Annotated in this window: 42 protein-coding genes (1 of these 42 cut by a window edge); 17 read left to right on the top strand and 25 right to left on the bottom strand. The window is 71.1% G+C overall.

Going from position 1 to position 57,671, the window contains the following annotated elements; genetic code table 11:
- On the bottom strand, nucleotides 1–313 hold the beginning of the coding sequence (locus tag KBX50_RS01885) for a BTAD domain-containing putative transcriptional regulator (RefSeq protein ID WP_210934024.1). It extends 2,522 nt beyond the left edge of the window; 313 of the gene's 2,835 nt are visible here — the first part of the coding sequence; the start codon lies at nucleotides 311–313; its stop codon lies beyond the left edge, outside the window.
- Nucleotides 314–543: 230 nt separating this feature from the next.
- Nucleotides 544–1,725, bottom strand: a complete 1,182-nt coding sequence (locus tag KBX50_RS01890; RefSeq protein ID WP_307870803.1) for a helix-turn-helix domain-containing protein — start codon at nucleotides 1,723–1,725, stop codon at nucleotides 544–546.
- Nucleotides 1,726–1,882: 157 nt separating this feature from the next.
- On the opposite strand from KBX50_RS01890, the gene KBX50_RS01895 reads away from it, so the two are divergent.
- From KBX50_RS01895 to KBX50_RS01910, 4 genes are all read left to right on the top strand, one after another.
- Nucleotides 1,883–4,177 (top strand): aminotransferase class III-fold pyridoxal phosphate-dependent enzyme, encoded by a 2,295-nt coding sequence (locus KBX50_RS01895; RefSeq protein WP_210934394.1) that lies wholly within the window; start codon nucleotides 1,883–1,885, stop codon nucleotides 4,175–4,177.
- 3 nt (nucleotides 4,178–4,180) lie between these two features.
- Nucleotides 4,181–5,773, top strand: a complete 1,593-nt coding sequence (locus KBX50_RS01900; protein WP_210934025.1) for an FGGY-family carbohydrate kinase — start codon at nucleotides 4,181–4,183, stop codon at nucleotides 5,771–5,773.
- Nucleotides 5,774–5,821: 48 nt separating this feature from the next.
- Nucleotides 5,822–6,535: an MIP/aquaporin family protein gene (locus KBX50_RS01905; RefSeq protein WP_210934026.1), complete on the top strand. Its 714-nt coding sequence runs from the start codon at nucleotides 5,822–5,824 to the stop codon at nucleotides 6,533–6,535.
- Between the two features lie 323 nt (nucleotides 6,536–6,858).
- The gene (locus tag KBX50_RS01910) at nucleotides 6,859–8,565 is read left to right on the top strand and encodes a hypothetical protein (protein ID WP_247673012.1); all 1,707 of its coding nucleotides are present in this window, start codon (nucleotides 6,859–6,861) and stop codon (nucleotides 8,563–8,565) included.
- 27 nt (nucleotides 8,566–8,592) lie between these two features.
- On the opposite strand, the gene KBX50_RS01915 is transcribed toward KBX50_RS01910, so the two are convergent.
- The 4 genes from KBX50_RS01915 to KBX50_RS01930 all read right to left on the bottom strand — a co-directional run bounded on the left by KBX50_RS01915 (nucleotide 8,593) and on the right by KBX50_RS01930 (nucleotide 13,363).
- Nucleotides 8,593–10,071: a cation:proton antiporter gene (locus KBX50_RS01915; protein WP_210934030.1), complete on the bottom strand. Its 1,479-nt coding sequence runs from the start codon at nucleotides 10,069–10,071 to the stop codon at nucleotides 8,593–8,595.
- A 49-nt stretch (nucleotides 10,072–10,120) separates the two neighbouring features.
- Nucleotides 10,121–10,348, bottom strand: coding sequence for a potassium transporter TrkA (locus KBX50_RS01920; RefSeq protein WP_210934033.1), 228 nt, complete (start codon nucleotides 10,346–10,348; stop codon nucleotides 10,121–10,123).
- Nucleotides 10,349–10,412: 64 nt separating this feature from the next.
- Nucleotides 10,413–11,543: a cupin domain-containing protein gene (locus KBX50_RS01925; protein ID WP_210934035.1), complete on the bottom strand. Its 1,131-nt coding sequence runs from the start codon at nucleotides 11,541–11,543 to the stop codon at nucleotides 10,413–10,415.
- 365 nt (nucleotides 11,544–11,908) lie between these two features.
- Nucleotides 11,909–13,363 carry a glycoside hydrolase family 43 protein gene (locus KBX50_RS01930; protein ID WP_210934037.1) on the bottom strand — a complete coding sequence of 485 codons (1,455 nt, stop codon included), beginning with the start codon at nucleotides 13,361–13,363 and terminating at the stop codon, nucleotides 11,909–11,911.
- Nucleotides 13,364–13,592: 229 nt separating this feature from the next.
- On the opposite strand from KBX50_RS01930, the gene KBX50_RS01935 reads away from it, so the two are divergent.
- Entirely contained in the window at nucleotides 13,593–14,126 is a 534-nt protein-coding gene (locus tag KBX50_RS01935) for a GNAT family N-acetyltransferase (protein WP_210934039.1), read from the top strand.
- Between the two features lie 168 nt (nucleotides 14,127–14,294).
- Nucleotides 14,295–14,444 carry a hypothetical protein gene (locus tag KBX50_RS01940; RefSeq protein WP_210934041.1) on the top strand — a complete coding sequence of 50 codons (150 nt, stop codon included), beginning with the start codon at nucleotides 14,295–14,297 and terminating at the stop codon, nucleotides 14,442–14,444.
- 99 nt (nucleotides 14,445–14,543) lie between these two features.
- On the opposite strand, the gene KBX50_RS01945 is transcribed toward KBX50_RS01940, so the two are convergent.
- Both KBX50_RS01945 and argS read right to left on the bottom strand, forming a co-directional pair.
- The gene (locus KBX50_RS01945) at nucleotides 14,544–15,035 is read right to left on the bottom strand and encodes a DUF6624 domain-containing protein (RefSeq protein WP_210934043.1); all 492 of its coding nucleotides are present in this window, start codon (nucleotides 15,033–15,035) and stop codon (nucleotides 14,544–14,546) included.
- A gap of 226 nt (nucleotides 15,036–15,261) precedes the next feature.
- Nucleotides 15,262–16,986 carry an arginine--tRNA ligase gene (gene argS, locus KBX50_RS01950; RefSeq protein ID WP_374224563.1) on the bottom strand — a complete coding sequence of 575 codons (1,725 nt, stop codon included), beginning with the start codon at nucleotides 16,984–16,986 and terminating at the stop codon, nucleotides 15,262–15,264.
- Between the two features lie 419 nt (nucleotides 16,987–17,405).
- Here argS and KBX50_RS01955 point away from each other — a divergent pair, with 419 nt between their 5' ends.
- The gene (locus KBX50_RS01955) at nucleotides 17,406–18,872 is read left to right on the top strand and encodes a hypothetical protein (RefSeq protein WP_210934045.1); all 1,467 of its coding nucleotides are present in this window, start codon (nucleotides 17,406–17,408) and stop codon (nucleotides 18,870–18,872) included.
- Between the two features lie 28 nt (nucleotides 18,873–18,900).
- On the opposite strand, the gene KBX50_RS01960 is transcribed toward KBX50_RS01955, so the two are convergent.
- Together KBX50_RS01960 and KBX50_RS01965 are read right to left on the bottom strand one after the other, a co-directional pair.
- Nucleotides 18,901–19,506, bottom strand: a complete 606-nt coding sequence (locus KBX50_RS01960) for a VOC family protein (protein ID WP_307870804.1) — start codon at nucleotides 19,504–19,506, stop codon at nucleotides 18,901–18,903.
- A gap of 63 nt (nucleotides 19,507–19,569) precedes the next feature.
- Complete coding sequence (locus KBX50_RS01965; protein WP_247672888.1) at nucleotides 19,570–20,019, bottom strand: MarR family winged helix-turn-helix transcriptional regulator; 450 nt, start codon at nucleotides 20,017–20,019, stop codon at nucleotides 19,570–19,572.
- A 57-nt stretch (nucleotides 20,020–20,076) separates the two neighbouring features.
- Between KBX50_RS01965 and KBX50_RS01970 the strand changes: the two genes are divergently transcribed.
- Complete coding sequence (locus KBX50_RS01970; RefSeq protein WP_210934047.1) at nucleotides 20,077–21,195, top strand: GNAT family N-acetyltransferase; 1,119 nt, start codon at nucleotides 20,077–20,079, stop codon at nucleotides 21,193–21,195.
- 9 nt (nucleotides 21,196–21,204) lie between these two features.
- Nucleotides 21,205–22,149: an FAD-dependent oxidoreductase gene (locus KBX50_RS01975; RefSeq protein WP_210934048.1), complete on the top strand. Its 945-nt coding sequence runs from the start codon at nucleotides 21,205–21,207 to the stop codon at nucleotides 22,147–22,149.
- 49 nt (nucleotides 22,150–22,198) lie between these two features.
- On the opposite strand, the gene KBX50_RS01980 is transcribed toward KBX50_RS01975, so the two are convergent.
- Both KBX50_RS01980 and KBX50_RS01985 read right to left on the bottom strand, forming a co-directional pair.
- The gene (locus KBX50_RS01980; RefSeq protein ID WP_210934049.1) at nucleotides 22,199–23,362 is read right to left on the bottom strand and encodes a HAMP domain-containing sensor histidine kinase; all 1,164 of its coding nucleotides are present in this window, start codon (nucleotides 23,360–23,362) and stop codon (nucleotides 22,199–22,201) included.
- Complete coding sequence (locus KBX50_RS01985; RefSeq protein WP_210934051.1) at nucleotides 23,359–24,015, bottom strand: response regulator transcription factor; 657 nt, start codon at nucleotides 24,013–24,015, stop codon at nucleotides 23,359–23,361. The genes KBX50_RS01980 and KBX50_RS01985 overlap by 4 nt, the downstream gene beginning before the upstream one ends.
- A 129-nt stretch (nucleotides 24,016–24,144) precedes the next feature.
- On the opposite strand from KBX50_RS01985, the gene KBX50_RS01990 reads away from it, so the two are divergent.
- The 4 genes from KBX50_RS01990 to KBX50_RS02005 are packed head-to-tail and all read left to right on the top strand — an operon-like array spanning nucleotide 24,145 to nucleotide 27,665.
- Nucleotides 24,145–24,672, top strand: coding sequence for a hypothetical protein (locus KBX50_RS01990; protein ID WP_210934053.1), 528 nt, complete (start codon nucleotides 24,145–24,147; stop codon nucleotides 24,670–24,672).
- Nucleotides 24,669–25,745 (top strand): peptidoglycan-binding protein, encoded by a 1,077-nt coding sequence (locus tag KBX50_RS01995; protein WP_307870805.1) that lies wholly within the window; start codon nucleotides 24,669–24,671, stop codon nucleotides 25,743–25,745. Before KBX50_RS01990 ends, KBX50_RS01995 begins: the two co-directional genes overlap by 4 nt.
- Nucleotides 25,742–26,437, top strand: coding sequence for an ABC transporter ATP-binding protein (locus KBX50_RS02000; RefSeq protein ID WP_210934055.1), 696 nt, complete (start codon nucleotides 25,742–25,744; stop codon nucleotides 26,435–26,437). Before KBX50_RS01995 ends, KBX50_RS02000 begins: the two co-directional genes overlap by 4 nt.
- 1 nt (nucleotide 26,438) lies before the next feature.
- Nucleotides 26,439–27,665: an ABC transporter permease gene (locus KBX50_RS02005; RefSeq protein WP_210934057.1), complete on the top strand. Its 1,227-nt coding sequence runs from the start codon at nucleotides 26,439–26,441 to the stop codon at nucleotides 27,663–27,665.
- Nucleotides 27,666–27,731: 66 nt separating this feature from the next.
- Here the strand turns inward: KBX50_RS02005 and KBX50_RS02010 are convergent, their stop codons facing one another.
- From KBX50_RS02010 to KBX50_RS02025, 4 genes are all read right to left on the bottom strand, one after another.
- The gene (locus KBX50_RS02010; protein WP_210934059.1) at nucleotides 27,732–29,342 is read right to left on the bottom strand and encodes an SGNH/GDSL hydrolase family protein; all 1,611 of its coding nucleotides are present in this window, start codon (nucleotides 29,340–29,342) and stop codon (nucleotides 27,732–27,734) included.
- An 83-nt stretch (nucleotides 29,343–29,425) separates the two neighbouring features.
- Nucleotides 29,426–32,257: a LuxR family transcriptional regulator gene (locus KBX50_RS02015; protein WP_210934061.1), complete on the bottom strand. Its 2,832-nt coding sequence runs from the start codon at nucleotides 32,255–32,257 to the stop codon at nucleotides 29,426–29,428.
- A gap of 149 nt (nucleotides 32,258–32,406) precedes the next feature.
- A complete protein-coding gene (locus tag KBX50_RS02020; RefSeq protein ID WP_210934063.1) occupies nucleotides 32,407–32,829 on the bottom strand; it encodes an OsmC family protein in 423 nt (140 codons plus the stop codon).
- A 92-nt stretch (nucleotides 32,830–32,921) separates the two neighbouring features.
- Complete coding sequence (locus KBX50_RS02025) at nucleotides 32,922–33,560, bottom strand: nitroreductase family protein (RefSeq protein ID WP_210934065.1); 639 nt, start codon at nucleotides 33,558–33,560, stop codon at nucleotides 32,922–32,924.
- Nucleotides 33,561–33,636: 76 nt separating this feature from the next.
- Here KBX50_RS02025 and KBX50_RS02030 point away from each other — a divergent pair, with 76 nt between their 5' ends.
- Nucleotides 33,637–34,770 carry a sensor histidine kinase gene (locus tag KBX50_RS02030; protein WP_307870806.1) on the top strand — a complete coding sequence of 378 codons (1,134 nt, stop codon included), beginning with the start codon at nucleotides 33,637–33,639 and terminating at the stop codon, nucleotides 34,768–34,770.
- A 54-nt stretch (nucleotides 34,771–34,824) separates the two neighbouring features.
- On the opposite strand, the gene KBX50_RS02035 is transcribed toward KBX50_RS02030, so the two are convergent.
- A complete protein-coding gene (locus KBX50_RS02035; protein WP_210934069.1) occupies nucleotides 34,825–35,889 on the bottom strand; it encodes a PaaX family transcriptional regulator C-terminal domain-containing protein in 1,065 nt (354 codons plus the stop codon).
- Between the two features lie 288 nt (nucleotides 35,890–36,177).
- Between KBX50_RS02035 and KBX50_RS02040 the strand changes: the two genes are divergently transcribed.
- Nucleotides 36,178–37,542 carry a PHB depolymerase family esterase gene (locus KBX50_RS02040; RefSeq protein ID WP_210934071.1) on the top strand — a complete coding sequence of 455 codons (1,365 nt, stop codon included), beginning with the start codon at nucleotides 36,178–36,180 and terminating at the stop codon, nucleotides 37,540–37,542.
- Between the two features lie 90 nt (nucleotides 37,543–37,632).
- Here the strand turns inward: KBX50_RS02040 and KBX50_RS02045 are convergent, their stop codons facing one another.
- Nucleotides 37,633–38,319, bottom strand: coding sequence for a TetR/AcrR family transcriptional regulator (locus KBX50_RS02045; protein ID WP_210934072.1), 687 nt, complete (start codon nucleotides 38,317–38,319; stop codon nucleotides 37,633–37,635).
- A 213-nt stretch (nucleotides 38,320–38,532) separates the two neighbouring features.
- Between KBX50_RS02045 and KBX50_RS02050 the strand changes: the two genes are divergently transcribed.
- Both KBX50_RS02050 and KBX50_RS02055 read left to right on the top strand, forming a co-directional pair.
- On the top strand, nucleotides 38,533–39,936 hold the full coding sequence (locus KBX50_RS02050) for an MFS transporter (RefSeq protein ID WP_210934074.1): 1,404 nt from the start codon (nucleotides 38,533–38,535) through the stop codon (nucleotides 39,934–39,936).
- Nucleotides 39,937–40,159: 223 nt separating this feature from the next.
- The gene (locus KBX50_RS02055) at nucleotides 40,160–40,999 is read left to right on the top strand and encodes a TetR/AcrR family transcriptional regulator (RefSeq protein ID WP_210934076.1); all 840 of its coding nucleotides are present in this window, start codon (nucleotides 40,160–40,162) and stop codon (nucleotides 40,997–40,999) included.
- Between the two features lie 178 nt (nucleotides 41,000–41,177).
- Here KBX50_RS02055 and asnB read toward each other — a convergent pair whose 3' ends face one another.
- The 7 genes from asnB to KBX50_RS02090 form a co-directional block, all read right to left on the bottom strand.
- Complete coding sequence (gene asnB, locus KBX50_RS02060) at nucleotides 41,178–43,019, bottom strand: asparagine synthase (glutamine-hydrolyzing) (protein ID WP_210934077.1); 1,842 nt, start codon at nucleotides 43,017–43,019, stop codon at nucleotides 41,178–41,180.
- 47 nt (nucleotides 43,020–43,066) lie between these two features.
- The gene (locus KBX50_RS02065; RefSeq protein WP_210934078.1) at nucleotides 43,067–43,855 is read right to left on the bottom strand and encodes a thioesterase II family protein; all 789 of its coding nucleotides are present in this window, start codon (nucleotides 43,853–43,855) and stop codon (nucleotides 43,067–43,069) included.
- Between the two features lie 9 nt (nucleotides 43,856–43,864).
- Nucleotides 43,865–45,580, bottom strand: a complete 1,716-nt coding sequence (locus KBX50_RS02070) for an ABC transporter ATP-binding protein (RefSeq protein ID WP_210934079.1) — start codon at nucleotides 45,578–45,580, stop codon at nucleotides 43,865–43,867.
- Nucleotides 45,577–47,343, bottom strand: coding sequence for an ABC transporter ATP-binding protein (locus KBX50_RS02075; protein WP_210934080.1), 1,767 nt, complete (start codon nucleotides 47,341–47,343; stop codon nucleotides 45,577–45,579). The genes KBX50_RS02070 and KBX50_RS02075 overlap by 4 nt, the downstream gene beginning before the upstream one ends.
- 142 nt (nucleotides 47,344–47,485) lie before the next feature.
- A complete protein-coding gene (locus KBX50_RS02080) occupies nucleotides 47,486–48,589 on the bottom strand; it encodes a Gfo/Idh/MocA family oxidoreductase (protein WP_210934082.1) in 1,104 nt (367 codons plus the stop codon).
- 20 nt (nucleotides 48,590–48,609) lie between these two features.
- Nucleotides 48,610–52,929, bottom strand: coding sequence for a non-ribosomal peptide synthetase (locus tag KBX50_RS02085; protein ID WP_210934084.1), 4,320 nt, complete (start codon nucleotides 52,927–52,929; stop codon nucleotides 48,610–48,612).
- Nucleotides 52,926–57,479 (bottom strand): non-ribosomal peptide synthetase, encoded by a 4,554-nt coding sequence (locus KBX50_RS02090; RefSeq protein ID WP_210934086.1) that lies wholly within the window; start codon nucleotides 57,477–57,479, stop codon nucleotides 52,926–52,928. Before KBX50_RS02090 ends, KBX50_RS02085 begins: the two co-directional genes overlap by 4 nt.
- Nucleotides 57,480–57,671: the final 192 nt, after the last annotated feature.

A 57,671-nucleotide genomic window follows, 5' to 3' on the forward strand; every position in this document is an offset into this window, starting at 1 on the left:
GCGCCGCGGCGGCGTCGAACCGATCCAGGTCACGCTCGCCCGGCCGGACAGCGAGCAGGTAGCCGCCGGCCGCCGTCGGTATCCGCTCCTCACCGAGCAGTTGGCGCAGCCCGCGCACGTACGTCCGCAGGTTCGCCGCGGCCGAGGGTGGCGGGTCGTCGGCCCAGAGCATCGGGACTAGTTCGTCGGCGCCCACAGTCTCGTTGGGGCGCAGCAGCAGGGCGGCCAGCAGCAGCCGTTGCTTCACCGAGCCGAGCGGGATGAGCCGATCGCCGCGATGCACCGCCAGCGGGCCGAGCAGGTCGAAACGCACAGGGTCCGTCCATCGGGTACGCCGGGCAAGAGCCGGTCACCCGCCCCCGACTGCCGCACTTGAGCGCGCCGACACGGGCATCGGTGACGTGGTATCTCCTTTGTGGCAAAAGGCTATACGCCGGCCATCGTAGAGGTCTCGGCAGTACCGAACCACCGGCGGCACGCGGGTGCCGAGGGCCGCCGCACCGGCCGGGGTCTACTCGGTCCCTTCCAACACCGGCACTCGCCCTAACCGCCGCCGGGGCGGCTGGTGAGCTGGCTGGTCAGCACCACCAGCAGCTCAAATCGGACGGCCGGGTCGTCCAGGTCGTCGCCGTACAGTTCCCGCAGCCGCTTGAGGCGGTAGCTGACCGTCTGCGGATGCACGAACAGCTCGGTGGAGACCTCGGCGCGCGAGCCCCAGTGGCGGAGCCAGGCGTACAGCGTCGCCAGCAGGTTGTCCCGCTGTGCCGGGCGCAGCTGCGCCAGCGGCGCGAGGCGGCGGGCGGTGAGCACCGCCAACGCCCGCTGCTCGCCACGCAACGTCAGCGTGACCAGGTGATCGTCGACGAAGACCGGACCGGAGGCCGGTCCGACCAGCCCGGCGGCCAGCTCGGCGAGCCGGACGGCCGCCGGCACCTGCGGCCAGCCCAGTTCCGGGCCGACCACCGCCGGCCGGCCGGCGAACGCCTCGGCCAGGGCGGCGCGGGCCGCCCGGGTACCCGCCCGCAGCAGCAGCACGGCGTCGCGACCACGCTCGATGACCAGGCCGTCCGGGCCGTACCGGAACCGTGCGTCGCGGGCCTGGTCCAGCGGCAGCAGTACGGGCACGACCGTGTCCAGCTCGGCCCAGCCGATCCGGGCCGCCGCTGACTCGACGGCGCTGGGCAGGCCGTCGCCGCGCAGCAGCAGCTCGGCGAGGTGCCGACGACGGTCACCCTCCCCGGCCTGCTCGCGAAGCTGGAGCGCGTACCCGTCGGTGCTCGCGGCGGCCAATTCGGCCACGTAGGCGCTGACCGCGTCGGAGAGGTCGATCAGTTCCTCCGGGTCGACCGGGCGTAGCCGGGCCAGTGACTGCGACGCCGTCCGCAGCAACAGCCGTGCCGCTGTCCGCAGCGCGGTCAACAGCGCCTCCGGCCCCCGGTCCTCGCGGGCCTCGGCCGCGCCCAACCCGACGAAGACCTCCCGGAACCGGGGCGGTAGCGCCGGTTCCCCGGTGCCGATCAGGTCGAGGAAGCGGTCGAGGGCCACCTGCACGGCGGTGCGTACGTCCCGGGCGAACTTGTCGTCGGCGATGCCGGCGAAGGCCGGTGTCGCCTCGGTGACGGCGACCGCGACGGCGGCCACGGTGGCCGGCAGGTGCGGGCGCATCGCGGCAGCCAGATCGGCGGGCAGGTGTCGCCAGGGAGTCGCGGAGACAGGCGCGATCACCCGGCGATTTTGTCACGGCAGGATAAGAATGTTGGCGGTTCTCGCTGCCGACGGGACGGTGTTTCGATCGGCCCGGCCACGCGACGATGAACCGACCGGCGGCCGGGCCGAGCAGAGCGACCGACCGGCGGCCGCCGAACCGACGGAGGAGAACGCCGTGCAGCACCGCCTGTCCCGCCAGCACGTCGTCGACATGTGTCGCACCATGCTCGCCCGGGGCTACCTCAAGGCCACCGAGGGCAACGTCTCGGTCCGGGTGCCCGGCCACCGGCGGTACGCGGTCACCCCGAGCAACTATGACTACGACCGGATGCGGGTCGAGGACATCTGCATCGTCGACTTCGACGGCAAGCACGTGCCCGACGACTCCGATGCCGACCTGAAGCCGTCCATCGAGTGCGGGATGCACGCCAACGTCTACCGGGAGCGGCCGGACGTCAACGCGATCGTGCACACCCACCAGCCGTACGCCTCGGCGCTGGCCTTCCTGCGCAAACCGATCCCGGCGCTCACCGACGAGCAGGTGCGCTTCCTCGGCCGCGAGGTGGCGATCATCGACTACGCCCCGTCAGGCACCGGCTTCCTGGCCCGCAACGTGCAGAAGAAGGTGGCCAGCGGCGACAACGCCTTCATCATCGCCAACCACGGGGTGGTCGCCGTCGGCACCGACCCCGACCGGGCGGTGTTCAACATGGCGCTGCTGGAGAAGGTGTCCATCGCCTACCTGCTGGCGCTGACCAGCGAGGCGGGAAAGATCCACACCATCCCGACAGCGATCCGGGAGATCGCCTTCACCAAGCTGCGGGCCGACGAGAAGCGGATCGCCGCGCAGCTCACCGAGGCGGTCGAGCCGCTGCGCGTACCGGCCGACGAGGTCATGCCCAGCGCCGACGCGGCAGCCGCCGAGGTCGCCGACGGCCGGACCGCAGGCATGCCGCCAGGCACGGCGGACGGCACCGGGACCGGCGACGAGGCGAGCGGCGTCCCGGGCGCCGAGTCGACCCGGCTCGGGTACGCGATCAGCGAGTACCCGGACGTCGACGACGTGATGCGTCGGCTGAAGGCGCTCACCGCCCAGCCGGTGCGCGGGCTGCGCCACGACGCGATGCTCGACGTGCTGAACTACTTCGACACCAAGTGCCGCGCCAGCAAGGAGATCACCGACCGGGCGCGGCGGCGCATCCCCGGCGGGGTGCAGCACAACCTGGCGTTCAACTACCCGTTCCCGCTCGCCGTCGACAAGGCCGACGGCGCGTATCTGGTGGACCGGGACGGCAACACGTACATCGACTTCCTCCAGGCCGGCGGACCGACGATCCTGGGCAGCAACTACGGCCCGGTGAACGAGCGGGTCGCCGAGGTGGTCCGGGACTCCGGCCCGGTGACCGGGCTGTTCCACGAGTACGAACTGAAGCTCGCCGAGATCATCCATCGGTTCATGCCGCACGTGGAGATGTACCGGTCGCTGGGCTCGGGCACCGAAGCGGTGATGGCGGCCGTCCGGGGTGCCCGCGCCTTCACCGGCAAGAAGATGGTGATCAAGGTCGGTGGCGCCTATCACGGCTGGTCGGACACCATGGTCTACGGGCTGCGGGTGCCCGGCACCTACCGGATGAACGCCAAGGGCATTCCCTTCGGGGCCACGGCCCGCACCCGGGAGGCATTCCCGCACGACCTGGGTCAGCTCAAGCGCAAGCTGATCGAGAACCGGCTGCGCGGCGGCACCGCGGCGGTGGTGGTCGAGCCGGTCGGCCCGGAATCCGGCACCCGGCCGGCGCCGCGCGACTTCAATGCCCGGGTCCGCGAGTTGTGCGACGAGTTCGGCGCGCTGCTGATCTTCGACGAGGTGGTCACCGGTTTCCGGCTCGGGCTGGGCGGCGCGGCCGGCTACTTCGGTGTCACGCCCGACCTGACCGTGCTGGGCAAGGCGGTCGCCGGCGGATACCCGATGGCCGGCGGAGTCGGCGGACGCGCCGACGTGATGGCGGTCTTCGGTTCCGGGCTGGACGGCAAGAGCGGCGCGCACATCCAGGTCGGCGGCACGCTGTCGGCGAACCCGCTGTCCTGCGCGGCCGGTTACTTCGCCATCGAGGAGATGGCCCGCACCAACGCGCCGGTGATCGCCGGCCGGGCCGGTGACCGGCTGACCCGCGGCCTGCAACGGCTGATCGACTCCTACGGACTGCCGTACGTGGCGTACAACCAGGGGTCCATCGTGCACCTGGAGTGCAGCGGCGTGATGCTGTTGGACATGCGCAACCCGGTGAAACTGCTCAAGGAGAACAAGACCCGCAAGCGGCTGATGGAGCAGATGGGGGCCGCCTACACCGCACACGGCATCGTCACCCTGGCCGGCTCGCGGATGTACACGTCGATGGCCGACACCGACGAGGTCATCGACGACGCGCTCGCCCGGTTCGACCGGGTCTTCGCGCTCGTCGAGGGGGTCTGATCCGTGGCCGCCAGCCCGCCGCAGGTCTTCGCGATCGACCTGGGCACCTCCGGGGTGAAGGCCGCGCTGGTCGCCGCCGACGGCACGGTCACCGGCTGGGCCGAGCGACCGGTCCCGCTGCGGGTGCTGCCCGGTGGCGGCGCCGAACAGGATCCGCTCGCCTGGTGGACGGCGCTCGGGCAGGTCGCCGCCGACCTGGGACGCGACCATCCCGAGCAGCTGCGGGCGGTCGCCACGGTGTGCGCCTCCACCCAGGGCGAGGGGACCATCGCGGTGGACGCGGCCGGTGCACCGCTGACCGCGTGCATCAGCTGGCTCGACATGCGTGGCGCACCACACCTGCGGCGGCAGTTCGGCGGCTTTCCCGCGTACCAGGGGATGTCGGTACGCCGGATCGCCCGCTGGCTGCGGCTCACCGGCGGCATGCCCTCACCGACCGGCAAGGACCCCGCGGCCCACATGCTGTTCGTCCGCGACACCCTGCCGCAGGTGTACGCGCGGACGGCGACGTTCCTCAACGTGCTCGACTGGATCAACCTGAAGCTCACCGGGCGCACGGTGGCGACCGTCGACTCGATCCTGACCTCGTGGTTGACCGACAACCGGCGTCCCGGCGACATCCGCTACTCCCCTGCCCTGGTCGCCGACAGCGGCATCGACGCGGACAAACTGCCACCGATCGTCGCCTGCACCGAGGTGATCGGCACGTTGACACCGGCCGCTGCCGCGCACCTGGGCCTGCCCGCGGCGGTACGGGTGGTCGCCGGTGCGATCGACAACACCGCCGCGGCGATCGGCGCCGGCACCACCGACGACAACAAGCCGCACCTGTACGTCGGCACCTCCTCCTGGATCGCGGCCCACGTGCCCCGGAAGAAGACCGACGTCTCCGCCGGCATCGCCTCGGTGCCCTGCGCGGTCGGCGACCGCTACCTGATGACCGCCCTCCAGGCCACCGCCGGCGCCAACCTGACCTGGCTGCGGGACAAGATCGTCGAGTACGACGACCCACTGCTCAGCGCCGGTCACCTCAGCCGCGACGAGGGCACCCTCTTCGACGCCTTCGACACGATCATCCCGACGGTGCCGCCGGGCGCGAACGGGGTGCTCTACACCCCCTGGCTGTACGGCGAACGCGCCCCGGTGGACGACGCGAGCCTGCGTGCCGGGTTCTTCAACATCTCCCTCGACACCAACCGCTCGGACCTGCTGCGGGCCGTTTTCGAGGGGGTCGCGTTCAACACCCGCTGGCTGCTCGGCGCGGTCAACCGGTTCCTGGGCGCACCGGTAACCTCGATGGCCATCACCGGTGGCGGGGCGCTGTCGGACTCGTGGTGTCAGATCTTCGCCGATGTGCTCAGCGTCGAGATCCGCCGCGACGCCCAGCCGCTCGCGGTCAACGCCAGGGGTGCCGGCTGGATCGGCGCGGTCGGCACCGGGCAGCTCACCTTCGCCGACATCCCGGGCCTGATGCGTACCGACCGGGTCTTCACACCGGACCCGGCGCACCGGTCCGGCTACGACGAGGTCTTCGACGTGTACCGGCAGCTGCACCAGCGACTCGCCCCGGTCTACCGCCGCCTCAACCGCAGCTGACCTGCCGAAACAGCCACCAACAAGGTCCGGTTTGGCGAGACTGAGGCCATGGTCGACGTCAGACGTTACGTGGCTGAGTTCATCGGCACCTTCCTCCTGGTCTTCTTCGGCGTGGGCAGCGCCGTCGCGGCCCGGATCGACGGCGGCGTGGTGGTGGTCTCGCTGGCGTTCGGGTTCGTCCTGCTCGCGCTGGTCTACACGATCGGCCAGCTCTCCGGCAGTCACGTGAACCCGGCGGTGACCCTCGGTGTACTGCTCTCGGGCAAGATCACCGCACTCGGGGCGATGGTTTACTGGATCGCCCAGTTCGCCGGTGCCGCCCTGGCATCCCTCCTGCTCTGGGTGCTGGTGCGCTGGGGAGGGGTGACCGACCAGACCGGTGTGCTGGGTGCCAACGGCTACGGCACCAACATCAACGCCGGTGGCGCGATGCTGCTGGAGACCGTACTGACCTTCCTGTTCGTCCTCGTCGTACTCGTGGTGAGCAAGCGCAGCACGGATCTGTCGGGCTTCGCCGGCCTGGCGATCGGGCTTGCTCTCGGCGTGGCGAACCTGGTCGGCGTCGCGCTGACCGGCGCGGCGGTGAATCCGGCGCGGGCGTTCGGGCCGGCGATCTTCGAAGGTGGCCTCGCACTCCGTCAACTCTGGGTGTTCATCGTCTTTCCCCTGCTCGGCGGAGTCCTGGCCGCACTGGTCGCGCCGCTCGTCGAACACGGCTCCGGCGTCACCCGGATCGGCACGCCCCGGCCGTCCGGGCGCTGAGCCGGGCCGTCCTGATGTGGAGCGCAGCCGCCATTGATGTTTGGCGACCCGCGGTTTCTATGCGATCGACAGGTGATTAGCTTTTTGCCCGTATCCCACTAATCGGGATTGGCGGCGACCACGCCCACCTGGAAGTTTCGGTAGTCATCGATGATGGCTTTTATCCTCTGATCGATGCGACGCTATGACGTCGGCGCCGGCCATCGACAGGAGGATACGTGCAGGCAATACGTCGAAGGCTACTCGGAGCGCCCACCGGTGACCCTGAGCAAGCCGACCCGGAACAGGCAGCGGATGTCCAGCCCCGTAAGGGACGGGGAAGGCTGGCGAGGGCCGCCCGGGGGACGTCGCGCCTGCTGCTGCATGAATGGACGTTGGCGGCAATCGCTGGTGTGGTGGTGGCTGTTGTCCTCACCTGGCCGACGCTGAAGCAGCCGTGGACGACCATCCCGGGCGACATCGGCGATCCCCCATTGCAGGCGTGGCAGGTCGCCTGGGCCGGGCATGCGCTGGTCACCGACCCGCTCAACCTCTGGCACTCGAATACGTTCTTCCCGGACCTGTACACGTACGCCTACACCGACATTGTGCTCGGCTACGCACCGGCCGGTCTGCTCGGCCACGGCGTGGCGGCGGCCATCTTCCGCTACAACCTCCTCTACGTCCTGGCTCACGCACTCGCCTTCGTCGGGGCGTACGCCCTGGTGCGCCAACTCGGCGCCATCCGGACGGCGGCCGCCGTCGCCGGCGTCGCCTGGGCTTTCGCGCCGTGGCGGCTCGCCCACAGCGGCCACCTGAACATCCTCTCCATCGGCGGCGTCGCACTGTGCCTGGCGATGCTGGCTCGCGGCCACGGCTGGTCCCTGCGGGACGGTCACCGACCGGCGCTGCACCGTCCCGGCTGGATCGTGGCCGGCTGGCTGGTCGCCGCCTGGCAGCTGACCCTGGGCCTGGCGATCGGCCTGCCCCTTGCGTACTTCCTGGCCGGCACCATGCTGGTGGTCCTCGTGGCGGTTGGCTGGGCCCGCTGGCGGACCGGCACCTGGCTGCTGGGTCGCCGGGTGGTGCTCGCCAACCTTCTCGGCGGCGTCGTCTTCGGAGCGGTGTTGATCTGGTTGGGGACCACCTTCCTGCGGGTGGTGGAGCTGAACCCGGAGGCGCACCGGGACCTGTCCTGGACGGAGATGTTCTCCCCGCCCCTGCTGGGATACTTCGTCGCGCCCGCGGACTCGTGGCTGTGGGGTGACCACTTCGCGGCCGCCCGCGCCCAGCTGTCCTGGCCGCCGGAGATGGCACTGCTGCCGGGCGTCACGTTGATCGTGCTGGCCGTGGCCGGGCTGAGCTACTCGACGTTCCGGGTCCGCCACCGCGTCCTGCTCGCGCTCGGCGTGCTGGTCAGCGGCGCGCTCGGGCTGGGCAGCAATCTCGTCGGTCAGGGCGACCCGGGATACCTGACCCTGTCCCGACTGCTGCCCGGATGGGACGCGCTACGGACTCCGGGGCGGCTGATGGTGTGGACGAGCCTGCTGCTCGCCATTCTCGCAGCAGGAGCGATAAGCGAGTTCGGACGGAATCGCCCCAAGCTCGGGTGGCCGAAGTCGGTGAGCGCGGTCGTGCTTTTGCTGCCCCTGCTGCTGGTCCTGGTCGAGGGCGTCAACCGGACACCGCACCCCGCCGTGCCAACCGCCCCGCCGGCGTTTCAGGCGGCGGCCGACCCGATGCTGGTCCTGCCCAGCAACGGCGTGGCCGAATCCGACATCATGCTCTGGTCCACCGATGGATTTCCCCGCGTCGCCAACGGTTCGGTCACCTTCCTGCCGGCCAGTCAACAACAGATCCGCGCGGTGACCACGACCTTCCCCGATCCGGGCAGCATCGCCTTCCTCCGGCAGGTCGGCATCCGGTCGGTGGTCGTCCTGCCGGATCGGTTGGCCGGCACGCCCTGGGACGGCCTGCCCGCCCGACCGGTGGATGGCCTCGGCATCACCCGGGAGGAGATAGCCGGCGCGTGGGTGTACCGCCTCGACTGAGGCGGACCGGAGCCGACGGTACGGGCGTCACTCCCGGGTGGCGCCCATCGGCTCGCGAACCAGGGCACCGTCGATGTAGCAGTACCGCCAGTCCTCGCCCTCCTCCAACGACCGGATCAACGGATGGCCGGTCTGCCGGTAGTGCTCCTCCGCGTGGTTGTTGACCGAGTCACTGCAACAGCCCACCGCGCCGCAGGTCAGACACATCCGCAGCTGCACCCAGTCGTCGCCGCTCTCCACACACTGCGGGCACGCATCCGCGTCGGACTCGGTGATGTGGATCCGGTCGAGGTGCGTGCAGGCGGTGCTGATCGTCTCCTCACGCACGTACCGCCAGCTGGAGTGCAACAGCCGGTCCGGGATTATCCGAGCCAGGAAACGCGAGTTCGCCGCGAGCAGCGGGCTCACCACGGCCAGGATCAGCACGTACAGGGCGATGAACGGACCGAGTCGGTCGTCCAGGCCGGCGGCGATGGCGAGGGTGGCCAGGATCAGCGAGAACTCGCCCCGGCCCAGCACGGTCAGGCCAACATTGGCGGCCCCGCGCTGGTTGAGCCCGAACAGCCGGCCGGCGATCAGTCCGGCCACCACGTTGGTGACGATGGTCATCAGTACGGCGAACAGCACCGGCAGCGCCACCGAGCCGAAGTCGCCGACGTCGATGCTCAGCCCGAACACCAGGAAGAAGACCGCCGCGAAGACGTCGCGCAGCGGCAGCACCAGGCGTTCGACCCGTTCCCGGATGGGAGTACGGGCCACCACAAGACCGATCATCAGCGCGCCGATCGCGTCGGAGACGCCGATCTCGGCCGACACCCCGGCGACGAGCACGACCAACCCGACCATCAGGATGGCCAGCAGTTCGTCCTCGTTGCTGTCGATCACCTTGCCGACCAGGCGGGCGCCGAAGCGGGCGACGGCGAAAAGCACCACCAGGTAGGCGAAGCTCAGGCCGATGCGCAGCACCAGTTCCCCGGCGGACCCGGCACCGGACAGCAGCGGCGAGAGCAGCGCCAGATACAGCGCGAGGAACAGGTCCTCGATCACGATGATGCCGAGAATGACCGGCGTCTCCGCATTGGCCAACCGGCGGAACTCGATGAGCAGTTTCGTCACGATCGCCGACGAGGAGATGCCGAGCGCACCGGCGATCACGAACGCCTCGTAGCCACCCCAACCGAGGGCGAAGCCGAAGAGCAGGCCGGCACCGACGTTGAGGCCGATGTACGAGCCGGCGGCGACGAACAGTCGTTTGCCGCTGCCGAGCACCTGGTCGACCGGAAACTCGACGCCCAGATGGAACAGCAGCAGGACCAGGCCGAGGGAGGCGAGCAGGCTCAGGTCCTCGGGATGAGCGATCAGCACCGGACCCGGGGTACCGGGCCCGAGCAGGATGCCCGCCAGCATGAAGAACGGCACGGTGGGCAGGTTGATCCGACGACCCGCACGGGCGAGCAGGCCCGCGATCAGTACGAGGGCCCCGAAGCCCACGAGGTCAGCATGCACGGTGAGGACTCCTGGAGCGGACTGAGCGAGGGAGTACGACGCGGGACGACTACTCGGAGAAGTAGGTGCCGGCCAGCAGGGCGCCCACCTTACGCGCCTGCTCCTCCGACATCTCGATCACGGCGACCGGATCATCCGCGCCGGCGGCGAAGACGTATAGGTCACGGTTGCCGTCCCGGCGTACCACCACCGAGATCCGTTGGGTGTTGCTGCCCAGGTCGACGTCGTACCGCTTGCCGATTCCAGGCAGTTCCTGCACATAAATCCCTTTGCCCATGGCCCCTCCCGCTGCGTGCTCCACGATCTCTGCGCAATGGTACGAGGCGGCTGGCGTGGGCCGGCTATATCACCACCTGCTTGGTCTGCGGCAGGGCGTCGATCAAGGGCTGGGACACGTTGATCGTGTCGGAGATGACCTCGTGCGGGGTGTTCGCCATCCACTGCATCACCGAGATGTCCTCGAACCGGGGGTGGCGGAACATCTCCAGGAAGACCAACGGTTCGTCGCCGGTGTTCTCGATGTAGTGCCCGTACGCGAACGGCACGTAGCCGACATCGCCCGCCTGGAAGTCGAAGGTACGGGCGGCGGCCGAGGCGGCGAAGACGCCCATCCGGCCTCGGCCGGAGATGTAGTACTGCCACTCGTCGGTGGTCGGGTGCCAGTGCAGTTCCCGCATCCCGCCCGGTTCGACCTCGACCAGGGCGGCGGCGGTGGTCGAGGCGGCGAAGTTCGTCGAGTCGGTGATGCGTACGGTGCCGCCGCGGAAGTGCTCCGGGGCCTGAGCCAGCATCCGGTGCTTGAAGCTGCGCGGCACGTCTCCGGTCGGGCTGATCACCCGGTCCGTCGACAGCGGCGGCGGGACGTCCCCGGCGAAGATGTACTTCTCCCGCTGGGCCAGGTCGTCCAGTTGTTCCATCGACCAACCGAAGTTCTTCGCCAGCACCGACTTGGGCACGTGGGCGAAGAAGTCGCTCAGCAGGAACGTGTTGTTCTCCGAGAAGCTGCCGTCGTTGAAGACCAGGAGGAACTGCGCGCCGTCCTGCAACGCCTGGATGTGATGCGGAATGCCCTGCGGGAAGAACCACAGGTCACCGGCTTGGACGTCCTCGATGAAGTTGCGCCCCTCGTGGTCGACGGCACTGATCCGGGCGCTGCCGCTGAGCATGTACGCCCACTCCGACTCCTGGTGCCAGTGGATCTCCCGGTATGCGCCGGGCTCCAAGCCGAACTGGACCCCGGCCAACTGAGTGGCCGCCGGCAGGTCCCGCACGGTGACCTCGCGGGTCCAGCCACCCTTCTCCACCCGGGTGTGTGCCTGCGAGAAGGAGAACTTGAGGTTCGGTACCAGCCGGCTGTCCGTGGTGGGTGGCACGAGCAGATCCGGGTTCTGCCGCTCCAACTCCACGTCGCGGCCGGCGATCGGGGGTGCCCCCTGGTCACCGCGCCGTGGTTCGGGATCCCTGTTCACCATCGGGTCAACTCCTCACGTGCTCCGCACGGGCACCGCGCCGACCGCCCCTCCCGGGGAGTGCCGGAGCGCGCCGCCGCGCCATCGGCGCTCGGTCCCGTCCCCATGACGGCGCGTGCCCTGCTCGCGCCAGTTGCGCGGTGGCAGCCGGGAATGCCCGGGACCTTGCGTCGCAAACGGCGGGAGAGCCCGCGATCCGTCCGCTGGCGTGCCCCGTTCATGACACGGGTCAGGCAAGCACGGCCGATCAGCACTCCGGCGCACCCGCAAGGGCGGTTCGTCCGATTCACCCGCACGCGGGCCTCGCGGTGATCGCCTCGGCGCCGATTCGCTGGCGGAGCCGTCGACGCGCTCCCGCCGGCCGACGGCTACGAGGTGAGGCGGAACGTGGCGTCGGCGCGCGCCTGGGCGTCGTTGATCGGATCGAGTCGCAGCTGGTAGTTGTAGTGCCGGACGTAGCGATCGGGGTAGTTGTACGAGCGGAACGACGACCAGGACGCGTTGCCGAGGCCGGCGACCTGCCGGAAGGTGGCATCCGCGGCGAAGACCGAGCTTCCGTCGTTTGCCGCCAGCACGAAGTCGAAGCCGTAGTGCCGCAGGTAGTGGCCCGGATAGTTGACCGATTCGAACGACACGCTGGCGGCGTCGGCCAGCCCGGGCACCACCCGGAACTGGGCGTCCTGGGCCGGGCTGACATTGGCGTCGATGCGTACGTCGTAGTTGGCGTGCCGCACGTACCGGTCCTGGTGGGTGTACGCCTGGATCCGGTTGGCCGGGGTGGTGGCGCCCCAGCGTCCCAGCACCGCGCTCTCCTCGGCGGCAGTCAGGTTCAGGATCGAGCCGTGTCGTTTGCGGCTGGCGCCCAGCTGGTAGTCCGTCCGGGTCCGGAAGTTCGTGACGCTGCCCAGGTTGGTGGAGGTGACCGGCATGTAACCACGCCCGGTGGCGTACTGGTCGAGCCAGAGCGCCCACTCGTTGCGACCGTTGAACTGCATCCACATCGGCCCTTCGACCACGTTGCCGCCGCCGGTGCCGTTGGAGATGCCCAGGTGGGAGAGGTTGCCCAGCGTCGTCCACGAGCCGAGGATGGAGTTGCTGCCCTCGATGGTGATGTGCCCGTCGGCCGACGCCCGGTAGTAGCGGTAACCGCCGACGGACCCGGGTACCTCGACGATCTGGGTGTCGATGATGCCCTGCCCGCCGCCGGGGCGTTCGATGTAGAGCTGGGGCGCGGTGAAGCTACGGAAGTCGCTGGTGCGGACGTACCAGATGCGGTGCTTGGTCACGCCGTCGCGCAGCGAGTTCGTCGCCCAGTAGACGACGTAGTCACCGGTCGCCGCGTTGTAGATGGCCTCCGGCGCCCAGGCGTTGCCGGCACCGGGGATGGCACCGGCGACGTTGATCAGCCAGGGAGCGGACCAGTTCACCAGGTCGCGGGACTCCCACACCACAAGCGACCTGCTGCCCCGGTTCGCCGCGTCGTTCCACGAGGTGCCGCTCGCGATCCGCAGATCGGTGGCGACGATCCAGTACCGGTCGCCGGCGGGCGACCGGACGATCGAGGGATCGCGCACCCCCCGGGTGCCGATCGTGGACAGCAGCACGGGTGCGCCGTTGTTCAGGTCGCGCCAGGTCAGCCCGTCCCGGCTGTGGGCGAAGTAGACCTGCTCGCCGGTGGCCGACTCGCCGGTGAAGTGCGCCATCAGGTAGCCGGTGAACGGGTCGAGCGCGGCGGCCTCGGCACGCGGTGTCTGCGCCGCCGGCAGCAACAGCAGACACAGGGCGGCGAGCAGGGCGCTCGCCCTGGTCAGGACTCTGGACACGCGGCTCTCCGTCCGTCCGGCCCGGCCGACGTTAGCGCTAACATCACCCGCGCCGGACGGCCCTGGTCACTGTTTCGGGGGTGTTACGCAGTCTCCGCCTCAAATCGACACCCGTCAAGACGATGGCCGTCCCCGACGGCGACGGGCCGACGCCGACCGCCGGTCTCCACAGCCGCCGTGGCACGGAAATCCGGGTGACGCTGGCCAGCGGCACCGACAGAATGCTCCGGTGCGGATCCGAGCGGTGCGTCAGGACGAGCTACCCGTCCTGCAAGGCATCGAGCGCGCGGCCGGACTGTGCTTCCGCGACGTCGGTATGCCACAGATCGCCGACGATGAACCGCTGCCGCTGGACGTACTCGGCCGCTACCAGGGGGCAGGCCATGCCTGGGTGGCCACCGACGCCACCGACGAGCCGGTCGGCTACCTCATCGCCGACCTCGTCGACGGCAACTTCCACATCGAACAGGTCTCCGTACATCCCGCCGTCGCCCGTCGCGGGATCGGACGTCAGCTGATCACCCACCTCGCCGATCTGGCGCTGGCCAGCGGCATCCCCGCCCTGACCCTCACAACGTTCGCGGACGTGCCCTGGAACGCCCCGTACTACGCCCGTTGCGGCTTCCAGACCCTCCGCGAGCGCGACCTCACCCCGGGCCTTCGGGCCATCCGCCGACGCGAGGCAGCACACGGGCTCGACCGTTGGCCCCGCGTCTGCATGCGCCGATCTCTGTCCCCGATCGCGGACCAGACGCCGCCCTGAGGACGGTCTCGCTGAGGGCCGTGAGGGATAGACCGCTACCGGACGGACGCTGCCGCACCGCTTCGTCATACTGGCTACCGTGTTCGCCCTTGTCGCCGATACTGCCGTCGGAACCGGTGAACTGGTCCGCCGAGGACCAACGCCGAGATCCTGCGGGAGTCGCTGTACATGGACGTCCTTGACGCACTGCTGCCGCTGAGGCCCGACGCCGCCATCAGGTACCTGGCCAACACCGTCGACCATGTCACCGTCGACCCCGACTGGGTGGCGGTGTGCGGACGAGCCCTTCAAGTACCCGAAGCAACCCCGTCCGGATAAACCCGGTGGACACCGAGGACTCACCTGCGCGCGCAGCCAGGGCATCGCGCGGCCGACACGGCAGCTTGTGGACGATGCTCGGCCACCTCGTCCGGGCGGTCAGTCGAGCGGCTGCTCGTCCGACTCCGCACAGATCGCGGCCATCTCGCTGAGGTAGTCGGCCAAGGGCTGGAGACCCGACGCGGCTCGCCGCTCGTCGACACCGGCCTCGTCCCGGATCGGGGTGGCCGGCACCGGTCCGTCCGCACCGCACCGCGTCTGCGTCCCGTACGTCTGAGGGTCGCCCTTCGCGACCGCGACCCGATCCTCGAGATAGGCCAGATTGCCGGGAGACGCCTGACCGTCCGCGACGGCTTCCCGAAGCAGTTTGAGCGCCTCCTGTTGGAAGGCGAGATCGAGGTCAGAGTGTTGGGCGATCAGCCAGGCCGCGTTCTCGCCGTCCTTGCCGACGAGATCGAAGGTCGGCCAGCCGTGCTCCTGGACGATCTCCTTCAGCCGGGCGGTGCGCTGCTCGGGGGTGTCGGCCTGCGGGAGTCCTTGTAAGGCCGCCTGGTCACGTTCGAACATCCCGATCAGCTCGTCGTGCAGCACCTTGTTGAAGCTCGCGACCGAGTGCGACGTGGTCGGCGGCGATCGGTGAGGCGGGACGGGTGACCCGCTCGGCGACACCGACGAACCGGACGGCTCAGTAGTGCGAGGCGGGGACGAGCAGCCCTCGAACCCACCGCTTGATCAAGAAGTTCTGGTCTTCGGCGGGCGATCGTCGAGACGAAAACTTCTTGATCAACGGGGCGAGGCGGGGTGGGTGGGGTCGGGGTTACAGGTGGGTGGGGGTGGGAATGCCGAGCAGGTGCAGGCCGGTGCGGAGGGTGTCGCCGGTGAGGTGGCACAGGGCCAGGCGGTTGGCGCGCTGCGGTCCGGTGGCGCGTAGCACGGGGCAGTGCTCGTAGAACGCGGTGAAGGTCTGCGCCAGCCGGTACAGGTAGCCGCAGAGGCGGTGCGGCTCGTGGCCGGCGACCACCTCGGCGAGGGTGTCGGCGAACCCGTCGAGGTCGAGAATCAGCGCCCGCTCGGCCGGTTCCAGCGCCGCCGTCACGTCGACTGTGGCATCGGCTCCGTCGGCGCGGGCCAGGATGGAGCGGACGCGGGCGTGCGCGTACTGGAGGTAGACGCCGGTGTTGCCGGCCAGCGCCAACATGCGCTGTGGCTCGTAGGTGTAGTCGCGGGTCCGGTTGGTCGCCAGGTCGGCGTACTTCACCGCGCCGATACCGACCTGCCGCGCCCGCTCGTCCAGGGCGGCCCCGGTCAGCCCCGGATTCTTCGCCGCGACCACCTCCCGGGCCCGGTCGACCGCCTCGGTGAGCAGATCGACCAGGCGGACGGTGTCGCCGGCCCGGGTCTTGAACGGCCGCCCGTCCGGGCCGAGGACGGTACCGAAGGCGACGTGCACGGCGGCCACCGTCGACGGCAGCCAACCGGCCCGCCGCGCGGTGCCGAAGACCATCCGGAAGTGCAGGGCCTGCCGGGCGTCGACCACGTACAGCAGCCGGTCGGCGTGCAGTTCGACGACGCGCTGCCGCAGCGCGGCCAGGTCGGTCGCGGCGTAGCCGAAACCGCCGTCCCGCTTGCGTACGATCAGTGGCGTCGGCTCGCCGTCCGGGCCGCGGAGGTCGTCGAAGAAGACGCAGAGCGCGCCGTCGCTGGTCACCGCGACCCCCCGGCGTTCAAGCTCGTCGGCTACCTCGGGCAGCGCGGCGTTGTAGGCGCTCTCCCCCACCGTGTCGGCGTCGGTCAGCCGCACCCCGAGCCGGTCGTAGACGTGAGTGAAGTAGCGGGTCGACTCGGCGACGATGTCCCGCCAGGCGGCCACGGTGCTCGGGTCGCCGGCCTGCAACGCCACCACCCGCCGCCGGGCCCGGTCGGCGAACGCGGAGTCGGCGTCGAACTCCGCCCGAGCCCGCCGGTAGAGCGTGGCCAGCCGGCCGATGGCGGCGGTGTTGTCCGGTGCCGGCGGGTCGGGGTGCTCGACCTGGTACTGGATGAGCATGCCGAACTGGGTTCCCCAGTCGCCGATGTGGTTGCGTCGCACCACGGTGCCGCCGAGGTGTTCCAGGATGCGTACCAGCGCGTCGCCGATGATGGTGGAGCGCAGGTGCCCGACATGCATCTCCTTGGCGATGTTCGGCTGCGAGTAGTCGATCACCGTGGTGACGCCGGACTCGGGGGTGCCGACACCGAGCCGGGTATCACCCAACCGGCCGGCGAGCTGCGCCAGCAGCGCCCGGTCGGTCAACTCGATGTTGACGAAGCCCGGCCCGGCCACCCCCGCGCTGGCCAGCAGGCCGTCGTCGGGTAGACCGGCGACCACCTCCGCCGCGACCTGCCTCGGGTTGCGGCGCAGCGTCCGCGCCGCCGCCAGCACGCCGTCGGCCTGGAAGTCGGCGTGCTCGGAGCGGCGGATCTGCGGCGCGAGGTCCGCCATTCCCAGGCGGGCCGCGGCGGCGGTGACGGAGTCGGACAACGACGAGGCCAGCGAGGGCACGGTCACGGGAACTCCCCAGGGATGGGATGAACGGGATCGTCACGAGGCGTGCCGGCCGCACGACAGGTGCGGGCACGGCGGGAGGAACGCGCGGGTGAGCGGGACGACTATCGTCGTCGCAGGCGCGAGCGGCGGACGGTGCGGAGCACCCGATCCATCTCCACCGCCTCGAACGCCGGGGCCGCGAACCGAGCGCGGCCAGATGCCGGAAGTGTACGCGTCGTGCGGTGCGGAGGTGGACCGGGTTTCCCGCCGGTGCCGTGAGGCGTGGGGAAATCCCTGATTCCCTCGCCGTCGGCGCTGTCTAGGGTCGACTCATCGCCCGCCCCCGGTACGCGCTGGTCCGACCGCGCCTGACGCGGCAGCTCCGGTGCCGGGGTGCCGGTGGTGGCGTCGTCCCGACCCGACGAGGAGTCCCGGTGCGCAAGGTTGTCTCGGCTGTCCTCACCGTGGTCCTCGCGCTGACGGCGACGGGTTGTGGCGGCCGGTTCCCAGGTGATCCGGCCGCCGACGAGGATCCGTACAGCGAGTCCGCGCTGCGCTACGGCATGGCGCCGGTGCCCCACCCCGACCTGACCTACCAGCCGGACGTGATTCTCGTCGGCGGTGGTGGTCGCTCGGTCCGATCGGTCACCGCCGACGGCCTGACCTGGCGGCTCGACGGCGACGCGCCCCGGGCCGACGACCTGGCGCCCGGAAAGGTCATGTTCGTCACCGGACGTGGCGTCGGCCGGGTGCTCGACGTGCAGCGCGACGGGGGCGACCTGCTCGTCACGATCGGCCCGGTCACCGTGACCGACGTGATCCGCGACGGCACTCTGGAGCAGCGCGGCATCGCCATCGAGAACCCGGTCGTCTACCAGGCCGGCGAACCGATCTGGGCGATGTCCGAAGAGGAGGCCCGAAACCTGGGCGCCACGCCGACCGGGCGCGCCGGCCGGGCCGGGCCGCTGCGGCTCGCCCCGCCGCCGCCGCGACCGAACCAGCCGCCACCGAGCCGTGGCGGTGGCGAGGTCAGGACGGTCGTCGCCAACTTCTCCACCGGCGTCAGCCTCACCGACGGTGCGGAGGTCAGCTTCCACTACGACCGCGACGGGACGATACTGTCCGGTCGGGCCGCGCTGACCTTCGCCAAGCCGGAGGCGGACTTCCACCTCAAGATCAGCGGTGGTTCGGTGACCCGGGCAGAACTCTCGATCAGCGGCGGCTTCGGCATCCGCTACTCGTTCGAGGCCGGTCTCCGGGACGGGCAGAACATCCGGGCGGTGCTTCCCATCCCGGTGGACTTCAGCATCCCGATGGGCACGGTGCTCGGCGTGCCGCTGGCGCTGACCATCAGCCAGACGGTGAAGGTCACCACCGCGTTCGGCGCGAAAGCGGGGACGATCAAGGGCAAGGGTGAGTTCTCCCTCGCCGGCTCGCTCGGCTACGGCTACGCCAACGGCGCCTTCGGCCCGCAGGTCAGCAAGAACTTCAAGCGCAAGGAGAGCCTGATCAACTCCCTGCGCGGCGTGCCGGTCGGGGTGATGGGCCTGCTCATCGAGCATCAGGTCAAGTTCGACGTCGGGTTCAGCGCGTTCGTGCTCAAGGCCGGCCTGTTCTTCGAGGTGTCCACCGCCTACGGGACGACAATCGGATCGGCGCTCGGCGCACCGCTGGCGGTCTGCCGGGGCGTGGGCATCGGCGTCCGAGCCTCGTACGGCGTGGGTTACACGATCCTGGCCCCGGTGGTGAACGTGATCAACAAGTTCCTCAGCCTGATCAACGTCAAGCCGATCGACCCGTCCGGCAAGCTGGGGCCGCCGCCGTACGTCATCCACAGCGACGAGGAGGTCATTCCGCCCGGCACCAAACTGTGCGGCACCCCGAAGCCGGCCGCCGGCTGAGCACGGTGCCGGCGATCCGGGCGTCCGGTCACCGGCCCGCGTCGTCGCCAGTGGGTGGGGCACCGGCCGCGTCGGTGCCGAATCCGTCGAGCGCGGCGCGCTCGTCGAGCGTACGCAGCTCCTGGAACACGGTGATATGCAGACCGGCCGGGGCGTCGAGGCGGGCGTTGACCGACTGCCACGGCGTGGTGGTGGGCGGCGCCACCTGTTCGGCGCCGGCCGCGACCAGCCGGTCGGTGGTCGCGGCGGTGTCGTCCACCTCGAAGGCCACCCGGATGCGCGGGGCGACCTGACGCCCCACCTCCACGTCGTCGATCATGCGTTTCTGCGCCGAGTTGGCGATCTCCAGCGTGGCCCGTCCGGCGTCCAGGATCACCACCTGGGCATCGTCCGCGCCGGAGAACGCGGCCTGCTCGGGCAGACCGAGCACGTCGCGATAGAAACGCACCGCCGCGTCGTAGTCGTCGGCCTGCACCACGAGTCGCAACTGACGGACCGTCGACGTGGACTTCTCGGATGGACTCACTGCGGCCACTCCCCTGCGGATGTCCGGTGGTGCCGGCACCGGCACCACCGGCAATGGTGGTGCGGTCGGCCGCGAATTGCCACCTTCGGGCAGCCGGGTGATCACCACGCCGCCGATCCACCTCACGGTGGTGTGCCCCCGTCCCGTCGCGACGAGTTGCCTGCGCCACGCTCAGTCGGGCAGGTCGGCGATCCGGGTCGAGAGCCTGCGCAGCATGGCGAGTTCGTCGGCGCTCACGTGCTCCAGGAAGCGGGACCGAACCGAGTCGACGTGGTGCGGGGCGGCCTGTTCGAGGACACCGAAGCCGTCATCGGTCAGGCGTAGGAGACAACCACGGGCGTCCTGCGGATCCGGCTCCTTGTCGATGAGCCCTCGTACCTGCATCCGCGCGGCGTGGTGGGACAGGCGGCTGCGTGACCACTCCATCTTGGCGGCCAGCTCGCGCAGCGGCCACCGACGGTCGGGCTTCTCCGACAGCGTGCTCAGCACCTCGTAGTCCGCGGCGGAGAGCCCCGAGTCGCGTGCCAGGTCGCGGCCGATCCGGGCGGGTAGGGCGATGAGCAGCCGCCGGAAGGCACGCCACGCCTGCTCTTCGTCCGCGCTCAACCAGGCGGTGTTCATGTCGGCCACCCTACATCTCATTGACACGTCATTGAAATTACGTCTAGGGTCATTGACATGTCATCGAAAAACTCGGGCAACCTCCGTGTCCTCGTCATCACCGCCAGCAGCCGTCCCGGCCGGCTCGGACCCGCGATCACCGACTGGTTCGTCCGGACCGTCCGCCCGGCCGCCACGTCCGACGCGATCACGGTCGACGTCGCCGATCTGGCCGACGTCGCGTTGCCGTTTCTCGACGAGCCCGAACACCCCGTCCACGGCAGCTACCGCCACGAGCACACCCGCCGCTGGAGCCGCACGGTCGCTGCGGCCGACGCCTTCGTGGTGGTGACACCCGAGTACAACTTCGGCATGCCGGCGGTTTTGAAGAACGCCTTCGACTTCCTCTATCAGGAGTGGGCGTGGAAGCCGGTGGCCTTCGTCAGCTACGGCAACACCTCCGCCGGCACCCGGTCGGTGCAGATGGCGAAGCAGGTCGTCACGACGCTGCGGATGGTGCCCATCGGCGCATCCGTCGCCCTGCGCATCGCGGACACCGTTCACGACGGTCAGGTGGCCGGGTCGGCCGCGCTCGACGAGGCCGCCCGCGCGCTGCTGGGCGAGTTGAGCCGGGTGGCCCGTGCGCTACGTCCGCTGCGCGGCGGCACCGACCCGACGGCCGTCGACGGGCCGGTCGCCGGTCTCACGCTCCGTGAAGCCCAGGCCGACGACCTGGCGGAGTTGCTCGTCCTGCAGCGGTGCTGCTGGGTCCAGGAGGCCATCGTCAACGACACCCTCGACCTGGCGCCGCTGCGGGAGACCATCGACGACCTGCGGGCGGCGCTGGCGACCTGGCGGTGGTGGTGCGTACGCCGCGACGGCCGCCTCGTCGCCGCGGTACGCGCCCGGACAGACCAGCGAGCCTGGCTGATCGGTCGCCTGATGGTGGCACCCGACCAGGCGGGCAACGGCATCGGCTCCTGGCTGCTGTCGTACGCCGAAGGACAGGCACCTGGAGACACCACGCACTGCACGCTCTTCACCGGCCACCGCAGTATTCGCAACATCAGCCTGTACGAGCGCGCCGGTTACACCCGCACCGCCACCGGCGACATCCCACCGGACAGCGTCCGCCTGTCCATGCCACGCCCCGACCACCTGGCCGGCGCTGTCCACCAGCGTGCCGGTGTGGTGTGATCTCCAGGCATGAGGGTCCGGGTGGTCGGTGCCGGCATCGTCGGCCTGACCAGTGCACTGCGCCTGGCCCGCGACGGCCATCACGTCGACGTGGTCGCCGCCCGGATGAGCGACGACACGACTTCGGCGATCGCGGCGGCACTGTGGTACCCCTACCGCGCGTATCCGGCGGCGGAGGTGACCCGTTGGTCGGCGTCCACCTACGCGACCCTGCGGGGCCTGGCCGCCGATCCCGGTACCGGCGTCCGGATGCGCCTGGGTCGGGAACTGTTCCGCCGGCCCGCCGCCGAGCCGTGGTGGCGGGACGCGGTACCGGAACTGGCCCGGGTCGCCGCCGGACGGCTGCCGACCGGCTACGCCGACGGCTTCGAGCTGACCGTGCCGGTGGCGGACATGGCGGTGCACCTGCCCTGGCTGCTCGGCGAGGTGACCGCCGCCGGGGCCGCGGTCCGCACCGGGCGGTTCGAGAATCTGGCCGACGCCTTCGTGGGCGTGGACGCCGTGGTCAACTGCACCGGGCTCGGGTCCCGGGAGCTGGTCGGTGACGCCCACCTCACGCCGGTGCGGGGGCAGGTGGTCGTCGTCGCCCAGTTCGGCCTGCGCGAGTGGCTTCTCGACCAGTCCGATCCGGAGCACCTGCGCTACGTCGTACCCCGGGGCGACACCGTGCTGCTCGGTGGCACCGCCGACGACGGCGACGAGGACCTGACCATTCGGGCGGACACGGCCGGCGGCATCCTCGACCGCTGCGCCGAGCTCGTACCCGCGCTGCGCGACGCGCGCGTCCTCGGCCACCGGGTCGGCCTACGACCCGGTCGCCCGAGCGTGCGGCTGGAGATCGAGGTCACCGACCGTGGCCCGGTGGTGCACTGCTACGGCCACGGCGGCGCCGGCGTGACCCTCTCCTACGGCTGCGCCGAGGACGTCGCCCGCCTGGTGTCCGGACTGCGCTGAGCACATCCGTGGCAGCATCACCGGAACGGCGGGTCCGACGACATCACCGTCACGGCGTGGACGGCGGCAGCGTCACCGTCACGGTCAGGCCGCCGTCGGGTCGTGGTTCAGCCTCGGCGGTGCCGCCGTGGGCCCGGGACACCGCCCGCACGATCGACAGCCCGAGCCCAAAGCCCCGGGTGCCGGCGACCCGCTCCCGGCTGAGCCGGCGAAACGGCTGGAACATCGTCTCCACCTCGTAGCTCGGGATCACCGGACCGGTGTTGACCACGACCAGCGTGGGACGCCCGGCCACCTGCCCGGTACGCACCCGCACCCAGCCGTCTGCCGGCACGTTGTGCCGCAACGCGTTCTCCACCAGGTTGAACGCCAGCCGCTCCAGCAGCACCGGATCGCCGACCGCGCGGGCCGGCTCCAACGAGCGGCGCACCGGAACACCGGGATACCCGGGGGCCACCTGCTCGACCACATGGGCGGCGATCTCGGCGAGGTCGACCGCCGCGCGCTCGGTCACCTCGCTCTCCGAGTCGGCGAGGGTGAGCAGACCGTCGATCAGGCGCTCGTGCCGTTCGTTCACCGACAGCAACGCCTCGCCGAGTCGACGAACCTCGGCCGGAGCGTCCGGTCGGCTGACCGCCAGCTCCACCAGCGCCCGGTTCAACGCCAGCGGCGTCCGCAGCTCGTGGGAGGCGTTCGCCACGAACCGTCGTTGACCGTCGAAGGACCGGTCCAGCCGCTCCAGCATCTGGTCGAACGTGTCGGCCAACTCCCGCACCTCGTCGCGGGGGCCGGTCAACGCGATCCGTTCGTGCAGACCACGTCCGGCGGAGTCGGCCCCGGCGATCCGGCGGGCCGTCCCGGTGATCTGGTGCAGTGGTTGCAGCGCCCGGCCGGCGACCAACCAACCGATCACCACGGCCGCCGCCGAGACCACCACCAGCGCGAGGCCGCCCTGGGTGAGCAGCGATTCCAGGGCGTTGCGCTTGGCCTCGCTCTGCACGTCCTGGATCAACATGCGGATCTTGTCGAGGTCCTCCATCGACGTCGGCATCCGGGTGACCACGGTGGCGCGGTCCGGCAGGTCGGCGCGCATCGGCTGCGGCATCCGCTGATCCACCAGCACGTACGTGACGCCGAGCAGGACGATGCCGGCGAGCAGGAGGAGGCCGCCGTAGACCAGGGTGAGGCGGGCCCGCAGAGTCAGCCGCTTCACCGGATCGTGTACCCCGTGCCGGGAACGGTATCGATCACCGGAGGGTCGCCGAGTTTGCGCCGCAGCTTCATCACGGTGACCCGGACCACGTTGGTGAACGGGTCGATGTGCTCGTCCCACGCCCGTTCCAGCAGCTCCTCAGCGGAGACCACCGCACCGTCGGCACGCAGCAACTCGGCCAGCACCGCGAACTCCTTGCGCGACAGCGACACGTACCGACCGTCGCGGTACACCTCGCGGCGGCCCGGATCCACCGTGAGGCCCGCCCGACGCAGCGTCGGTGGCGCGGCGGGCCGGGCCCTCCGGGTCAGGGCGTGCACCCGGGCCGCCAACTCCACCAGCGCGAACGGCTTCACCAGGTAGTCATCGGCGCCCAGGGCGAGGCCGGCCACCCGGTCACGTACCGCAGCGGCCGCGGTGAGCATCAGCACCCGGGTGTCACCTCCGGAGTCCACGATCGCCCGGCACACGTCGTCGCCGTGCACCACCGGCAGGTCCCGGTCGAGCACCACCACCGCGTACTCGTTCACCCCGAGCCGTTCCAGCGCGGCGTCGCCGTCGTACGCGACGTCGACCGCGAAGGCCTCCCGGCGCAGCCACTCCGCGATGGCGTCGGCCAACACGTCCTCATCCTCGACCACCAGCACTCGCACCGGTCCATGGTGCCGCGACCGCGGATAACGCCGCCGTAAACGTGATCGGTTACGCCCGCGATACGTCACCACGGATGCACTGGTCCGGTGTCCGGCGACCGCCGTCGGACACCGGAGAGGACACCAACGATGCGACGGAGCACACTGACGCTTCCCGTGCTGCTGATCCTGGCGCTCGCCGGGTGCGCCGGCCGGGACGGCGACCGGACCGGGGTGGCCACCGCCGGCGGCGCCGCGACGGCCTCCGCCTCGGCGAGCGGCACCGCCGGCAGCGACGCCGAACGAAGACTGGATTTTGCCCGCTGTATGCGGGAAAACGGGGTGGAGCTGCCCGACCCGGAGGCCGGCAACGGACCGATGTTCCGGTTCGACGGCAGTGTCGACCCGAAGCGGGTCGAGGCCGGCATGGAGAAGTGCCGCCACCTGTTGCCCAACGGCGGGCAGGCGGCGCAACTCGACGCCGAACAGCTCGAACAGATGCGGGTGATGGCCCGGTGCATGCGCGAGAACGGGGTGCCGGACTTCCCGGACCCGGCAGCGGACGGCCGGATCCAGATCCAGCGGGACGCCCTGGGAATCGACCCGGACGACCCGGCCTTCCGCGCCGCCTTGGAGGCGTGCCGTCAGCACGCCCCGCAGTTCGGGGGTGGCCGGTGACCCGTCGCACCCGCCTGCCCGCCGCCGGTGGCGCGGCGTTGATCCTCGTCGCCGGGGCGGGCGTTGCCGCGGCGGTCGGCTTCGGCGGTGGTTCCGGCGACGGATCCGCCGAGGCCCGCACCGCCGCGCCCGGCAGCGCCGCCGTCACCCGACAGACCCTCGCCGACGCCGAGACCATCGACGGCGAGTTGGGGTACGGACCCAGCCGGACCGCCACCAGCCGGCTGCCCGGCACGCTCACCGCACTGCCCGACACCGGCACCACCGTGTCGCGCGGCAAGGCCCTCTACGCCGTCGACAACGACCCGGTGGTCCTGTTGTACGGACGGCTGCCCGCCTACCGGACGCTGCAACCCGGCGTCGAGGGTGCGGACGTCAAACAGTTGGAACGGAACCTGACGGCCCTCGGCTACTCCGGCTTCACCGTCGACGACGCGTACACCTGGGCCACCGCCGAGGCGGTCCGTGCCTGGCAGGACGACCTCGGCGTGCCGGAGACCGGCCACGTCGAGCTGGGTCGCGTCGCGTTCACCGATGGCGCCGTCCGGGTGGAGGGCCACCAACTCGACGTGGGCGCGGCCATCCAGCCAGGGCAGGCGGTGCTCACCTACACCGGCACCAGGCGGCTGGTCACCGCCGAACTCGACATCGACGACCAGCGCCTCGCCGACCGCGGCACGGCGGTGCAGGTCACCCTGCCCGACGGCCGGCGGGTGGCCGGGAAGATCGACACCGTCGAGACGGTGATCCGCGACGGTTCGGCGGAGGCCGGTGGCGACACCGGCGCCGAGACGAAGATCGAGGTGACAGTCGCGGTCGAGGATCAGCGGGCGCTGGCCGACTTCGACCATGCGTCCGCCGAGGTCACCTTCATCGTCAGCGAGCGTGCGGACGTGCTGACCGTTCCGGTGGCGGCGCTGCTGGCGCTCGCCGAGGGCGGTTACGGCCTGGAGGTTCTCGAAGACGGAACCAGCCGGATCGTCGCGGTGACCACCGGACTGTTCGCCGACGGTCGGGTCGAGGTCAGCGGCGACGGAATCGTCGAGGGCAGCACCGTCGGGATGCCCCGGTGAGCGGGGACGTGGTCGTGCTCGACCAGGTCGGCAAGCGGTACGGCGACGATGTGGTCGCGCTCGCCGAGGTGTCGCTGCGCATCGGGTACGGCGAGTTGGTGGCCATCGTCGGGCCGTCCGGCTCCGGCAAGTCGACGATGCTCAACGTGATCGGCACGCTGGACGAGCCGACCTCGGGCACAGTCATGATCGACGGTCACGAGGTGGCGCGACTGTCCGACCGGCAACTCTCCGTGTTGCGCGCCACCCGGATCGGTTTCGTGTTCCAGCAGTTCCACCTGGCCCCGGGCGTACCGGTGGTGGACAACGTGGCGGATGGACTGCTCTATGCCGGCGTACCCCGCCGGGAGCGGCGGCGGCGGGCGGAGGCCGCGCTGGATCGGGTCGGTCTCGGGCACCGGCTCGGACACCGGCCGCACGAACTCTCCGGCGGCGAACGGCAACGTGTCGCGGTGGCCCGTGCGGTCGTCCGCGAGCCCGCCGTGCTGCTCGCCGACGAGCCGACCGGCAACCTCGACACCGCCTCCGGGACGGCCGTGCTCGACCTGCTGTACGAGCTGCACCGGACCGGGACCACGGTTGTCGTGATCACCCATGACCGGGAGATCGCCGCGGCCCTGCCACGGCAGGTGCGGATGCGCGACGGGCGGATCTGCGCGGACTCGCGGCTCGTGCCGAGCGGGGTGAGTTGACATGTCCGTGACGTTGCAGGCCCGGCCGACCGCGCCGCTCACGCCGGCCCGGATGCCCGCCGCCGACGTGCTGCGGGTGGGTGGGGTCGGGCTCCGGACCCGTCCGCTGCGGGCGTTTCTCTCCGCACTGGGCATCGCCATCGGCATCGCCGCGATGGTCGCCGTGGTCGGCATCTCGTCATCCTCGCGGGCCGAGCTGGATCGCACTCTGGCCGCGCTCGGCACCAATCTGCTCACCGTGTCCCCGGGTCGGACCCTCTTCGGTGCGGACGCCCAACTACCTGAGGACTCGGTGGCGATGATCGGCCGGATCGGTCCGGTGACGCAGGTGACGGCGACCGGTCAGGTCGCCGACGCGAAGGTCTACCGCACCGACCGTATCCCGCAGGCAGAGACCGGCGGCGTCGCGGTGCGGGCGGCGCAGCTCGGGCTCCTGGACACCGTCGGCGGCGAGGTGGCCAGTGGCAGCTGGCTGAACGAGGCCACCGCCGGGTATCCGGCGGTGGTGCTCGGCGCGACCACCGCCGAGCGGCTCGGGCTGGGTGCCGCCGGCCCGGACGTGCAGGTGTGGCTCGGTGGTCGCTGGTTCACCGTGGTGGGCATCCTCGCTCCGGCACCGCTGGCACCGGAGCTGGACAGCTCGGCCCTGGTCGGCTGGGCCGTCGCCGCGAGCCACCTGGGATTCGACGGGCATCCGACCACCGTCTACACCCGAGCCGAAGCCGACCAGGTCGAGGCGGTCCGCGGGGTGCTCGGGGCGACCGCCAATCCGGAGGCACCCAACGAGGTCGACGTCTCCCGACCCTCGGACGCGTTGGCCGCCGCCCAGGCCACCGACGAGACGTTCACCGCGCTGCTGCTGGGACTGGGCGCGGTGGCCCTGCTCGTCGGTGGCGTCGGGGTGGCCAACACCATGGTCATTTCGGTGCTGGAGCGGCGTTCCGAGATCGGACTACGCCGCTCTCTGGGTGCCACCCGGGGGCAGATCCGCACCCAGTTCCTCGCCGAATCGCTGCTGCTGTCAGCCCTCGGCGGAGCTGGCGGGGTGCTGCTGGGCATCCTGGTGACCTCCGGGTACGCACTGTCCCAGGGCTGGCCGACAGTGGTTCCGGCCTGGGCGACGCTCGGGGGTGTGCTCGCGACGCTGCTCATCGGCGGATTGGCCGGCCTGTATCCGGCGATCCGGGCCGCCCGCCTCTCCCCCACCGAGGCCCTGGCGACCACGTGAGGCGACCGACGACCGGCCGCCACGGTGACGCCGGCAGGGCACCCGGGTGCCCTGCCGGCGTCACCGTCACAGGGTGATGCCCAGCGTCTGGCGCAGCCGGTCGGCCAGGGCCCGGTAGCCGCGGGCGTTGGGGTGGAAGGAATCCTCCGGGTCCGAGACCACGAACCCGTTCGACCACGGATCACCGCTGCACACCCGGTGGCCCTGGAAGGCGTCGAAGGCGTCGACGAAGACGACCCGTCCGTCACCGGTCGCCCGGACGGCTGCGGCGATCATGTCCCGGGCCTGGGCCGTGGCCTCGGCGATGCGGGTGAGTTCGGCGGTGTCGATGGTGGCGTTCGTACCGAAGCACCCGCTACTCGTGGGCAGTGGGTCCACCCCCGGTACGGGCAGGAAGGCGGGGTAGCTCAGCACCGCCAGCACGGCGTCGGACCGCATGCGCGACAGGATGTTCTGGTAGAGCGAGACCAGCCTGGCCTGGGTGGCCTGTAGCTCCGCCGGGGTGACCAGTGGGGCGCTGCCGCAGTCCGACAGCGCGCAGTCGCGCAGCTTCGCGGCAAAGCCGAGGTCGTTGCCGCCGATCGTGACCGTCACCAGCCTCGTGTACGGCTTCACGTAGTCGACCTGGGCGAACTCCTCCAGGCTCTGCCGGTTGGTCAGGTCGTTGATCCGCGCGCCGTGGCACGCCTTGAGGTTCGTCCGGTCGATCGGCAGACCCCGGAAGCGGTCACCCTGGATCTGCATCGAGTAGGTGGCGGTGGCGCGCCGGCAGATCGTCGGGTTCGGCGGGCCGAGGTACGGCGGCGCGCCCGTGCCGGCGGAGTACGAGTCACCAAGCGCGGTGTAACGGATCACCGGTGCGGCCAGGCCGGTGTCGAGCGTTCCGGTGCCAAGCACGATGTGTAGCAGATCTGTGCCGAGCCCCTCGCAGAGCAGATAGCGCAGGCCCGGCAGCGGGCCGCACGCGCCCCAGGCGGAACCGACCGGCGCCAGCAGGTAGAGCTCGAAGAGGATCTCCACTTGGCGGCCACCGTCGTAGAAATCACCGGGGATCCGGACACCGCCGCTGGTGGCCCCGTAGTAGTACCGGTTGAAGGCGAACGGCGAGCCCACGTAGAGCAGCGTGCCGTCGTAGCCGGGGGTCCGGTCGACGACACCGGCGACACCGTACGCGTAGTCGAGGTAGAAGTTGCAGCTCAGCTCCGCGAGATACTCGACGGTCGCGGAGTAGTTGTCGGCGTCGGCGTTGAGCGAGGTCCGGCGCGCCACCTGCTCCTGGCAGTACCAGTCCGCGTCCTGCCCGGCACCGGCGGTCCGGCTGCGGACCGCCGCCCCGGTGCCAGCCCGCAGACCGTTTCCGGTCCCCTTCTCCTCCCCTGGCAGCGCCTTCGGACTGAGCTGTCCGGTCCGGCTGGTGAACGGCGCCGGCCGGGTGCCCTTGCGCGGCACCACCACCGGTCCGGGCAATGTGGGCCGCGGATCCCAGGCCTCGGTCGACGCGTTCTCCGGCTGCGCCGGCGCGATCGTCGAGCCGGTCGGGCCGGCCATCGCCGGTTGAACCGCGGTCAGCAGACCGACCACCATCAGCATCGGCACGGCCGCCCAGGAACGTCGCCGTAGCGACCACCACGCGATGGCGGTCCGGTGCCGGGACCGGCGTTTTCCGTCCACAGTCATCACCCCTCACGTCCTACGGAATCGGGTACCGGCAGGGTGGCAAAGCGGGCCAGCGGAGCGGATCCGTGAAACTACGCAAGCGGCTACGCAGGTGGCCCGTGGTCGCCGACGGCCTCGGTGAGCCGGCGGGCCATCGCGGTGCGGGAGTGGACCTGGAGCTTGGCGAAGACCCGGTTCAGGTGAGACTCGACGGTCCGTGGGCTGAGATAGAGCCGCGCGGCGATCTCCTTGTTGCTCAGGCCGGTCGTCGCCAGGCCGGCGATCTCCCGCTCCCGGGCGGTGAGGACTGCATCACCGCCCGGTTGCCCGGCGCGGGCCGGACCGGCGGCACGATGTCCGGCGAGCACGGCTGCGGCCCAGCCGGCGCCGCAGGCCCGGTAACCGATCTCGGCGCGGTCGAGTGCTGCGGTGCCGGGGTTGGGCCGGCCCGCGGCGAGGTACGCGGCACCGGCAAGGTGGCAGGACAGCGCCTCCTCCATCGGCGTTCCGGCCGCCGCGAAGCGGGCCGCCGCGCTCTCCGCCAGCATCGTCGCCCGTTCCGGGTCCTCCATCCGGTACGCGGTGAAGGCCCGGGCGAACCGGGCCAGTCCGATCTCGTACGGCAGATCGGCGGCCGTCGCCCGGCGTTCCGCCCGCTCACCGACCTGCCTGGCGGTGGTGTGGTCACCTCGCCCGGCGGCGGTGACGGCCGCGACCAGGTCCCGCGCCACCAGCACCGGTGGATGTCTCGACGGCGGTGCCGCCGGCTCGATGAGCAGGTCGGCACCGCAGTCGCCCGCGACCGCCCTGGCCAGCGCCAGCTCCACCCGGTTTATCCGCCACCACGCGCGGGACCGTGGCTGCCCGACCGCCGCCTCGGGACCTGCACCGCTCAGGTCGGCGTCGAGCTGAGCCGAAGCGGGGCCGGCGGTGGCGAGGGCCGCGGCCGGGCCGGCGGTCCACAACACCGGGCGTAGCCGGACCGCCGCCGCCATCGCGGCCATCTCCGTGCTGCCCACCCGCTCGGCAGCGGCCCGCGCCTCCTCCGCGGCCCGCACCGCACGGGTCAGCCGGCCAGCGCGGGTGTGCACCAGCGACTCCATGACGAGCAGGTACGGCGAGGCACTGCTCGGCCCGAGGCCGTCCAGGATCCGTCTCGCCCGGGCGAGATGTCGGTCGGCGTCGGCGAAGTTGCCCAACTGGATCTCCACCAGCGCCAGCGGTGAGACGATCTCGACGTACGGGCGCAGGTCCGCGTCGCCGGTGGCGTCCACGGCGACGACGGCGGCAGTGAGGTACTCGCGTGCCGACCTGGCGCAGCCGAGGTACAGGGTGGCCAGCGCCCGCAACGTCAGCGCCGCCGCCACGAGCACCGACCGGCGTTCGTCCAGCAGTTCAAGGGCCCGCTGCGCGTGGTGCACCGCCGATGTCGGCTCCTCCCGGAACGCGTCCACGGCCGACAGTTCCACGTGCAGCTTCGCCTCCTCGACCGGGTCGAGCCGGCCCCGACCGAGCTGCGTGCCGAGCGTCGCGGCCGCCTCGGCGAAGTCGCCGAGCTGCCGGGCCACCGCCACACTGAACGTCTCGGCCCGCCTCCGCACCGGCCCCTCGGCGCGACGCAGCCGCTGGAGCACCTCGCGGCTACGGGCCAACTCGCCGCTGCGGCCGAGGGCCCGGGCGTACCACATCGCCACCTCGGCACGCCGCTCGTCGTGCGCACCGGTGTCCGGCATGATGCGCAGCGCGGTACCGAGCCAGCGGGCCGCCTCGGCGGGGGCCTCGTGCGCGAACGCGACACCCGCGTCGACAAGCGTGGCCACGGCGGTCTCGTCGCCGTGGCGGGCGGACCGTTCCGTGTGGTGGGCCACCAACCGCCGGGACGCCCGCCGGCCGCGCAGATAGCCGGCGGTGCGGGTGTGCGCCTCGAACCGCCAGGCCGCACCGGTCAACGCGTACGCCGAGGCCCGCATCAACGGATGCCGGTAGCGCAGCCGACCGCCGTCCGCGTCGAGCAACCCGAGCCGCCCGAGTTGGTCGACCGCCGCGCTGACCACGGGCATCGGCAGGCCGGCGACGTGCCCGACGAGGTCGATCGTGGTGTGGTCGCCGACCACCGCGGCGATGTGAGCGACCCGCTGCACCGACAGCTGCTGGGCGGTGATCTCAGCGGCGAGCCCGGCCAGCACGGACCGTCGCGATCCGGCGAGGCAGTCGGCGTCGACCGGGTCGTGCCGCCGAGCCAGGGACACCAGACCGTCCAGTTCAGCGTCGTCGAACCGGGACAGCGCCTGGATGTACAGCGGGTTGCCGAGACTGGCCCGCAGGATCAGCTCCCGGCGGCGGCGCGGCACGCCGGCCAGCAGGATGTCCAGGCTTGCCACGTCCAACGGCGGAAGGTCGATGAGGGTGGCCGCCGGGCCGAGCCGCGCGATGGCGTTGACCAGCCGTGCGGGTGGGCAGGCGCTGCGAAACGTCACCGCGAGCAGCATCGGCACCGGCGGGGGGTTGCCGATCAGATGCTCGGTCAGCTCCAGTGACGCCGAGTCGGCCCAGTGCACGTCGTCGAGCAGCAGTGCGGCACCCGGCTCCGGCGCCTGGGTGAGCATCCGCCGCACCGCCGCCGGCACCGACGGCTGCGCCGCGCCGTCCGGCCCGCTGCCGGCCGTCTCCGCCATCTCGGCGTAGAGCCCGAACGGCACCCCCTGCTCGTACTGGGTGGCCCGGCCGAGGCGGACCAGCAGCCCGGCGTCGGTGGCCCGCCGGGCCAACTCGCGGAGGATGCGGGTCTTGCCCAGGCCCGCCTCGCCGCACACCTCGACCGCCACGGATCGCCCGGCGCGCACGGTGGCCACCGCGCGGTCCAGCGACTCCAGCTCGGCTGCCCGGCCCACCAGCACCGGATCGGGCCCGAATCCCACCTCTCGGATGGCCGTCATCTCGCCTCCCCACGGGGAGTGTCACAGCGACAGCCATCGGTGACCATCAACTATTGGCCCGATCGTTGTCGGCGGCGTCGGTGCCGTGCCGCCGTCGGCTCATCGGCGTCGCCGGTGCCGGTCCGTGGCCGGCTCACCCGATGTCGACCTCACCCGATGTCGACCTCGATCTCGGGCGCGTTGAGCAGGGTGTTGTGCACCGTGCAGTGGCTCGCCACGGCACGCAACGCGGGCCACCTCTCCGGCGGCAGGTCGGTCGGCGGTCGTACGGTGATCCGGATGGCCGCGACCCGGGCCGGCCGATCGGTGGCCATCTCGAACGACGCGCTCACCGCCAGGCCGGCACGACCGTGCCCGTGCCGGGTCAGGTAACGCCCGGCGTAGAACGCGACGCAGGCGGCGAGCGAGGCGGCGAAGAGCTCCGTGGGGCTGGGCGCGGTGTCCGCACCACCCGCGTCGACCGGTTGGTCGGCCAGCAGCCGGTGATCGCGTACCCGGATCTCGTACGCCTCCCCGGCACGAAACTGCACGTCGATCGGGTCCAGGTCGACTCTGGTGTCCGTGGGTGTCATAACCCCTCCTCGGGTACGTCCACTCTCATCTGATCCCGGGGAGAGGCTTGCGCAGCAGGGCCGTTCGGCCTGCCGGAGCCGGGACAAGTGGGTCAGGCGTTGCCCCACTGGCCTCGGTGGATGACCGTGCCGGCGTCGCGGCGACGCGCGGCGACGGCGGGGTTCTGCGGTGGCAGGTCGTCGGCGCGATAGCCGATGCAGATACCGCCGATCGGTGCGTACTCGTCGGGAATGCCGAACTCGGCCTTGAAGGCGGCCGTGTGCGCGGGGACGTCGACCTCGGGTGTGAAGTCCGCACCGGTTGCCGGCGTGATGCCGAAGAAGCAGGCGCCCAGGCCCTCGTCGACGGCCGTGAGCAGCATCATCAGCGTCGCCATGCCGGTGTCGATGTACCAGTAGGGTGCCGGCCAGCGGGCCTCCGACCGGTCGGTCCAGCCCTTGTCGGCCTCGGCGTACCGGGCGAGGTAGGCCGCCTTGTGCGCCAGTGGCACGACCACCAGCGGCGCGTTCTGCATCGTGGGGGTCTGCGCGACGCGGGTCGGCACGAAGGGCCAGAATCTCGCGCGGTCGCCCGGCTCGGTGAGGGCGAGGAAGGCCCAGCCCTGTGAGAAGCCGGCCGACGGCGCCCGCAGCGCGCTGGCCAGGATCGTCTCGATGACCTCGGGGCTGAGCGGCCGGTCGGCGTAGTGCCGCACCATCCGACGGCGACGGATAACCTCTGCGAACTGCATGCGGGGGATCCTGCCACCAGGTTCGGGGCGCTGTCGCCACTGGTGGTCGAGGTTCGGCCGCCCGTACGATCGGCTGGTGCGGGAGCTGCTGCGAGCGTGGTGGCACGAGCCGCGCCCGGCGGGTCCGCCGCGCGGCTGGCGGGACTGGCTGCTGGTCGGCGTGTTCGTGGCGACGGCCTTGCTGGAGGGGCTCGTACGGTCGGATCTGCCGGCACCGACGTTCGTGCCGGTCCTGATCGGCGTCGGCCTCGCCCCGGTGCTGCTCTGGCGACGGACCAGCCCGTTGCTCATGGCCGCGATCGCCTTCCCGGTCTGTGCCGTCGGCGAGGCCGTGGTCGGCGGCGATCTCAGCCTGCACACGCTGGCCTACCTGCTGATCCTGGTGTTCTCGCTGTCGCGGTGGGGCTCGGGACGTGCGGCGGCCCTCGGAGCGGCCATCGTCGCCGCGAAGATCGCGTTGTCGGCGGCGGCCGGTCACCTCGGTCCGGGCGACGCGCTGGCCGGGGCCGGGGTGGTCTCGGCCGCGCTCGCGCTCGGTGCCGCGCTGCGTTACCGGGCCCGTGCCCGCCAACGCGAGTTCGAGCAGGTGAAGCTGCTGGAGCGGGAAAGACTGGCCCGCGATCTGCACGACACCGTCGCCCATCACGTGTCCGCGATGGCGATCCGGGCCCAGGCCGGGCTGGCCGTACTCGACACGCAACCGGCCGCTGCCGCCGACGCGCTACGAGTCATCGAGGCCGAGGCGACCCGGGCGCTTGTCGAGATGCGCGCGATGGTGCGGGTGTTACGCCGCGACGAGCCGGCCGAACGGACGCCAGCGCCACGCATCGCCGACCTCGAACACCTGGCCGGCCGCTCCGTTCAGGGCCCGGCGGTCGAGGTGGAATTCTCCGGTGACCTCGACGGGTTGCCCACGCCGGTGGCCACCGCGATCTACCGGCTGGCCCAGGAATCGGTCACCAACGCCCGCCGGCACGCCCGACACGCGACACGCATCGTGGTGCGGGTCGCCTGCGACGATGAGGTGGTGCAGCTACGGGTCAGCGACGACGGAGAGGTTCCTGGTCCACGGGTCTTCGGGCCCACCGGCTTCGGGCTGCTCGGAATGCGGGAACGGGCCCAACTGCTCGGCGGCTCGGTCGACGCCGGGCCGAACCTCGACCGAGGCTGGACGGTCACCGCGACGCTGCCGCGCGTCGCGGCGGCATGACCCGCAGCGCGCGACGCCCGCCGGCCTGACGGTCGAGTCCTGGCCACCGGCTCGTCAGGTCAGCTCTGCCGGGGCCCGCGCGGTCAACTCGTCGCAGTGGGCGGGCAGGTCCGGGCTCTGCCACTCGCCGTCCTGCCCGGCTTCAGCAGGGCTGGCACCGGGGTCGTCGCGCACCCCGGCGATCAGGTCGGCGGTGGTGTGGGCCCGGATGCCGACCGGCGCGCTGTCGGTGAATCGCCCGACGACCGCTCGGACGTGCTGCTCGGCGGGTTGCGCGAGACCGTCGTACACGGCCGCGAACAGCTCCCGGGCCGGCTGCCTGAGCCAGCCGGCCGGCAGCAGTTCCACCGGCAGCTGCGGGTCGAGGGTGGGAAAGCGGCGGAAGGTGTCCATCACCTCGGTACGCGCTCGGACCGCCGCGGCACCGTCGACCTGCCCGGAGCTGACCAACGGCAGCAGCGAGGTCCAACGGTCCAGGAACTCCGCGTAGTGCCGGGTGATGGCGTCGATGTCCCACGCCTCGATGGGCGCACGATCACTGATCGAACCCAGCGCGTTCTGGCGGCCCCGAAACACCGTGACGGTGCCGAGGGTCAGCTGTTCGAGCTGCACCCGCGCCCGCGTCGTCAGTTCGTACGGCGAGATCCACAGGCCGTCGTAGAGCGGCGCGTATCCGAGCCAGCGGAGCTGGCTGCGCAGCGCCCGCCGCTGGGCGTTGCGATCCTGTGGCAGCGAGAAGGCAACGATCGTCCAGCACCCGTCCCAGGGCGCCGCGACGGTGGTGGAGGTGAGGATCCAGTTGCCTCCGCTGGAGAGGTTGGCGGCGGCCGCCCGGCTGAGTCGGTACGAGCTGCGGCGTCCGTGCCGACTGCCTTCGAGCACCCCGCGGCGGGCCAGCCGGCTGATCGCGGTACGGGCACCGGCGGTGGTCACCCCGGACTCGGTGAGCAGCGCGACGATGGCTGCGGAGGGCAACGCGGCGCGGGTCCGCAGGGTGTAGTCCGCCAGCAGCGTCATCGCGAAGCCCTGGGGCGAGTTGCCCACCTGTCGCCGCGGCATCCGGAGCGAGTTGCTCCCGTCGTCGGAATAGATCTCCTCGATGTGGAACGGGCTAGTCACAGGCGCTCCGGACTCGACTCGGGTACGGGGTATCGACTGTAGATGGACGCCGATGCGTCAGTCCGTCGGCCCGGCCGAGAAGAGGGGACCACAGTTGATCGAGGCGCGTCGATTGACACTTCCTGGGCCCAGGAGAACAATATCTGCTACACGACGCCACACGGAGCCGGGCAGGGCAAGCCAGACGTGGTGGACGCGCCGTGATCACTGCGGGGAGTTGGGCGCACCCGCGAGCACAAACGCGCAGATCGATCCCAGCCTGCGAGCAGGCGTTCGAAGGAGTCGTCCGTGAAAATCAGAAGGAAATTACTGCTCGGCTTGGCCGTGTCGCTGGTCGCGGCCGGCCTGGTGGCCCCCACGTTCAGTCCGGCGTACGCGGCCTCGCTGACCGAGGTGACCAGCTTCGGCGACAACCCTGGCCGGATGCGCATGCACATCTACGTGCCGGACAACCGCCCGGCGAGGCCGGCGACGGTGGTGGCCATGCACGGTTGCGGCGGCTCGGGCCCCGGCTTCTACTCCGGTAGCGAGTTCGCCAGCCAGGCCGACCGATACGGCTTCATCGTGATCTACCCGTCCGCCACCCAGCAGGCCGGCTTCGGCAACTGCTTCGACGTCTGGTCGGATGCCGCCAAGCGCCGCGGCGGCGGCAGCGACCCGGTCTCCATCATGTCGATGGTCCGGTACGCGCAACAGCAGTACAGCGCCGACCCCGACCGGGTCTACGCGACGGGTAGTTCGTCCGGCGGGATGATGACCAACCACATGTTGGCCCTCTACCCCGACGTGTTCAAGGCCGGTGCCGCGTTCATGGGGGTGCCGTTCAACTGCTTCGCCAACGCTGCGGACTACCCACCCGGCAGCAGCCAGTGCACCGGCGGCAACATGAACCGGACCCCGCAGCAGTGGGGTGACGCGGTGCGCCAGGCATACCCGGGTTACTCCGGTCCGCGTCCCCGGGTCCAGCTGTGGCACGGCACCAACGACACGCTCGTGCCGTTCTCACTGCTGCAGGAAGCCGTCGAGCAGTGGACCAACGTGTTCGGGCTCAGCCAGACGCCCACCTCCACCGACACGCCGCAGGCCAACTGGAACCGCCGCCGATTCGCCGACACCAGCGGCACCGTCCAGGTCGAGGCGTACAGCATCCAGGGTGCCGGCCACAGCCTGCCCTCCGGCGGCATGGCCGCGGCCGCCGTCCAGTTCTTCGGCCTGACCAACCCGAACCCGACCACCCCGCCGCCGAACCCGACGACGCCACCGCCGAACCCGACCACCCCGCCGCCAAACCCGACCACCCCGCCGCCGAACCCGACCACTCCGCCGCCGGGCCCCGCCGCCTGCCGGGTTGCCGTCGCCGTCAACGCGTGGAACAACGGGCTCACCGAGAACATCACCATCACCAACACCGGCACCAGCGCGATCAACGGCTGGTCACTGGTGTTCACCCTGCCCGGTGGTCAGAACATCACCGGCGGCTGGAACGCCACCTACTCCCCCACCTCGGGGCAGGTGACGGCGAGGAACGTCTCGTACAACGCCAGCATCCCCGCCAACGGATCGTTGACGATCGGCTTCCAGGCCACCCACACCGGCAACGCCGCGAGGCCCAGCTCGTTCACCCTCAACGGGGCGTCCTGCACGGTCGCCTGACACCCGTCGGCGCTCCGGGGAGGCACGTCCGCGTACCTCCCCGGAGCGCCCGCCGGGTCGGCGGGCCGTAGCGTCCACGCCCCGACGCCCCTACGACTCGGCCTGGACCCCTTGGGCGAGCAGCCCGTCGACGAGGGCGCGAAGGCCGTCGACATAGGTGTCGCGCGGGGCCAGCACCGCCCAGCGGTCACCGAGCGCCGCGAGGTGCGGCAGTTTCTCGGCGTCGATGTTGCCGAAGAACGCGCCTCGGTGGTTCCCCCCGTCGCCGCCGCCGCGGCGCGCGGTGTGTGATCGGACGAGAATCTCCCCGACCGTGTAGTACCAGATGCTGCGGAAGACGTAGACGGCGTGGTCGGGGGTGCAGCCGTAGTCGATGGCGCCCGCCACGACCGCCTCGACCAAGCCCAGGGGCGAGTCGCCCAGCCGGGCGATGAATCCGTCCGTGGTGAGGACCTCGGCGGCCCACGGCCAGGCCGCCAGCGCATCGTGGATCGTGGCGGCCGCGGCGATGACGCGCTCCTGCGGCTCCTCCGGCAGCCCGGGGTGGGAGACCTGCTCTCCGTACTCATTGATCAAGAGGAACAGAAGGTCCTCTTTGTCCTGTACGTGATGGTACAGCGTCGTCGCCCCCACGCCGATCTCGGCGGCCAGCTTGCGGATGGTGAGCCTCTCCCACCCGTTGCGATCGATGAGGCCACGCGCGGCGGCCAGGATCTGGGCGCGAGATGTCGTCGGCGGTCTGCCTGCTTTGAGTCGCGGCGCATTGACTTGGGGCACCGCCCCATCATGCCCCCTCCACCAACCGGGTTGCTTCCACGTGACGCGCTAGACAGCGGACCACGGCCGATGTTAATTTCAGAACGCGTTCGAAAAGTCGGACGCTACCCGTCACTACGACAGAGGACCGGTTTTGCGGTGACGAACAAGGCATTAGTCAACGGACAATCAGCAGTCGACCGGGGTGCCCGGCCAGGGCTCACCCTGGCCGCGGTGGCCGTCGTGCAGTTCATGGTTTCGCTGGACCTGTCAGTCGTGAACCTCGGTCTCCCGGAGATCGCCGAGAGCCTCGGCTTCAGCGAACTGGGTCTGACCTGGGTGATCCACGCCTACGCCCTGGCCTTCGGTGGGCTGCTCCTGCTCGGCGGCAAGATCGCCGACCGGTACGGCCACAAGCGGATCCTGCTCATCGGGCTTGTCGTCTTCGGCATCGCCTCCCTCGCGGGCGGTTTCGCCGACGTACCGGGCCACCTGGTGGCTGCCCGCGTCGCACAGGGTGTCGGGGCCGCCATGCTGGCGCCCGCCGCGCTGGCGTTGCTGACCGCGACCTTCCCGAGCGGCAAGGCCCGGGTGAAGGCGTTCGGCGTGTGGGCCGCGATGAACGCCGCGGGCGGCGCCCTCGGCGTTCTGATCGGCGGCGTGCTCACCGAGTACGCCGGCTGGGAGTGGGTGATGTGGGTCAGCGCTCCGATGGCCGCGCTCGCCATGGTCCTGACCTGGCGTGGCATCGCCAGGGATCTGCCGGTCGCGCCCGAAGGCCGGCCGGACGTGCTTGGCGCTCTCCTGGCCACCGGCGGCATGACGCTGCTGGTGCTCGGCATCGTCCGTACGGACCGGTACGCGTGGAGTTCGATGGTCACCCTCAGCACCCTGGCGGCGGCCGTCGTGCTGCTCGTCGCGTTCGTCTATGTCGAGCGGACCACCACCCGCGATCCCCTGGTCCGGGTCGGCCTGTTGGCCAACCGCTCGGTCGCGGGCGCGAACACCTACAACCTCATCTTCGGCGCCACCATGGCCTCGGCCTTCTACTTCGTCTCGCTCTACCTACAGCGGGTGCTCGGCACCAGCCCGGCGGAGACCGGGCTGAAGTTCCTGCCACTGGCGATCGGCGTGGTCGTCGGCTCCGTCATCGCCATCAAGCTCGGCTACAAGGTGCCCGCCCGCACCCTGATGATCGCGGGCGCGCTGGTGAGCGCGGTCGGATTCGCCGGGTTCGGCATGATCGACTCCGACGGCTCGTTCCTCGCTGACGTCCTCGTCCCGTCGGTGATCGCCAGTGTCGGCTTCGGGCTCTGCCTCGGGCCGATGGTCTCCACCGCCACGCACGGGGTCGCTCAACACGAGACCGGCACGGCGTCCAGCCTGTTGAACAGCTCCCGCCAGATCGGTGCCGCGCTCGGGCTCGCCGCGCTCAGCACCGCCGCCTTCGAGTACTCCGGCAAGGAGGGCACGCCCAGCGCGCTCAGCGACGGGTACGCCTTCGCCCTGACCCTCGGCGCCGGGCTCTGGATCGTCGCCGCCGTCATCGCGCTCGTCGTGCTCCCCCGCGTCAATCCGGCAGCCCAGGCCGAGCAGGACGACCGCGAGCTGGTCGACGTACCGGAAAAGGCGGTCTGACCGACGGCCGGTACGTCATGAGCGGCCCACTCGGTGACGGCCAGGGGCGGCACGCGACAACACACGTGTCGGGTGCCGCCCCTGGCCGGACAACACACCGTCGCCGGACTCGCGTGCCCGCACACGGTCGTCCCACCGGCCCCGGAAGTCCGGCCCGGGCCCGGTCCCGCGACCCGGCGGCCGCCCTGCAACGTGGGGGGTGCCGCAGCTGAAGGATGGGAAAATGCCCGCAAATGTACCCCGCAGCCGGCGCGTCGGTCGACCACCACGCCTGTCTCTGGAAGCGATCATCGACGCGGCGACCCGGATCCTGCAGGACGAAGGACTGGAGCGGCTGTCGATGCGCCGCCTGGCGAACGAACTGGGCAGCGCCCCGATGGCGCTCTACCACCACATCCGCGACAAGGACGAACTGCTGGTCCAGGTGATGGAGTCGCAGGCCCGGGACATCTCCCGGCCGGCCCTGCCCGCCGATCCCCGGGAACGGCTGATCGCCGCTTCGGTCCTGCTCTACGACGTCCTCGCCGAACGTCCCTGGATCGTCGAGGTGTTGAGCAGCGACAACCTGATCGGCCCGTCGGCGCTGTGGATCGTGGAGGAGATGCTGGACGCCGCGATCGACTATGGCCATTCCGCCGACGAGGCACACCACGTCTACCGCACGATCTGGTACTACATCGTCGGGAACCTGATCATCCGGGTAGCCAGCTCCCGCCGCCGCGCTTGCGCCGGCACCGCCCACCAGGACGAGGTCATCGCCCAGCTGACCGCCGACACACACCCATGTTTGGCGACGATCGCCGACCGATGGGCCGACCTCAACGCGCGGGAGACCCACCAACGGGCGCTGGCGGCGATCGTCGACGGCCTGCTGCCGGCGCGCAGCTCAGTCAAGCCGCAGCGCACCGGAGTGCACACCGCCCCCGTGGCCGCCACGAAGAGGCCAGACCGGCAGGACACCGTCGATCCGAGCCAGTTGGAGCTGTTCATCTCGTTGTGCATCCCGCCCTACGGTTCTCCGGCGGAGTTCAGCGTGAGCTGGTACCCCGCCCTGCGCACCTGATAGCGCGGCCTGGGCGGCGCGGTGGCCGGGAATGTCGGCCGTCAGCCGGCTGTCGGCGACACAGATATGTCAGTGAGACATGATCATGTCTCACTGACATACCGCGCCCACCGAAGTGCGCCTCCCGGCCCAGCCGCCGCGCCGCAGACGGCGTGCCCGGTCGGCCTCTGGCAAGCGCCTAGAGCCGCAGCTGAGGCGAGTGCAGATCCAACCAGGTGTGCAGGTCGAGCACCCGTTCCAGCGCACCACGCATCGCCACCGGCATTCGCGTCGGGTCATGCGCCACGGCCTGTTGGGCCCAGTTCCGGTCGATCAACGCGAACACCTTCGCTTCCCGGTCGGCCACCAACTCCTTCACCTGCTGTTGGAGGATTCCCGCGTACGCCGGATTCTGAGTCGACGGGTACGGGCTCTTGACCCGCTCCACCACCGACCGGGGCAGTACATGGGCGGCGGCCTGACGCAGCAGGCTCTTCTCCCGACCGTCGGAGACCTTCATGGACCAGGGCGTGTTGTAGACGTACTCGACGAGACGGTGGTCGCAGAACGGCACCCGCACCTCGAGCCCCACCGCCATCGACAGCCGGTCCTTGCGGTCGAGCAGGGCCCGCACGAACCGCGTCAGGTGCAGGTGACAGGCGATCCGCATGCGTCGCTCCGCCGCGGACTCCCCGTCCAGGTGCTCCACCTCGGCGAGCGCCGCAGCGTACTGATCCGCCGTGTAGGTGCCGACGTCGAGCCGCGCGCGCAGGCCCGCTTCGATGTGATCAGTACGGCCCGGCAGGGTCAGCGGCGGGATCACGGTCATCCACGGGAACGTGCCGGCGTTCAACGCCGCCTCGTGATGGAACCACGGGTACCCGGCGAACACCTCGTCCGCCGCCTCCCCTGACAACGCCACAGTGGAGTGCTGCCGGATCGCCTTGAACAGCAGGTACAGCGACAGATCGAGATCGCCGAAGCCGTTCGGGATGTCGCGGGCGGCCACCGCGGCGCGCCGCACCGCGGGGTCGGACAGGTCGGCCGGGTCGAGCACCACGTCCCGGTGTGCCGACCCGACGTGGGCCACCACGTCGCGTACGAACGGCGAATCCGGGGTGTCACGCATCTCGTCGGGTACGAAGTTGTCCTCCTGGCCGACGAAGTCCACCGAGAAGCTGCGCACCTGCTCACCCCGCAAACCGAGCCGCTGCGCAGCGATGGAGGTGATCGCGCTGGAGTCCAGGCCGCCGGAGAGCAGGACGCACTGCGGCACGTCGGAGATCAGCTGGTGGTCGATCACGTCGGTGAGCAGGTCACGTATCCGGGCCACGGTGTCGTCGAGGCTGTCGGTGTGCTCGACCGCGCGCAGGCGCCAGTAGACGCGCTGCCTGATCCCGGCGCGATCCACCGTGACCAGCGCCCCGGGCAGTACCTCGTGCATGCCCTTCCACAGCGCCCACCCGGGTGCCTTCGTCTGGGCGAACAGCTCACGCAGCCCGTCGGTGTCCACCACCTTGGGCGCCAGCGGGTTCGCCAGAATCGCCTTGGGCTCGGAACCGAACAGGACGCCGTCCGGCGTCGGGTAGTAGAACAGCGGCTTGATCCCCATCCGGTCACGCACGAGGAGCAACTTCTGGTCACGCTCGTCCCAGACCGCGAAGGCGTACATGCCCTCCAGATGGTCCACGACGCTTTCCGCCCACTGCAGATACCCGTGGAGCACGACCTCGGTGTCGCTCTCGGTCCGGAAGGTGTGCCCGAGCGCCGTGAGCCGTTCGCGTAGCTCCCGGAAGTTGTAGACCTCGCCCGAGTAGACCAGAGCCACCTCACCGGCGGGCGTACCCACGCTCATCGGCTGTACTCCGCCGGGCAGGTCGATGACCGCGAGGCGCCGGTGTCCCAGCGCGGCGTGCGTACGCACGAACGTCCCTCGGTCGTCCGGCCCCCGGCAGGCCATGGTCTCGGTCATCGCGTCGAGCGTTTCCCGCTGGCGCGTCAGATCGGCGTCGAACGATACCCAGCCGGCAATACCACACATATCGTCCTCATTCCACTCGTGTCGTGGGCGATGCTCGTCGGTCCGGGTCAAGGGGTGGACGGCCACGGCACCGCCGACGTGGCGGAGATCGCGCGGGCACGCGCCGTGAGGAGCTCGACCACCGCGTCACGGTGCTCGTCCAGGTAGAAGTGGCCGCCAGGAAAGACGTGGAGCTCACACGGGCCGTCGGTGGCGTCGTGCCAGCCGGTGGCCTCGGCGGCGGTGACCTCCGGATCCCGGTCGCCGTGGAGCACGGTGACCGGTGCCCGCAGCCGCATCCCGGGCAGCGGCCGGTACGTTTCGCTCAGGCGATAGTCGGACCGGATGACCGGAAGAAACGCCTGAATGAGCACCGGGTTGTCGAGGATGTCCAGGTGGGTCGCCTCGGTGCGGCGCAACTCCTCGATCAGCTCGTCGTCGCTGCCGAGATGCACCTGACCCGGTCTGGCCAGGTGCGGCGCGGGATGCCCGGACACCACAAGCGCCGCCGGCGGGTCACCCGCCGCCGTGAGACGGCGGGCGACTTCGTACGCGACGACCGCGCCCATGCTGTGCCCGAACAAGACGGTCGGCGTCGGCGGCCCCGCCAACGGCAGGTCCGCCGCGAGGGTGTCAACCAGACCACGCATGTCCGCGGGAACCGGTTCGGCGAACCGGTCCTCCCGACCTGGGTACTGCACGGCGAGGAACTCGATGTCCCAGGGCGCGGATGTGATCCACGGACGGTAGTAGCTCGCGCTGCCTCCACCGTGCGGAAACAGCACCACGCGGGCACGGGCGTAGGGCCGGGGAGCGAGCCTGCGTAAGGCCCCCGCGACCAGCTCACCGGCTGACATCTGGGCAGCTCATTCGCTCGTGCCGGAGACCATGGAAAGGCTCCAGAAATCGGCGTAGCGACCGCCACGACGCAGCAACTCGTCGTGGCTGCCCTCCTCGACGAACTGTCCATCATCGATGAAGACGACGCGGTCGGCGCGTTCGACGGTCCGCATCCGGTGCGCGACCATGACCACCGTCCGACCTGCCATCAGACGTTCGATGCCGTCGTGGACGGCCGCCTCGTTCACCGGGTCGAGTGCCGAGGTCACCTCGTCGAGCAGCACGATCGGCGCGTCCTTCAACAGTGCCCGCGCGATCGAGACCCGCTGACGCTCCCCACCGGAGAGCGACGCGCCGCCTTCGCCGACATTCGCGGCCCATCCACCGGGCAGCCGCTCGACGACCTCGTCGAGCCGCGCGGCGGTCGCCGCCGCCCGCACCTCGGCGTCGCTGGCGTCGGGCCGACCGAGCCGTACGTTCTCCTCGATCGTGCCGTCGAAGAGGTAGACGTCCTGGAAGACGATGGCGATCTGTGCCATCAACACGGCCGGGTCGATCTGTCGGACGTCGACACCGCCCACCCGCACCGCTCCCGACTCCGCGTCGTAGAACCGGGCGATCAGCTGGAGCAGCGTGCTCTTGCCCGCGCCGGACGGACCGACCACGGCCAACCGCTGCCCCTGCGGCACCGACAGCGACACCCCGTCGAACACGGTGCGATCGCCGTGGCGGAACGTGACCGCGTCGAACTCCAGGTCGAACCGCTGTGGCCGGACCGGCTGGTCTGCTTCGGGCAGCGGCTCGGTGCGCAGCACCTTGTCGAGCCGGTCCAGCTCGGCACGGGCGGTACGCAGCTTGCCGCCGATGTCGGACAGGGACAGCAGCGGGTCGGCACTTCGGGCCGCGAGCACCAGAATGGACAGCACCTCCGCGGCGCCGAGGTCGCCGTCGAGCGCGAGATAGGTCCCCAGGACCAGTACGGTGGTGAAGACGGCCTGCACGATGACCGTCAGACCCACCGCGCCCGGCAGCACCGACATCGTCTGCCGGCGGGAGGCCCGCTCCACGCCCTGCAGCGCGTCGTCGAGCAGGCTGAACCGCTCGCCACTGCGGCCACCGGCCCGCAGCACCGGCTGGCTTTGGAGATACTCGATGACCCGGGCGCTGGCCTCGTTGTTGCGCGCGGCGTTGTCGGCGTCGTTGGCGGCCATCAACCGCGCGGTCCAGCGCTGGGTCAGCACCACGAGCGGCGCCGCCACCAGCGCGGCCAGCCCGAGCTGCCAGTTGAACACCGTGATCACGGCAACGATCGTCAGCGGCGTCACGCAGGCGGAGATGAACGGCCCGAGCAGGTGCGCCGACACGCCCATCGCCGCGAGCAGGCCACGGCTGGCCATGACCGACACCTCGCCCACCCGGGCGGCGTTGTACCAGCCGATGGGCAACCGGGCCAGGTGTTCGCCGAGGCCGTGGTACATGCCCCGGAGCATCGTGGTCCCGACGCGCATGCCGGACAGATCACTGACATACCGCAGCACCGCGTAGACCGCGACGGAGACCCCGAACGCGATCAGCCACGGCCAGGCGTCCGACGGGGTGTCCCCGAACAGGGCCCGCAGCACGGGCACCAGCAACGCGTAGAGCAGACCCTCCAGCACGGCGGTCACCGTCATCAGGGCGACCGTACGACGCATCGGCTTGGCGTACTGGTCGCCGAGCACCCGCAACAACATTCTGATCATCGGGAAAGGTCTCCTTGCAGTACACCAGCGCGGGCTTCGCTGTCGTCGGCGACGGCCGACTGCTGGGTCCGCCAGAAGGCGGCGAACTTTCCGTCCTGGGCGAGCAGGTCGGTCGGTCTGCCCTGCTCGACGACCGCCCCGTCCTCCAGCATCACGACGAGGTCGGCGTCGGCGATGGTCTCCAGACGGTGAGCGATGACCAGGACGGTCCGGTCGCGCAGCGTCGCCAGCGTCTGCCGTACCGCCTGGTCGGTCTGCGGGTCCGCGAAGGCGGTCGCCTCGTCCAGGACCAGCACGGGCGTGTCGGCGGCCAGGGCCCGCGCGATGGCGATGCGTTGCGCCTCACCGCCGGAGAGCTTGACCTCCTCGCCGATCACGGTCTCGTAACCACGGGGCAACGCGAGTACGCGGTCGTGGATGTGCGCCAGTTGGGCGGCGCGCATCACGTCCTCGGTGGTCGCGTGCGGAACCGCCAGCGCGATGTTGTCCGCGACCGACGCACGCAGCAGCCGGACGTCCTGGAGGACGAAGGAAACTCGACGGTAGAGCTCTCGGCTGTCGATCTCGCGCAGATCGACGCCACCGAGGCGCACCGAGCCGTCCGTCGGGTCGAAGAACCGGGGCAGCAGTTGCACCAGAGTGGACTTTCCGCTGCCGGACGGCCCGACCACCGCGGTGAGCGTGCCCGGTTCCAGCGTCAGGTCGATCCCGCGCAGCACCTCGGGGCCGTCGTCGTCATAGCTGAACCGGACGTCCCGCAGCTCCACCCGATTGTCCTGCGGGACGGCCGGACGCGCGGGCTGCGGCAGCGCCCCCACCCCGAGAACCTCTCGGATACGGCTCACCGCACGGCCGGCTGCCTGCATGTCGTCGAAGCCGTGGCCGAGGGCCGCGACCGGAGCGGTCAGCCCGAGCCCGAGCAGCAGGAAGGGCAGCAGGTCCACCGGGGCCATGTCGCCGGAGGTGATCCGCACCGTGCCGCCGATCAGCACCACCAGCAGCACGAAGGGCGGCGACAGCGCCAACTGCATGCCGGCGGCGACGGCGGAGACGCCGCGTACCCAGCGGGTGAAGATGTCGACGAACTCATCGGCGGCGGTGAGGAACTTGCGGTGGGCACGCTCGGAGCCGCCGAACGCCTTGACCACGGCGATGCCCTGCACGAACTCGACGACGGAGGTGGCGATGCGGCCCATCGCCGCGTCGAAGTTCTGCTGCTCGCGGGTACGCGCCGGAGTCATCAGCAACGGAACGTGCGCGATGGCCAGCACCACGGGGATCAGGGTGATCAGGGTGAGCCGCCAGTCGACGGTCAGCAGGTAGACCAGCGACACCAACGGCACGACGAAGGCGGAGACCAGCTCGCCGGGAGCGTGGGCGATGAACGGGTGCACCGCGGCGACGTCGTCACCGACCACCTTCGCCAACTCGCCGCTGCGGCGGCGGGAGAGCCAACCGATGGGCGCCTGCCCGAGGCTGCGGGCCAGCGCCCGGCGCAGCGACAGCTGCACCTTGCCGTCGAGGACATGACCGAGCCCCGACGACGCGCCGGTGAAGACCAGTCGGACGAACAGACCGATCGCACCGAGGATCACGAAGGTCCACACCCGGTCGGTGTCAACCGGACCGGGCGACAGCAGGGCGCGCCCCAGCTCGATCACCGCGAACAGCGGTGCCAGCCCGGCGACGGCACCGATGACCTGCAGGACCACGACGACCGCGAAACTCGGGGCATGGGCGCGCAGCAACGGCCCCGTGTTCACCGGCTGCCGTCCCGTGGGAGTGCCTCCCGATGACGGCGTGGACTGCTCTCCTGCCTCAACGGAGTGGGTCGCACTCATCGCTCTCCCGTCCCTATTTTCAAACATGTTCGAGAATTACTCTACCCCGAACCCATCCGCCGAGCTACCGTGAACCGGCATGCCGCGAATGAACAGGATGTGGCGCGCCGCAGAGATCGGTGACCACCAGCGGGTCACCCGGATCCGGGGCAGCCACCTCGGGGTAGCCGAGGGCCTCGGTCAGCTCCTTCCACGCGGTCGCGACGGCCAGGTGTCGCTGGCCGCCCCGTAACGGGTCCACGCCCGCGTCGATCCGGTCACGCAGGTCGTCGAGGGCAGTCAGCACTCCGTCCCCCCACAGCTCGCGCACCACGTGCGACCAGGTGGGTGTCTCGGCCGGGCCCACGTAGTCCGCGGTGGGTCCGAGCACGTCCGACCACCGCGTGTCGGTGGCCGCCACGCCCGTGAGGAAGACGCCCGCCGGATCCGCCGGGGTACGCAGCACCGGATTCCACAGCACCGGACCATGGGTGTTGGCCAGCATCAGGTTGCCGGCGTCGGTGCCGACGGTGACCCGGTGCAACAGCAGACTCGTACTGTCGTCGCCCGCCTGCAACCGGTTCTCCACCCGCAGCGTCAGCGGCACCCCGGCGACCTGCCCGTCCACGCTGGTCAGCGGCCGGCCGGTCCGGCTGCCGACAGCCGCCAACGACCACGGCCGCAGCCCGTCGAAGACCTCGGCGAGGATGTCCAGCAGGTCGAAGCAGACCTGCACCGCACACACCGCGTCGACGAAGACCGGCTTGCGCAGCCGGACCAGCGTGCGGGCGGCGGAGATGAACTGCCGGACCGGCTCCACATGCGGGTAGAAGGTGTTGACCACGTACTGGGCACCGGCGCGGCGGGCCGCCCGCAGGCAGTCCGCCAGCTCCGCCGGGTGCACCGGATGTTCCTGAAGCACGTGGATGCCACGGTCGAGCAGTGCCTTGGCCAGCTCGACACCCGGCCCACCGCCGACCGCGGTCGACACCACGACGCAAGCGGCGTCGATGTCACGGGGCAGGTGGGCGACCGAGGAGTACAGCGGGACGCCGTACTCCTTCGCCAACGCCACCGACCGGGTGCTGCCCCGGGCCAGGATGCCGGCGAGTTCGAACCGCTCCGGGGCGCGGGCCATGGCCGACAGGTAGACCTGGCCGAACCGCGTACCGCACACGACGACGCGCATCGGGCCGGACGGAGGGCCGCTCATCGGCCAGCCGCCAGCGTCGCGACCACCGTCGCCACCTGCGACGGCTGGAGACAACTGAAATGGTCGCCGGGGACGTCGACGACCGTCAGCTCGCCGAGACAGACCTCCGGCCAGAAGCGGGTCGCCTCGGCGCCGGCCCCCGGCAGCAGGTCCCTGGCCACCGTGGGCCGCAGAAGGGTGACGTCTGCGGCGTAGGGCTCGGGCTCGTGCCGCGCCACTGCCTGGAGGGTCCGCACGAAAAGGGTGTGGGCCGCCGCCACCCGCTCCGGTCCGCCCCACGCCGGGTCCCGCTCGGCGACAGCCTGATGCAGTTGCGCATGTCTTTCGGCGGTGGGGCGCCGCCCGAGGGCGCGAACCCGCTCGGCGACCGCTGTCAGCTGCTCGTCGCCGGTCAGTCGCCCGAGCGCACCCGCCGGCACCACTCCCGGCGAGTCCGCCAGCACGGTCGTGATCGCCCGGTGGACGACCACCTCGTCGGCGGGCCAGCCGAGGGCCGCCGGGTCGATGCCGGCCGCCCGCGCGAAGGTGTAGTCCTGTACGAGTTCGTCGTCCACCCGGTACGGAACGCGGTGTCCGGACAGGACCGTCAGTCGCACCGTCGTCCCGGCCTCGCTCAGCGTCCTGGCCAGTTCCAGGGCGATCGAGGCACCGAGGCAGTAGCCGATCAGCTCGACGTCGTCGAAGCCGGCGGCCCGTATCTCACCCGCGTAGCGTACGGCCAGGTCCTCGACCAGGGTGGCGCCGTCGATCTCGCCGGTCGCGCCGCTGTCCGGCGTCACGAGCCCGAACACCGGCCCGCCCGCGCCGAGCCCGGCGGCCAGGGCCCGCAGCGCCGTGAGGGTACCCGTGCCGTCGTGCACGAGCAGCCGCACCGGCCCCTGGGCCACGCCGCCGAGCGGGACCAGTGACGACCGTCGAACCGTGGCTGCCGCCACCGGCTCCGGTGCCGCCTCCGACGCCAAGCGCGCCGCCAGGCCCGCGACCGTCGGCTCGTCGAGCAGGGCGCGCAGCAGTACGTCGAACGGGAACCGGGCGGCCTCGGGCAGCTGTTCACGCAGTTGCCCGACGAACCGCGCGGCCAGCAGCGAGTTGCCGCCCGCGTCGAAGAACCCCAGCTCCCGGCTCGGCGGCGGGCCACCGAGCACCTCACCCCACAGCTGAGCGAGGTGCTGTTCGACTCCCGGACGTGGCGGTTCGGTCCGCCCGCCGGGCACGGCGGCCGGCGGGGGCGTCGACTCCAGCAGCCGCTTGCGGTCGACCTTTCCGTTCGCGGTCAGCGGCAGCGCCTCGACGACGCGTACCCGCGCGGGCACCATGTACGCGGGCAGCCGCTCGGCCACCCACGCGACGACCTCGGCGGGGTCGACAGTGCCGGGCGGTCGCTGCGGTACCACGAACGCGACAAGTGCGCGTTCGAGCGTGTCGGCGCCGGACGCCAGGACCACGCAGGTGCTGACCGAGGGGTGCTCGCCGAGGACCGCCTCGATCTCGCCCAGCTCTATCCGGTGGCCACGGATCTTGACCTGCTGGTCGGCCCGGCCGAGGAACTCGATCTCCCCGTCGGGAAGGTAGCGACCCAGGTCACCGGTGCGGTACAGCCGCTCCCCCGTCTCCGGGTGATGGATGAAGCGCTCGGCGGTGCGCACCGGGTCGTTGAGGTAGCCGTCCGCCAGCCCGACTCCCGCGATGAACAGTTCACCGGCGACCAGATCGGGACGGTCGCGCAGCGCGGAGTCGAGCACGTGGAAGCGTTGGTTCGCCAACGGCAGTCCGTACGGGATGCTGCGCCAGTGTGGATCGACCGTCCGGATGCGGTGGTAGTTCGACCAGATCGCCGCCTCCGTGGCGCCGCCGAGGCTGACCAGTTCGGCGTCGGGCACGTGCCGTGCGGCGTGTCCCGGCAGCGACAGCGGGATCCAGTCTCCGGACAACAGCGCCAGGCGCAGGCTGGAGAGGACGGCGGGTTCCACGTCCAGGTAGTGCATCAGCATCTGCAACTGCGCGGGAACCGAGTTCCACAGCGTGACACCGTGCGCGGCCACCATCGCCGCCCAGTGTGACGGGTCGCCACGGCGCGCCGGGTCGGGCAGCACCAGCGCGGCGCCACGGGCGGGCGGACCGAACAGGTCGTAGACGGACAGGTCGAAACTCAACGCGGCGAGCCCGAGAACCCGGTCGGAACCGGTGACGTCGAAGCGCTCGTTGATGTCGTGCACCGTGTTGGTGGCGGCCCGGTGGCTGATCATCACACCCTTGGGCGTCCCGGTCGAACCCGAGGTGTGCATGACGTAGGCCAGTCCGGTCTGCTCCGGCCCGGCCGGGATCTCCGGCAGCGGCACCGGCGGCGCGTCGGTCACATCGACGCCGGCGACCTCGGCCGGCAGCGTACCGACCGACGCGCCCGCGACCACCGCGAACCGGGCGCCGCTGTCGACGAGGATGCGGTCCCGGCGCACGGCGGGCTGACCGATGTCCACGGGTACGTAGGCGCCGCCGGCGAGGAGCACACCGAGCACCCCCACGACCTGCTCGCACGACTTGTCGATCAGGACGCCGACGAGGTCGCCGGGCCGGCATCCCGCGACGCGCAACCGTTCGGCGACCCCGGCCGCGCGGGCCAGCCAGTCCCCGTAGGTCATCGACCCGGCGGCGTCGATGACCGCCACCCGGTCCGGATGCTCGCGCGCGTAGGCGACCAGCGGCTCGTGCAGCAGGCCAGCCGGCACGGGCGCGTCGGTCGCGTTCGCGGCGGTCCGCCGGGCGCGCTGGGCGCTCGGCAGCGGCTGCGGATCGACCGCCGCCCACGTGGTGTCGTCGGTGGCCAACTGGTGCAGCAGGTGCACGAACGCGGCGAACATCTCGTCCACCAGGTGGTCGGGGAAGACTCCGTCCCGGACATCCCAGTTCATGTCCAGACCACCGAACTGGTCGCCCACCTGGCAGTCGATCCACACCTGCGGGGTCTGGCTGACCCCGTACACCGGCCTCGGTCTGCGGCCGGCCACCGACGGTTCGCCGCCACCGACCCCGATCGCGCCGGTGAACACCACCGGCAGCACCGCCGCGGCGTCGCGGCCACGACGCCGGGCGAGCTCGCGCAGCACCTCCACGCCGCTGAACAGCCGGTGGTCGAGGTCGTCGAACACCCGCTCGCCGAGGGCACGCGCCCGGTCGGCGAAGCTCGTGCGCTCGGGGCGCTCCACGGCGAGCACGCTCAGCGAGGTGAAGTCGCCGAGCAGGTGGTCGACGTGCGGATGCAGCGGCATCCGGTTGAGTACCGGCAGCCCGACGCAGAACCGGTCGTTGCCGCTCCAGCGACCGATCGTCTCCGTGTAGGCGGCCAGCACGGCGTTGGCGGGGGTGATGCCGTGTCCGGCGGCGCGCGCCTTCAGTGACCGCCACACCCGGTCGTCGACGGTGGCCGCCAGGCGACGGAACCGCGCCGGTGCGGTGACCGGGTCGTGGTCGTCGCGTAGCGGAAGCGCCGGGGCGCCGGGCAGTTCGTCGACGCGCGCCAGCCAGTACGCGCGGTCCCGGCTGTACCGGTCGGTGTCCCGCAGCCGGCGCTCGGCGAGGACGTAGTCCCGGAAGGTGGCCTCCAGCGGGGGCAGGACGCAGTCCGGCTGCCGGTAGCGGCGGTCGAGTTCGGCCAGCACGCGTTGCAGGCTGAGCCAGTCCAACGCCATGAAGTCCACGGAGACGTGCAGCACGCTACGGTCGGCGGTCAGGGTGAGGCGCAGCTCGTACATCGGCCGCTCGCCGGTGGGGTGTACCCGGTGGGACAGCTCGTCGCGCACCCCGGCGATCGTCTGTCGGACGGCGTCGGCCGGCGCCCCGCGCAGGTCAGTCACCGTGAGGCCGGTGCGCGGTGGCGCGGGCAGCACCCGCTGGGAGCCGTCCTCCTGGATGACCGTCCGCAGGGCGTCGTGGCGGCGTACCAGGCCGTCCCACGCCTGCCGCATCCGCTCCGGGTCGATGTCCGCCGGGTACTCGAACTCCTGGTAGAGGTGGCAGGAGACGCCGCCGTAGGCGAAGGCCGGGTTGCGTCCGAAGAGGTAGGCCGACTGGATGTCGGTCAGCGCAAAGGGCTCGTCCCGCGCCTCCGGCTGGTCCCGCCACACCGGGTCGAGCTGCTCGGCGGCGTTGCCGGTGGTGTCGGACATGCTGGCCAGCAGCTCGGCCTTGCTCTGCCGCAGCCGGGTGAGAAGCTCGTCGGTCATGCTGCCACGGGGAGCACGGAACCGCAGCTGGTGACCCTCCCGCCAGACCCGGATACCGGCGCTGGCGAACTCGTCGAGCAGATCGCTGGCGTTCACACCGCACCCTCTTCGAATTCCTCGGTGGTGTCCCAGCCGGCGGGCCTCGTCCCACCCGTCGCATCACGCAGCTCGTCGATGAGCGCGCTCAACCCGGCGACCGTCGCCGCACGCATGACATCGCGCATGGGTAGGTCGACGCCCCACACCCCGCGTACCTCGGCGACGAAACGGGTGGCGAGCAGGCTGTCGCCGCCGAGCCGGAAGAAGTTCTCGTCGCGGCCCACCGCGTCCAGGCCGAGCAGCTTGGCCCAACGGTCGGCGACGAACGCCTCGGTGCCGCCCCTCGGCGGGGCGCCCACGTCGCGTGGACGGTCGACCGCCTGTTCGAGGACCACCTGGATCCGTCGCCTGTCGACCTTGCCGTTGACGCTGAGCGGCAGCCCGGGCAGCACAGCGACATGGGCGGGCACCATGTGCTCGGGCAGCCGGTCCTCGGCCCACTGACGCAACCGGTCCGGGTCCACTCCGCCGGTGGCGGCGGGCCGGTCCGCGGTCAGCAGGATCTCGCCGGTGGCCTCGGCGCGCAGTACCCGCACGTCACGCAGCCCAGCCGCGCTCAAGGCGCGCGTCCAACGCTCGGGACCGTGCAGCCAGCCGGCCGGCCCGTCACCGTCGAACCGGCCGGCACGCGCCTCGAGCGGCAGCGCGGTCACCAGGGCCAGCGGCGTCGGGAGGGCGCGTTCGAGCAGGTACAGCCGGCCGCCGGCGGCGAGCAGCAGCCCCATGGTCGCCGCCGCGGTCTCCGGGTCGGGCATCCGGTGCAGGACGTTGTTCGCCACGACGGCGTCGAAGGCGTGCACGTGCGGTGCGGCGATGGCGTCCGTACCCTGCACCGCGACCCGGACGCGGTGCCCGCGCTCACGCAGCGACGCCTCCGCCTTGGCCAGAGTCGGCCGGGCGGCCCCGAGCAGCGTGTACTCGGCCGCGTCCCGGGGCAGTGCCGCCAGCAGCCGAGCCGTGCCGCGACCGCTGTCGGGCTGCCACTCGGCCACCACGCGCGGTGCCGTGCCGCCACGTTCCGTCAGGTCGTGCGCGATGGCGGCGAGACACTCGGCCGTGGCGGGCATCAGGTCGTTGAGCGCCTCCGGGGCCAGTACCGGGTCGTCCAGCAACGCGGTGGCGTCGGCGGCACCGGACAGGATGGCCGAGTAGAGCGGCGCGGCCCACTCCAGGGCTGTCGTGACCGGTGCGAGGCGGGTGCCGATCGTGTTGTCCCGGATCCGCTTGACCCACCGCGCGTCCGTGACCTCGGCCCACCTCGGGCCGGGCGCGTACCCGTCGGGTGTGTCGGACAGGACGTCACGGCGCGCCAGGTAACCCAGCCAGACGTCCACCACCGGCCGTTGCCCGGCGCAGACCGTGGACGGTGGATCCGCCGGCTCGATCAGCGGTGCGACGACCTCGGCCAGCAGCACCTCCACCAGCTGATGTTCGAGCAGCAGCGGGTCGTCCTCGGTCGCCGCTCCGGTCACCGGTCGCAGGAACTCCTCGCCCGGTCGCCCGCTGCCGCGCTCGACGACCGGGAGACCGGAATCCGGCGTCGGCCCGCGCTCGACCACGGCGGCGACCACCTCGCGTCGGCCTTCGGTGACCACGACGGCGACGGCCTGAGCGACCTCGGGGTGTGCCTGAAGGCAGGACTCGATCTCGCCCAGCTCCACCCGGAAGCCGTTGATCTTCACCTGGTGGTCGAGCCGGCCCAGGAACTCCAGGTTGCCGTCGGGCCAGTACCGGCCCAGGTCGCCGGTGCGGTACCAGCGCTCGCCATCCACCACCGGGAAGCGGGCCGCGCTCAACTCGGTGTCGCCCCGGTAGCCCAGCGCCACCCCGGCGCCGCCGATCCACAACTCGCCGGGCACCCAGTCGGGGCAGTCCCGTCCGCGGCTGTCCACCACGCGGAACTTCTGGTTCCGCAGCGGCGTGCCGTACGGGATCGAGCGCCAGCCTGCCGGCACCTCGACGACCTCGAAGGAGTTCGACCAGATCGCCGCCTCCGTGGCGCCGCCGAGTGAGATGAAGCGGCACCGTCCGTCGGTCGCGCCGGCCAGTCTGCCGGGCAGGTCGAGCCCGATCCAGTCGCCGGAGAGCAGGGCGAGGCGCAGCGTGCCCGGAAGGTGGGCGTCGTCGGCGGCGGTGAGCAGCATGTCCAGCAGGGCGGGGACCGTGTTCCAGATGGTCACGCCGTGCCGGCGACACAACCCCAGCCACTCGGTGGCGTCGCGCCGGCCCGACTCGGGTACCAGCACCGCGGCGCCACCCACCGCGAGCAGCCCGAAGATGTCCCACACCGAGAGGTCGAAGTCCAGCGCGGACACCGCCAGGACCCGGTCTGCCGGACCAAGGTCGAACCGCTCGTTGATGTCCTCGACGGTGTTGACCGCCGCGCGGTGGGTGAGCTCGACGCCCTTGGGCAGGCCGGTCGAGCCCGACGTGAAGATCACGTACGCGGGGTCGTCGGGGTCGGCGGGCACCGGAGCGTCCAGCGGGTCGGCCTGCTCGGCGAGGTCGATGGTGAGGATCTCGGCAGCCACATCGGTCGGGCCCAGCAGCCCGCTGCCGTCGAGGACGATCCGGGCGCCGCTGAGTTCGAGGATGCGGGCCCGTCGCTCGGCGGGCTGGTCCACGCCGATCGGGACGTACGCCGCGCCGGCGGCGAGCACGCCGAGAACGGCGACGATCTGAGGTACGCCCTTGGGTGCCAGTACGGCCACGTACGAACCGCGACCCACCCCGCGCCCGGCCAGCGCCCCGGCGACGCGCAGGGCACGCGCGGCGAGTTCGTCGTGTGCCAGCACCCCCTGCTCCCCCCACAGCAGCGCGGGTCGCCCGGCCCGGTCACCCGCCTCGGCGAAGAACCGCGTGTGCAGTAGGTTCTCGGTCATCGCCCGGGTCGACGAGTTGACCGCCGCGCGCGTCCGCCGCGCTGCCGCCGGCAGCGCGATCTCCGGCAGCGCGCCCGTCCAGGCACCGGCGGCCAGCGCACGGACCAGCGTCTCGTACGCCGACACCATCTCGTCCAGCATGCCCTCGGGAAAGAGCGCCTCGACGGCGTCCCACACCAGGCGTACGGTGCCGTCGCTGGTGCGGTAGATCTGGTGGTCGAGCCAGATCTGCGGAGTCTGAGAGATCATCCACGTCGGTTCGCCGAACCGGGCGGCGAACTCCTCGGGGATCAGCGGCGCGGACAGGTCCACGGAGAAGACCACGGGCGCCGTGCGGGGCGACTCCGGATCAGCGCGGGTGAACTCGCGCAGCACATCGACGCCGGTGTACGCGGCGTGCCCGATGTCCTCGTGCATCTGCTTCTGCAGGGTGCGCGCGCGGTCGGCGAAACTGTCGCCGGAGAGGTCGACCTCCAGCAGCACCAGGCCGGAGAAGTCGCCCACCAGCCGGGGCATCTCGGGATGCACGTCGAGGTCGCGGTCGAACAGCGGAAGACTGAGCAGGAAGTGCTCGTCCCCGCTCCAGCGGCTCAGGACCGTGGCGTACGCGGTGGCCAGCACCGCTGCGGGGGTCAGTCCCGCCTCGCCGGCCCGACGCTCCAACTCCTGCCACTGGTCCACGGTGAGGTCGAAGAACCGACGGGCGAAGCGCTGCACGGTGACCGCGTCCGGATCGACCGCGAGGGGCAGCTTCGGCCCGCCGGGCAGCGCCGGCAGCCGCCGCTGCCAGTACGGGCGGGCCCGATCCCGTTCGGCGGCCCGGTTGCCTGCCTGCTCGGCGAGGTACCGACCGAAGGTGTAACCGACCTCGCCGAGAGCCTCCGGGTCGTCGTAGAGAACGACCAGCTCCGACAAGATCACCCGGAAACTGGCCAGGTCCACGGCCAGCAGATCGATGTTGAAGTGCAGCCGGTCCACCCCGTCGGGCAGCCGGGTGAGCTGCACGTCGATCACCTCGCCCCGGCCGACCTCCAGGATGCGGTGCGAGAGCCGGTCGCGCAGATCCAGCGCCGCGGCCGCCGCGTCACCGGCCGGACGGTCGCGGAAGTCGTGCACGGTCAGGCCGGGCCACACCGGCTCCGGCAGGATCTGCTGGGTCGCGTCGTCGGCGAACCGTGCCCGCAGCATCGGATGGCGGGCCAGCAACGCCCGGACCGCCCGTTCGAGGCGCCGCGCGTCCACTCCGGTGGACTCGAACTCGAGGTAGTTGTGGCAACCGACGCCGCCGAGCGCGTGGTCACCCGAGCGGCCGAACAGGTACGCCTGCTGCACCGGGGTCAGCGGGAAGGCTCGGTCCGGGTCGTGGCGGGCGATGTCGGCGGGTCGCGGGGGCGCTGCCGACTCGGTCGCGGTCACGGTGGGACCGACCAGGCCGACCCAGGCCGACAGCCGCGGGTCCGTGGCCAGCTGGGTGAACGTGACCTCGGCACCGGCGCCGTTGAGCCGGCTGGTCAGTCGCATCAGGTGCAGCGACTGCAGGCCCAGTTCGAACAGGTTGCTGTCATCGTCCGCCGTGGTCAGTTCCATGCCGAGCAGTTCGGACACCGCAGCGCGCAGGGCGTCCCGATCCGTCCCGGTGCCGCAGTCGGTGTTTTCCGCCACCATTCTCAAGCTCCCTTGCGCGCTATCGACTCCGCTGCGGAATGTTCGGTTCGAAAATGTCGACGGGCGGGATGTGAGATTGACGTCAGGCAAACCGGCGACATCAGCGCCGACACCTGAACCCGACCCTAACAGCAGCCCGCAGCACCGAGCAATCTGTCGCCACCCGGCGGGTGGCCGTGAATATCGTGGTCT

The organism is Micromonospora sp. C51 (genome assembly GCF_018070435.1).
In the GTDB taxonomy this organism is placed as follows: Bacteria; Actinomycetota; Actinomycetes; order Mycobacteriales; family Micromonosporaceae; genus Micromonospora; species Micromonospora sediminimaris.

Excerpts from the sequence above, each read along its gene's own strand:
- asnB (WP_210934077.1), bottom strand. The coding sequence starts at position 43,019 with ATGTGTGGTATTGCCGGCTGGGTATCGTTCGACGCCGATCTGACGCGC.
- KBX50_RS01990 (WP_210934053.1), top strand. The coding sequence starts at position 24,145 with ATGCGACGGAGCACACTGACGCTTCCCGTGCTGCTGATCCTGGCGCTC.
- KBX50_RS01975 (WP_210934048.1), top strand. The coding sequence starts at position 21,205 with ATGAGGGTCCGGGTGGTCGGTGCCGGCATCGTCGGCCTGACCAGTGCA.
- KBX50_RS02090 (WP_210934086.1), bottom strand. The coding sequence starts at position 57,479 with ATGGTGGCGGAAAACACCGACTGCGGCACCGGGACGGATCGGGACGCC.
- KBX50_RS02015 (WP_210934061.1), bottom strand. The coding sequence starts at position 32,257 with ATGACGGCCATCCGAGAGGTGGGATTCGGGCCCGATCCGGTGCTGGTG.
- KBX50_RS01965 (WP_247672888.1), bottom strand. The coding sequence starts at position 20,019 with ATGAACACCGCCTGGTTGAGCGCGGACGAAGAGCAGGCGTGGCGTGCC.
- KBX50_RS01920 (WP_210934033.1), bottom strand. The coding sequence starts at position 10,348 with ATGGGCAAAGGGATTTATGTGCAGGAACTGCCTGGAATCGGCAAGCGG.
- KBX50_RS01925 (WP_210934035.1), bottom strand. The coding sequence starts at position 11,543 with ATGGTGAACAGGGATCCCGAACCACGGCGCGGTGACCAGGGGGCACCC.
- KBX50_RS02005 (WP_210934057.1), top strand. The coding sequence starts at position 26,439 with ATGTCCGTGACGTTGCAGGCCCGGCCGACCGCGCCGCTCACGCCGGCC.
- KBX50_RS02020 (WP_210934063.1), bottom strand. The coding sequence starts at position 32,829 with ATGACACCCACGGACACCAGAGTCGACCTGGACCCGATCGACGTGCAG.
- KBX50_RS02055 (WP_210934076.1), top strand. The coding sequence starts at position 40,160 with ATGCCCGCAAATGTACCCCGCAGCCGGCGCGTCGGTCGACCACCACGC.
- KBX50_RS02025 (WP_210934065.1), bottom strand. The coding sequence starts at position 33,560 with ATGCAGTTCGCAGAGGTTATCCGTCGCCGTCGGATGGTGCGGCACTAC.
- KBX50_RS01970 (WP_210934047.1), top strand. The coding sequence starts at position 20,077 with ATGTCATCGAAAAACTCGGGCAACCTCCGTGTCCTCGTCATCACCGCC.
- KBX50_RS01905 (WP_210934026.1), top strand. The coding sequence starts at position 5,822 with ATGGTCGACGTCAGACGTTACGTGGCTGAGTTCATCGGCACCTTCCTC.
- KBX50_RS01940 (WP_210934041.1), top strand. The coding sequence starts at position 14,295 with ATGGACGTCCTTGACGCACTGCTGCCGCTGAGGCCCGACGCCGCCATC.
- KBX50_RS02010 (WP_210934059.1), bottom strand. The coding sequence starts at position 29,342 with ATGACTGTGGACGGAAAACGCCGGTCCCGGCACCGGACCGCCATCGCG.
- KBX50_RS02080 (WP_210934082.1), bottom strand. The coding sequence starts at position 48,589 with ATGCGCGTCGTCGTGTGCGGTACGCGGTTCGGCCAGGTCTACCTGTCG.
- KBX50_RS02065 (WP_210934078.1), bottom strand. The coding sequence starts at position 43,855 with ATGTCAGCCGGTGAGCTGGTCGCGGGGGCCTTACGCAGGCTCGCTCCC.
- KBX50_RS02070 (WP_210934079.1), bottom strand. The coding sequence starts at position 45,580 with ATGATCAGAATGTTGTTGCGGGTGCTCGGCGACCAGTACGCCAAGCCG.